Origin of the sequence: Streptomyces sp. A012304, assembly GCF_026008495.1 — a bacterium.
Taxonomy (GTDB): Bacteria; Actinomycetota; Actinomycetes; order Streptomycetales; family Streptomycetaceae; genus Streptomyces.
In genome coordinates this window covers 119,135-174,650 of record NZ_BQUN01000188.1, presented here as the reverse complement: position 1 = coordinate 174,650, position 55,516 = coordinate 119,135, and the positions used below count along the sequence as shown (strand labels likewise).

Annotated in this window: 54 protein-coding genes and 1 pseudogene (1 of these 55 only partly in view); 20 read left to right on the top strand and 35 right to left on the bottom strand. The window is 71.9% G+C overall.

The genetic code is table 11. The features are described from left to right. Positions 1-135, top strand: the final stretch of a protein-coding gene (locus ALMP_RS38800; protein ID WP_264936682.1) for a DUF192 domain-containing protein. 270 nt of this gene lie to the left of the window's left edge; the window shows 135 of its 405 coding nt (coding positions 271-405); its start codon lies off the left edge, out of view; it ends in the stop codon at positions 133-135. Between the two features lie 4 nt (positions 136-139). Here ALMP_RS38800 and ALMP_RS38795 read toward each other — a convergent pair whose 3' ends face one another. The 15 genes from ALMP_RS38795 to ALMP_RS38725 form a co-directional block, all read right to left on the bottom strand. Next, positions 140-751, bottom strand: coding sequence for an OmpA family protein (locus ALMP_RS38795; RefSeq protein WP_264936681.1), 612 nt, complete (start codon positions 749-751; stop codon positions 140-142). Between the two features lie 7 nt (positions 752-758). Further along, a complete protein-coding gene (locus ALMP_RS38790) occupies positions 759-1,340 on the bottom strand; it encodes a hypothetical protein (RefSeq protein ID WP_264936680.1) in 582 nt (193 codons plus the stop codon). Positions 1,341-1,374: 34 nt separating this feature from the next. Next, positions 1,375-2,037, bottom strand: coding sequence for a pilus assembly protein TadG-related protein (locus tag ALMP_RS38785; protein ID WP_264936826.1), 663 nt, complete (start codon positions 2,035-2,037; stop codon positions 1,375-1,377). Further along, positions 2,037-2,273 carry a Flp family type IVb pilin gene (locus tag ALMP_RS38780; protein ID WP_264936679.1) on the bottom strand — a complete coding sequence of 79 codons (237 nt, stop codon included), beginning with the start codon at positions 2,271-2,273 and terminating at the stop codon, positions 2,037-2,039. Before ALMP_RS38780 ends, ALMP_RS38785 begins: the two co-directional genes overlap by 1 nt. 114 nt (positions 2,274-2,387) lie before the next feature. Next, positions 2,388-3,149, bottom strand: a complete 762-nt coding sequence (locus ALMP_RS38775; protein WP_264936678.1) for a response regulator transcription factor — start codon at positions 3,147-3,149, stop codon at positions 2,388-2,390. Continuing rightward, positions 3,133-4,566 carry a sensor histidine kinase gene (locus ALMP_RS38770; protein ID WP_375803606.1) on the bottom strand — a complete coding sequence of 478 codons (1,434 nt, stop codon included), beginning with the start codon at positions 4,564-4,566 and terminating at the stop codon, positions 3,133-3,135. The genes ALMP_RS38775 and ALMP_RS38770 overlap by 17 nt, the downstream gene beginning before the upstream one ends. A gap of 11 nt (positions 4,567-4,577) precedes the next feature. Beyond that, on the bottom strand, positions 4,578-5,465 hold the full coding sequence (locus ALMP_RS38765; RefSeq protein WP_264936677.1) for a type II secretion system F family protein: 888 nt from the start codon (positions 5,463-5,465) through the stop codon (positions 4,578-4,580). 21 nt (positions 5,466-5,486) lie between these two features. Next, complete coding sequence (locus tag ALMP_RS38760; RefSeq protein WP_264936676.1) at positions 5,487-6,431, bottom strand: type II secretion system F family protein; 945 nt, start codon at positions 6,429-6,431, stop codon at positions 5,487-5,489. A gap of 133 nt (positions 6,432-6,564) precedes the next feature. Next, the gene (locus tag ALMP_RS38755; protein WP_264936675.1) at positions 6,565-7,902 is read right to left on the bottom strand and encodes a CpaF family protein; all 1,338 of its coding nucleotides are present in this window, start codon (positions 7,900-7,902) and stop codon (positions 6,565-6,567) included. A gap of 17 nt (positions 7,903-7,919) precedes the next feature. Further along, positions 7,920-8,270 (bottom strand): TadE/TadG family type IV pilus assembly protein, encoded by a 351-nt coding sequence (locus ALMP_RS38750; protein ID WP_264936674.1) that lies wholly within the window; start codon positions 8,268-8,270, stop codon positions 7,920-7,922. Position 8,271: 1 nt separating this feature from the next. Continuing rightward, positions 8,272-8,664, bottom strand: coding sequence for a pilus assembly protein (locus tag ALMP_RS38745; protein WP_264936673.1), 393 nt, complete (start codon positions 8,662-8,664; stop codon positions 8,272-8,274). Between the two features lie 5 nt (positions 8,665-8,669). After that, positions 8,670-9,929, bottom strand: coding sequence for an AAA family ATPase (locus ALMP_RS38740; RefSeq protein ID WP_264936672.1), 1,260 nt, complete (start codon positions 9,927-9,929; stop codon positions 8,670-8,672). A gap of 12 nt (positions 9,930-9,941) precedes the next feature. Continuing rightward, positions 9,942-10,649, bottom strand: coding sequence for a Flp pilus assembly protein CpaB (gene cpaB, locus ALMP_RS38735; protein WP_264936671.1), 708 nt, complete (start codon positions 10,647-10,649; stop codon positions 9,942-9,944). Positions 10,650-10,711: 62 nt separating this feature from the next. Next, on the bottom strand, positions 10,712-11,575 hold the full coding sequence (locus ALMP_RS38730) for a hypothetical protein (RefSeq protein ID WP_264936670.1): 864 nt from the start codon (positions 11,573-11,575) through the stop codon (positions 10,712-10,714). A gap of 212 nt (positions 11,576-11,787) precedes the next feature. Next, the gene (locus tag ALMP_RS38725) at positions 11,788-12,216 is read right to left on the bottom strand and encodes a hypothetical protein (protein ID WP_264936669.1); all 429 of its coding nucleotides are present in this window, start codon (positions 12,214-12,216) and stop codon (positions 11,788-11,790) included. Between the two features lie 152 nt (positions 12,217-12,368). On the opposite strand from ALMP_RS38725, the gene ALMP_RS38720 reads away from it, so the two are divergent. Both ALMP_RS38720 and ALMP_RS38715 read left to right on the top strand, forming a co-directional pair. Next, positions 12,369-12,878, top strand: coding sequence for a SigE family RNA polymerase sigma factor (locus ALMP_RS38720; protein WP_264936668.1), 510 nt, complete (start codon positions 12,369-12,371; stop codon positions 12,876-12,878). A gap of 67 nt (positions 12,879-12,945) precedes the next feature. After that, the gene (locus tag ALMP_RS38715; protein WP_264936667.1) at positions 12,946-14,232 is read left to right on the top strand and encodes a hypothetical protein; all 1,287 of its coding nucleotides are present in this window, start codon (positions 12,946-12,948) and stop codon (positions 14,230-14,232) included. Between the two features lie 84 nt (positions 14,233-14,316). Here the strand turns inward: ALMP_RS38715 and ALMP_RS38710 are convergent, their stop codons facing one another. The 4 genes from ALMP_RS38710 to ALMP_RS38695 all read right to left on the bottom strand — a co-directional run bounded on the left by ALMP_RS38710 (position 14,317) and on the right by ALMP_RS38695 (position 20,340). Beyond that, positions 14,317-15,642, bottom strand: a complete 1,326-nt coding sequence (locus ALMP_RS38710) for an Nramp family divalent metal transporter (protein ID WP_264936666.1) — start codon at positions 15,640-15,642, stop codon at positions 14,317-14,319. A gap of 163 nt (positions 15,643-15,805) precedes the next feature. After that, complete coding sequence (locus tag ALMP_RS38705) at positions 15,806-16,279, bottom strand: ATP-binding protein (RefSeq protein ID WP_264936665.1); 474 nt, start codon at positions 16,277-16,279, stop codon at positions 15,806-15,808. A gap of 154 nt (positions 16,280-16,433) precedes the next feature. Then, a complete protein-coding gene (locus tag ALMP_RS38700) occupies positions 16,434-17,342 on the bottom strand; it encodes an MEDS domain-containing protein (RefSeq protein ID WP_264936664.1) in 909 nt (302 codons plus the stop codon). A gap of 94 nt (positions 17,343-17,436) precedes the next feature. Further along, entirely contained in the window at positions 17,437-20,340 is a 2,904-nt protein-coding gene (locus tag ALMP_RS38695; RefSeq protein ID WP_264936663.1) for a LuxR C-terminal-related transcriptional regulator, read from the bottom strand. Positions 20,341-20,718: 378 nt separating this feature from the next. Between ALMP_RS38695 and ALMP_RS38690 the strand changes: the two genes are divergently transcribed. Beyond that, the gene (locus tag ALMP_RS38690) at positions 20,719-22,074 is read left to right on the top strand and encodes a M14 family metallopeptidase (protein ID WP_264936662.1); all 1,356 of its coding nucleotides are present in this window, start codon (positions 20,719-20,721) and stop codon (positions 22,072-22,074) included. A 24-nt stretch (positions 22,075-22,098) separates the two neighbouring features. Here ALMP_RS38690 and ALMP_RS38685 read toward each other — a convergent pair whose 3' ends face one another. The 4 genes and pseudogenes from ALMP_RS38685 to ALMP_RS38670 all read right to left on the bottom strand — a co-directional run. Next, positions 22,099-22,650, bottom strand: coding sequence for a hypothetical protein (locus tag ALMP_RS38685; protein WP_264936661.1), 552 nt, complete (start codon positions 22,648-22,650; stop codon positions 22,099-22,101). 83 nt (positions 22,651-22,733) lie between these two features. Then, a complete protein-coding gene (locus ALMP_RS38680) occupies positions 22,734-23,144 on the bottom strand; it encodes a RidA family protein (RefSeq protein ID WP_264936660.1) in 411 nt (136 codons plus the stop codon). Then, positions 23,141-23,902, bottom strand: coding sequence for an IclR family transcriptional regulator (locus ALMP_RS38675; RefSeq protein ID WP_264936659.1), 762 nt, complete (start codon positions 23,900-23,902; stop codon positions 23,141-23,143). The genes ALMP_RS38680 and ALMP_RS38675 overlap by 4 nt, the downstream gene beginning before the upstream one ends. Continuing rightward, positions 23,899-24,177, bottom strand: a pseudogene (locus ALMP_RS38670) (PfkB family carbohydrate kinase); the annotation flags it as partial. The pseudogene ALMP_RS38670 and the gene ALMP_RS38675, both read right to left, overlap by 4 nt. 274 nt (positions 24,178-24,451) lie before the next feature. Here ALMP_RS38670 and ALMP_RS38665 point away from each other — a divergent pair. Both ALMP_RS38665 and ALMP_RS38660 read left to right on the top strand, forming a co-directional pair. Then, positions 24,452-25,777 (top strand): amino acid deaminase, encoded by a 1,326-nt coding sequence (locus ALMP_RS38665; protein ID WP_264936658.1) that lies wholly within the window; start codon positions 24,452-24,454, stop codon positions 25,775-25,777. 9 nt (positions 25,778-25,786) lie between these two features. Continuing rightward, entirely contained in the window at positions 25,787-27,394 is a 1,608-nt protein-coding gene (locus tag ALMP_RS38660) for an amidohydrolase family protein (protein ID WP_264936657.1), read from the top strand. A gap of 4 nt (positions 27,395-27,398) precedes the next feature. Here the strand turns inward: ALMP_RS38660 and ALMP_RS38655 are convergent, their stop codons facing one another. Both ALMP_RS38655 and ALMP_RS38650 read right to left on the bottom strand, forming a co-directional pair. Continuing rightward, complete coding sequence (locus ALMP_RS38655; RefSeq protein ID WP_264936656.1) at positions 27,399-28,283, bottom strand: serine protease; 885 nt, start codon at positions 28,281-28,283, stop codon at positions 27,399-27,401. Between the two features lie 139 nt (positions 28,284-28,422). Further along, entirely contained in the window at positions 28,423-29,052 is a 630-nt protein-coding gene (locus tag ALMP_RS38650) for a hypothetical protein (protein ID WP_264936655.1), read from the bottom strand. A gap of 125 nt (positions 29,053-29,177) precedes the next feature. Between ALMP_RS38650 and ALMP_RS38645 the strand changes: the two genes are divergently transcribed. Continuing rightward, complete coding sequence (locus ALMP_RS38645; protein WP_264936654.1) at positions 29,178-30,389, top strand: pyridoxal phosphate-dependent aminotransferase; 1,212 nt, start codon at positions 29,178-29,180, stop codon at positions 30,387-30,389. Between the two features lie 93 nt (positions 30,390-30,482). Beyond that, positions 30,483-30,902, top strand: a complete 420-nt coding sequence (locus ALMP_RS38640; RefSeq protein WP_264936653.1) for a hypothetical protein — start codon at positions 30,483-30,485, stop codon at positions 30,900-30,902. Positions 30,903-31,294: 392 nt separating this feature from the next. Here ALMP_RS38640 and ALMP_RS38635 read toward each other — a convergent pair whose 3' ends face one another. Then, positions 31,295-33,115: a phosphoenolpyruvate carboxykinase (GTP) gene (locus ALMP_RS38635; RefSeq protein ID WP_264936652.1), complete on the bottom strand. Its 1,821-nt coding sequence runs from the start codon at positions 33,113-33,115 to the stop codon at positions 31,295-31,297. 294 nt (positions 33,116-33,409) lie between these two features. Between ALMP_RS38635 and ALMP_RS38630 the strand changes: the two genes are divergently transcribed. The 3 genes from ALMP_RS38630 (at position 33,410) to ALMP_RS38620 (ending at position 35,642) form a co-directional block, all read left to right on the top strand. Further along, positions 33,410-34,123: a hemolysin III family protein gene (locus tag ALMP_RS38630; protein WP_264936651.1), complete on the top strand. Its 714-nt coding sequence runs from the start codon at positions 33,410-33,412 to the stop codon at positions 34,121-34,123. A gap of 124 nt (positions 34,124-34,247) precedes the next feature. Beyond that, a complete protein-coding gene (locus ALMP_RS38625) occupies positions 34,248-34,877 on the top strand; it encodes a TetR/AcrR family transcriptional regulator (RefSeq protein ID WP_264936650.1) in 630 nt (209 codons plus the stop codon). A gap of 33 nt (positions 34,878-34,910) precedes the next feature. Further along, positions 34,911-35,642: a Mut7-C ubiquitin/RNAse domain-containing protein gene (locus tag ALMP_RS38620; protein ID WP_264936649.1), complete on the top strand. Its 732-nt coding sequence runs from the start codon at positions 34,911-34,913 to the stop codon at positions 35,640-35,642. A 2-nt stretch (positions 35,643-35,644) separates the two neighbouring features. On the opposite strand, the gene ALMP_RS38615 is transcribed toward ALMP_RS38620, so the two are convergent. After that, entirely contained in the window at positions 35,645-38,128 is a 2,484-nt protein-coding gene (locus tag ALMP_RS38615; RefSeq protein ID WP_375803605.1) for a galactose oxidase early set domain-containing protein, read from the bottom strand. A 50-nt stretch (positions 38,129-38,178) separates the two neighbouring features. Continuing rightward, a complete protein-coding gene (locus ALMP_RS38610; protein WP_264936648.1) occupies positions 38,179-39,660 on the bottom strand; it encodes a glycosyltransferase family 39 protein in 1,482 nt (493 codons plus the stop codon). A 555-nt stretch (positions 39,661-40,215) separates the two neighbouring features. On the opposite strand from ALMP_RS38610, the gene ALMP_RS38605 reads away from it, so the two are divergent. Both ALMP_RS38605 and ALMP_RS38600 read left to right on the top strand, forming a co-directional pair. Beyond that, positions 40,216-41,442: a glycosyltransferase gene (locus tag ALMP_RS38605; RefSeq protein WP_264936823.1), complete on the top strand. Its 1,227-nt coding sequence runs from the start codon at positions 40,216-40,218 to the stop codon at positions 41,440-41,442. Further along, positions 41,439-42,632 (top strand): glycosyltransferase family 2 protein, encoded by a 1,194-nt coding sequence (locus ALMP_RS38600; RefSeq protein WP_264936647.1) that lies wholly within the window; start codon positions 41,439-41,441, stop codon positions 42,630-42,632. The genes ALMP_RS38605 and ALMP_RS38600 overlap by 4 nt, the downstream gene beginning before the upstream one ends. A gap of 48 nt (positions 42,633-42,680) precedes the next feature. On the opposite strand, the gene ALMP_RS38595 is transcribed toward ALMP_RS38600, so the two are convergent. From ALMP_RS38595 to mca, 3 genes are all read right to left on the bottom strand, one after another. Then, positions 42,681-44,714, bottom strand: coding sequence for a thioredoxin domain-containing protein (locus tag ALMP_RS38595; protein WP_264936646.1), 2,034 nt, complete (start codon positions 44,712-44,714; stop codon positions 42,681-42,683). 239 nt (positions 44,715-44,953) lie between these two features. Further along, the gene (locus ALMP_RS38590; RefSeq protein ID WP_264936645.1) at positions 44,954-45,205 is read right to left on the bottom strand and encodes a hypothetical protein; all 252 of its coding nucleotides are present in this window, start codon (positions 45,203-45,205) and stop codon (positions 44,954-44,956) included. After that, positions 45,198-46,058, bottom strand: coding sequence for a mycothiol conjugate amidase Mca (gene mca / locus ALMP_RS38585; protein ID WP_264936822.1), 861 nt, complete (start codon positions 46,056-46,058; stop codon positions 45,198-45,200). Before mca ends, ALMP_RS38590 begins: the two co-directional genes overlap by 8 nt. 181 nt (positions 46,059-46,239) lie before the next feature. Here mca and ALMP_RS38580 point away from each other — a divergent pair, with 181 nt between their 5' ends. Together ALMP_RS38580 and greA are read left to right on the top strand one after the other, a co-directional pair. Next, on the top strand, positions 46,240-46,638 hold the full coding sequence (locus tag ALMP_RS38580; protein ID WP_264936644.1) for a DUF4307 domain-containing protein: 399 nt from the start codon (positions 46,240-46,242) through the stop codon (positions 46,636-46,638). Between the two features lie 189 nt (positions 46,639-46,827). Beyond that, complete coding sequence (gene greA / locus ALMP_RS38575; RefSeq protein ID WP_264936643.1) at positions 46,828-47,328, top strand: transcription elongation factor GreA; 501 nt, start codon at positions 46,828-46,830, stop codon at positions 47,326-47,328. A gap of 75 nt (positions 47,329-47,403) precedes the next feature. On the opposite strand, the gene ALMP_RS38570 is transcribed toward greA, so the two are convergent. The 3 genes from ALMP_RS38570 to ilvA form a co-directional block, all read right to left on the bottom strand. Then, positions 47,404-48,261, bottom strand: coding sequence for an ABC transporter permease (locus tag ALMP_RS38570; protein ID WP_264936642.1), 858 nt, complete (start codon positions 48,259-48,261; stop codon positions 47,404-47,406). Continuing rightward, on the bottom strand, positions 48,258-49,247 hold the full coding sequence (locus ALMP_RS38565) for an ATP-binding cassette domain-containing protein (protein ID WP_264936641.1): 990 nt from the start codon (positions 49,245-49,247) through the stop codon (positions 48,258-48,260). The genes ALMP_RS38570 and ALMP_RS38565 overlap by 4 nt, the downstream gene beginning before the upstream one ends. 241 nt (positions 49,248-49,488) lie before the next feature. After that, positions 49,489-50,718, bottom strand: coding sequence for a threonine ammonia-lyase (ilvA, locus tag ALMP_RS38560; RefSeq protein ID WP_264936640.1), 1,230 nt, complete (start codon positions 50,716-50,718; stop codon positions 49,489-49,491). A 163-nt stretch (positions 50,719-50,881) separates the two neighbouring features. Between ilvA and ALMP_RS38555 the strand changes: the two genes are divergently transcribed. From ALMP_RS38555 to ALMP_RS38545, 3 genes are all read left to right on the top strand, one after another. Next, entirely contained in the window at positions 50,882-51,388 is a 507-nt protein-coding gene (locus tag ALMP_RS38555; RefSeq protein ID WP_264936639.1) for a MarR family winged helix-turn-helix transcriptional regulator, read from the top strand. A 135-nt stretch (positions 51,389-51,523) separates the two neighbouring features. Further along, the gene (locus tag ALMP_RS38550; protein WP_264936638.1) at positions 51,524-52,024 is read left to right on the top strand and encodes a sigma factor-like helix-turn-helix DNA-binding protein; all 501 of its coding nucleotides are present in this window, start codon (positions 51,524-51,526) and stop codon (positions 52,022-52,024) included. Between the two features lie 73 nt (positions 52,025-52,097). Further along, positions 52,098-52,346 carry a hypothetical protein gene (locus ALMP_RS38545; protein WP_264936637.1) on the top strand — a complete coding sequence of 83 codons (249 nt, stop codon included), beginning with the start codon at positions 52,098-52,100 and terminating at the stop codon, positions 52,344-52,346. A gap of 1 nt (position 52,347) precedes the next feature. Here ALMP_RS38545 and ALMP_RS38540 read toward each other — a convergent pair whose 3' ends face one another. After that, positions 52,348-53,502, bottom strand: coding sequence for a cystathionine gamma-synthase (locus ALMP_RS38540; RefSeq protein WP_264936636.1), 1,155 nt, complete (start codon positions 53,500-53,502; stop codon positions 52,348-52,350). A gap of 155 nt (positions 53,503-53,657) precedes the next feature. On the opposite strand from ALMP_RS38540, the gene ALMP_RS38535 reads away from it, so the two are divergent. After that, entirely contained in the window at positions 53,658-54,776 is a 1,119-nt protein-coding gene (locus ALMP_RS38535; RefSeq protein ID WP_264936635.1) for a hypothetical protein, read from the top strand. Positions 54,777-54,841: 65 nt separating this feature from the next. After that, positions 54,842-55,510: a peptide-methionine (S)-S-oxide reductase MsrA gene (gene msrA / locus ALMP_RS38530; protein WP_264936634.1), complete on the top strand. Its 669-nt coding sequence runs from the start codon at positions 54,842-54,844 to the stop codon at positions 55,508-55,510. The last annotated feature ends 6 nt before the right edge of the window (positions 55,511-55,516 follow it).

The window sequence follows — 55,516 nt, the reverse complement described above, 5'->3', positions numbered from 1 at the left end:
CGGCTGCGCTCACGGCATGTGCTGGAGGCGGCGGCGGGGGCCATGGCGGGGTGGGGCGTCGGGGTGGGGGTGCGGGTGGAGATCGAGCGGGAGAACGGGGCCGAGACAGGGGCGGAGACCGGGGCGGACGGGTAGGGGGTCAGCTCGCGGTGCGCGGGAAGGTGATCTCCACGCGGCGGTTCTTCTTGCGGCCCTCCTCCGTCGAGTTGTCGGCGATGGGGTACTGCTCGCCGTAGCCGCGCACCTCGAATGTGATGCCCGGGTCGTTCAGGTCGCCGGCGAGGGCGGCCTGGACGGCGTCGGCGCGCTGTTTCGACAGGACGTCGCCGTGCGCGGAGGAGCCGAGGTCGTCCGTGAAGCCGAAGACCCGGATCCGGGTGGTCTTCTGCTTCTTGATCTCCTCGGCGATCACCGTGATGCGGGCCCGCGCCGCGCCGCTCAGCGTGGCGCTGTCCTTGCCGAAGAGGACCTCCGCCTGGAGCGCGAACGTCACGTCCGCGTTGGTGTCCTCCCGGCGCTCCTCCCCGCTCTCGTCCTCGACGACCTGCTTGATGTCGAGCACCTTGGCCTGCGCGAGGGTGGCGCCCTCGGGCAGCTTCAGATCCGGGTCGTTGGGGTCGACCTCGACCGGGGCGGTGGCGGTGGGTTCGGTGCCCCGGGGGACACTGGGGCCGTCGGCGTGGGCGAAGGGGGCCGTGCCGACGATCACGACCGTCGCGGTGACCACCGCCAGGGCGAGACGTGGGGTCATGGCCGCCTCACCCGGAGATCTTCACGACCGCGCTGGGGAACAGCGGCAGCTGGAAGGTGACGTCGGTGGTGTCGGCGGGCGGCGCCGGGAACTGGAGGAACACGTCGATCTTCTCCCCCGCCTTGAGCGTCGAGAAGCCGGTAGTGGTCAGGGGGCGGCCCTCGGTGTCGCGGAGGACGTAATACCGCTTCTTGCTCTTGGAGTCGACGAGGGTGGCGCCGCCGAGGGACCTGCCGTTGTTCATGATCTCGGTTTCGTTGCCACTGAGCGCGGACGGAATCGTGGCCATCGTCCCGCCGTCGTTCTTCAGTGCGCCGTTCAGTGTGACGAAACCGCCCGAATCACGTACGGCGGAAGTGATCTGGAGGAGCAGCCCGCTCGGGCCCTTCATCTCTGCCAACGGCTCTTCGGACTGGCCCTCCTGAGCGCTCGGCTGCGATCCACTGCCCTGGGATGCGGACGCCGTGTTCTGCGGCTTCTTGTCGTCGCCGCCACCACCGCTGCAAGCGGCCGCGCCCAGGGCAAGCCCGGTCACGGCGGCCAGCGTGACCATCCCCCTGCGGGCTTTCGCAGTGAACCGCATGCTCATCACTCCGCTTCCTTCTGCACTCGTCGTTCGCTCGTCAGCCGGCCAGGTGGACGTCGAAGAGGTCCTCGGGTCCGGGCAGGTCGGTGAGGTCTTCCGGATCCAGCTCCCAGTCCCTGTCCTCGCAGGTGAGCACGGGCAACGCCACGTCCTCGCCGTCCTCGCCGTCCTCGCTGCCTTCGTCGCCCTCACCGTCCCCGCCGCCTTCGTCGCCCTCGCCCTCGTCGCCGTCCTCGCCGGGCAGCTCGAACGTGCACAACGGCTCGATCACGGCGGTGGCGGTGGCGTGCGCCCTCGTGGTGCTCGTGACGGGAATGACGGAGTCTCCGGCGGACCGGTTCGCCTGGACGGTCACCGTGTAGCCCAAGGGACCGTCAGGACCGCACTGGACGTTCCCCGCGTCGTTCAGCGCGGCCAGTTGGACGGCGCGCCCGCACTGGTCGGTCGCCCCCACCCCGTCGAAGATGTCCTGCCAGCGTGTCGGGTGGAGGATGTCCAGCACCCACCGGTCGGCGAGCTGGTCCCTGGTCTCCTGGGCCGCCGCCAGCGCCGCCGCGTCGGCGGCGGTCTGGGCCCCGTTGCGGTTGACCGCCGCCTGCCCCACCGCGAAGTAGGCGAACGCGAGAAAGAGCAGGCCCGCCACCACCATGAGGTAGATGGGGAAGACCTGCCCCGTGTCGCCTCGCCCGAGGGATCGGATCAGGGAGCCACCTTGCCGATCTGCGTGGTGAGCTTGTCGACGATCGTCTGCCCCAGGTTCGTGTTCGCGATCAGCACCACGATCGCCACCACCACCGCGATGATCCCCAGGTACTCCACCGCCGTCTGCCCCTTGTCGTCGGCCGCGCGGCGCCGTACGGCGGCGACCGTCGTGTTCTTCCAGCCGCTCACTCGGACCTTGGCCGCGACGGTGGTCTTCAGCAGCAGGTCGCTCATGGCGTTCCTCTCCGTTGGGGGCGCTACCGGTACCGGGAACGTAGAGCGGAACGGGCGGCTCGCAAGAGGGTCCCAGGACCCAATCCCGGGCCCATTCGGGGGCGCGGCGGGGGCTCATGACGTCGCCGCCGTTCCCAGCCACTTGGCCGCCGCCTCGGCGCGGCTGGTGCTGTGCAGCTTGGCGAAGATGCGGTTGATGTGGTTCTTGACCGTCTTCTCGCTGATGAAGCACAAGGCGGCGATCTGCTGGTTGGTCATCCCCGACGCGATGAGGTCCATGATCTCCGCCTCCCTCGCGCTGAGCCGGAACCCCCGACGCGACTGTCCCACAGATGGTTGCAGTTGCGAAAGCGATTCGGGAAAAGTCGCTGGAATTTGGGATTGTGAGGTCGAATCATCATGTGCAGTCGCACTTCCGGTCGAGCGGAGCTGGGCCAGTACCGCCGTCGCCGCGGTCGGTGTGAAGTGCGCCCGGCCCGCGCCGGTGTCCCGTACCGCCGTCACCAGTTGGTCCACGGTGAACTCGCCGTGGACCAGATAGCCGCCCGCGCCGCGCCGCAGGGCCTCCTGGACGGTCTCCGGTTCGTCGCTGTAGGTCAGCATCAGGACCGGGGCGATGCGGACCAGGTGGGGCAGGGCGGCGAGGCCGTCCACGCCGGGCATGCGGACGTCCAGGAGGACGACGTCGGGGCGGTGTCGCGCGGCCGCCTCGTAGGCCTCGCGGCCGTCGGCGGCCTCCGCGACGACGGTGAGGTCGTCGCGGCCGGAGAGCAGGGCCGTCAGACCGGCCCGGACCACCGGGTTGTCGTCGGCGACGAGTACGCGTACGGGCGCGGTGCGCGCGGGCGCCGGGAACGGCTCACGGAGTTCCGGCATCCGGCGGCCTCCTCTCCTGATGGACCTGTCCGAGGGGAAGGTGCAGCAGTACTTCCGTGCCCCGGGCGTGCGGCCCGCGGCCGATGCGCAGGCGGGCGCCCATGGACGCCGCCCGCTCCGCCATGCCGACGAGACCGAAGTGCCCGGTGCTGCGGAGCTGTTCGAGGGTGGTGCCGGGCGGCAGGCCGCGGCCGTCGTCGAGCACGCGCACGCTGAGGACGTCGTCCCGCACACCCGCCCGTACCTCCACCCGTGTCGCGTCCGCGTGGCGGTGGGCGTTGTCCATGGCCTCCGAGGCGATGGTGAGGAGGTGGCGGGCCACGCCGGGCGGGAGCGTGAGTGCCGTGCGCTCACCCGTCGGGTGGTACGTGGTCGGCAGGGCGCAGCGCGCGGCGAAGTCCCGGGTACGGGTGGCCAGTTCGCGCAGGACGTCGACGGGCCGGGCGGGGTCGGTGTCCCGGCGCAGGTCGGTGAGGAGTTCCCGGGACTCGGCGGCGGCGCGGCGCGCGGCGCGGGCGACCAGTTCGGCCTGCTGCCGCACCAGGGCGGGCTCCATACGGGCGGAGCCCGCCGAACGGGCCAGGCCGTCCGCCGCGAGGGCGATGCCGTGCAGGGTCTTGGCGACGGAGTCGTGCATCTCGCGGGCGAGGCGGGCGCGTTCGGCGGCGACCGCCTCGGTGGCGGCGAGGCGGGCCTTGACGTCGGTCAGGGCCTGGGTGGCCGCGCCGAAGCGGAGCATGAGGCCGCGCAGGGTGGAGCCCACGGCGCCGGTGATGACGCAGAAGCCGGGCAGCAGCAGCCGCTCGGCGAGGCCCGCGCCCGACTCGCGTTCCAGGGTCGTGTGGACCAGCAGCAGGATCAGCGCCTGGAGGGAGGCGAAGCAGGCGGCGCCCCGCCAGCCGTAGACGATGCCGGCGACCAGGGGGGTGCAGACGCTGACGTAGGCGAGGGTGGTGTCCGGGCCCGCCGAGACCAGCAGCAGGGTGCCGAGGAGGGTGTCGGCGGCGAGCAGGGTGGGGTGGCGCAGGAGGAGCGGGCCGAAGCGTTCCCAGTCGCGGAAGAGGACGTAGGAGCCCATGAAGGTGACGACCACGGCCGCGCCGACCAGACGGGCGCCCAGGCCCGGGGAGGCGTTGAGGAGGGCGGCGGGGGCGGCCAGGGCGATCATGGCGAGCCGGAAGCCGAAGACCTGCCGGCACATCGCCTGGAGGGCGTTGATCTGGAGGGGGATGGAGGCCTGCACCTCCGCCGACTCCTTGGCAGAGGATTCCGCCCACGCCTCCGCAGCAGCCTCCGCCGGCACCTCCCCGGAAGCCTCCGCCGAGCACTCCGCAGAAGCCTCCGCCGCCCCGTCACGTGCGGTGGGCCGCCGCCCCACCGCACCGCCCCACCCCCGCGTCATCGCCGTCAGCGCCATCGCCCCGCCCCTCACTCACCCGTGATCGAGCTGAAGTCCGTGCCGGAGCCGAGCAGCATGCCCGCGCCGAGGAGAAGCATGGTGGCCGGAACCATGAACGTCGTGATCATCAGCGTGGCCTTGGGGACCGCGCGGGCCGCCGCTCGGCGGGCGTTCTGCGCGTCCGTGCGGCGCATGTCCTTGGCGATGGAGACCAGCGTGTCCACGATCGGCGCGCCCAGTTCCTCGCCCTGCTGGAGGGCCGTGACGAACATGGCGACCTGCTCGGAGTCGTTGCGGCGGCGCAGTTCCTCGAAGGCCTCACGGCGGCTCATGCCGAGGTCCATCTGGCGGAGCGTGATGCGGATCTCGTCCGCCCAGGGCCCCTCGTACTTGGACGCCACCCGGTCCAGGGCCTGCCGGAAGCCGAGGCCCGCGCTCACCACGACGGCCAGCACGTCCAGGAAGTCCGGCAGGGTGCGTTCGATGGCGTCCTTGCGGACGCGGATCGCGGACCAGATGCCGACCTCGGACCAGAAGGCGCCGAAGGCGACCATGAGGAGGGCGACGAACCAGCTGCCCTGGAGCAGGGCGACCAGTCCGCCGAGTGCGCCGATCGCACCGTAGACGGCGCGGCGGGCCGCGTAGCGGTCGAGGGTGAGGCCGCCGGGGTTACCCGCGAGGTCGATCCTGCGGCGGTACCGGGCGACCTGGCGGGGGCCCATGAGCCGCAGGACGGCGGGCGCGTACCGCATGCCGAGGCGGTCGACGAGCGAGCCGACGGCGCCGGTGCGGGTGGCGCCTACCTCCAGCGCCAGGGCGAGGTCGGGGGGCAGCTTCGCCTCCGCCCGGTACATGCGCAGTCCGGCGAAGACGCCCCAGACGCTGAGGCCCATGACGAGTGCGAGCAGCAGTTCCATGGCGAGCGGTTCCTCCCGGCCTCAGACGTCGATCCGGGACATACGGCGGATGAGCAGGAAGCCGACCGCGTACAGCGCGAAGGCGATGATCACCGCGGCTTGGCCGAGCGGGGAGCCGGTCATGCGGTCCAGGGCGCCGTCCTTGACGCTGTCCATCAGGAACAGCGCCCCGACGCCCAGCACCGGCACCGCGTACGACGTCATGCTCACCTGGGACAGCTGGGTGCGCACCTCCCGCCGGGTCTCCTTGCGTTCCTCCAGCGTCTCCGTCAGATTGCGCAGGGCGCCGACGACCTGTCCGCCGGCCCGGTTGGACAGGACCAGGGTGGTGACGAGGACGACGAGTTCGCGGGAGGGGAGCCGGTCGGCCAGCTCGCCCAGGGCATCGTCGAGGGAGTGGCCGACGGCCAACTGGTTGGCGACCTTGGCGAGTTCCTCACCGGCGGGGGCCTCCAGCTCCTCGGCGGCCATGCCGATCGCCGTGCGCAGGGCGAGCCCGGCGTTGGTCGCGTTGGCCAGGATGCGGGCCAGTTCGGGGAGTTGGTTGATGAACCGCTCGATGCGTTTCTGGCGTTGCCAGTCGAGGTACTGCCAGGCCGCCCAGACGCCGAGGAGGCCGGCCAGGGGGCCGAAGAAGGGCGCCAGGGTGGCCTGTCCGATCAGCCACAGCGCTGCGACCGTCGCCAGCACACAGGCGAAGAACTCGCCCGGGGTGATGTCCAGGCCGGTCGCCGCGAGCTTCCGTTCCAGGGTGCGGCCCAGGCGGGTGCGGCGCAGCCTGCGGTCCAGGGTGCGGAAGCGGCGCGGGCGGCCGGTGAGCGGCACCTGGCCGGTGGCGGAGAGCCGGTCGACGAGGGCCGCCCGCTGGGCGCGGCCCCTGGCGTAGGTGTGCACGCCGGCGACGGCCAGGACGCAGGTCAGGAGCGTCACTCCGGTGGTGAGCGTGATCAGCATCTGGAGATCCATGGGGCCGTGTCCTGCCGTCCTGTCCGTCGTGCCTGTCCCGTCTGTCCTGGCCGTGCTGTCCTTGCCGTCCGTTCCCTCTGCACCTTCTGCACCCTCTGTACTGTCTGTGCCGTACTGTCTGTGCCGTCTGTTGTCATCGGGCTTCGCGCATGGTGAGTTCGTCGAGCGTGCGGGCCACGCCGAAGGCCGGCGGTATCGGCTGGCTCGCCATGTACAGGCGGTCGGCGGCGCGGCGCGGGAGCGGGAAGTACTCGAAGGCGCCGTACACCCGGCCGTCGGCGGCCATCGGCCGGGCGTTGAAGCGGGCGATGGTCGCGAGCCGGTAGGGCTCCCCGCCGTGGCTGTCGAGCAGCGCGATCTCGGTCACCCGGCGGGCGCCGTCCGCGAAGCGGGTGAGCTGGATGACGACGTCGATCGCGCTGTTGATCTGGTCGTGCAGGGCGACGAAGGGGATCTCGACGTCCGACATCGACGCCAGGGTCTGCATCCGCATCAGGGCGTCCTCGGCGCTGTTGGCGTGGACGGTGGCGAGGGAGCCGTCGTGACCCGTGGACATCGCCTGGAGCATGTCGAGCGACTCGCCGCCGCGGACCTCGCCGACCACGATCCGGTCGGGCCGCATCCGCAGCGAGTTGCGGACCAGGTCGCGGATGGTGATGCGGCCCTTGCCCTCGACGTTCGGGGGGCGGGACTCCAGGCGGATCACATGCGACTGCTGGAGCTGGAGTTCGGCGGAGTCCTCGATGGTGATGATGCGTTCGCCGTCCGGGATCAGACCCGACAGGGCGTTCAGCAGGGTCGTCTTGCCGGTGCCGGTCGCGCCGGAGACGATCATGTTGAACTTCGCCTGCACCAGCCCGGCCAGCAGATACAGCATCGGTTCGTCGAGGGAGCCGAAGCCGATCAGCTCGTGCAGGGTGAAGGAGCGCGGGAAGCGGCGGATGGTGAGGGTGGGGCCGGTCAGGGACAGCGGCGGGATGATGACGTTGACGCGCTCCCCGGACGGCAGGCGGGCGTCGACCATCGGGTTCGTCTCGTCGACCCGGCGGTTGACGGTGGAGACGATGCGTTCGATCGTCTGCATCAGCTGGTCGTCGGAGGCGAAGCGGAGCGGGAGCTGCTCCACCCGGCCCGCTCGTTCGACGAAGATCGCGTCGGGGCCGTTCACCATGATCTCGGTGATCGACGTGTCCTCCAGGAGCGGTTCGAGGATGCCGAGGCCCAGGGCCTCGTCGACGACCCTGCGGATCAGCCGCGCGCGCTCGGCGGTGGACAGCACGGGGCCCTCGCGGCTGATGATGTGCCCGAGGACCCGCTCCAGCCGGGCCCGGCGCTCGGCCGCCGCGAGCGAACTCATCTCCGCGAGGTCGATCTCCTCCAGCAGCTTGGCCCGGTAGGAGGTGACCAGGTGGCCGTCCTCGCCCCGGCTGCCGGTCTCCTCGGGGGAGGTGATGCGTGCCCGCAGGCTCATGGGTTCGCCGCCTTCCTTCAGTGGTCGACCGGCATGGTGGCGGTCTTGTGGGCCGTGCCGAAGTCCCCGATGCCGGGGATGACGGAGGGGATGGTGACGCTGGAGGTGACCCGGACCTCGTCGCCCAGGCGCGTGCCGGCGCAGCTGGTGCCGTCGGCCAGCCAGGAGCTGACCGCGCGGCGGCAGTCGGCGCCGAAGTCCTCGTCGAGGGAGGCACTGCGGGCGCCGGCGCGGGCGGCGGTCCCGGCCTGCTGGGCGGTGTAGGCGATCAGGCCGAGCTGGACGGCGGCCAGCGCGACGAGCAGCAGGGCGGGCAGGAAGCCCAGGTATTCCAGGGCCACCTGGCCCCGGTCGCGGCGGTACGACATCTCAGTCGTCCTCCTCCTCGACCGCGCCCGCGTGGCCCTTCACGTCGAACGGGAAGGAGATCGCGCCCGGGAAGAGGACGGGTACGCGCAGGGTGACCGAGGCCGTGACATAGCCGCCCGACCAGGAGCAGTCAACGTGTGCGCCGGCCTGCCACGCCCCCGGCAGCTTCGCCTCGCCCGCCCGTTCGCACACTGCCTGCCGCTCCCCCCGGTGCGCCGCCGTCCCCGCCCGCACCGCCTCGTCGGCAGCATTCCCCGCGAGCGTGAAGGTGTATCCCACCAGCGCGAGCTGCCACATCACGACCAGGGTCGCGATGATCAGCGGTGTCATGCCGAGCAACTCGATCGTGACCTGGCCGCGGTCCCCGCCGGCCCGTAACGCCGTAGGCCGCATCGTGTTCACTCCCTCCTGCGCCGGAAGCCCGCCGGGCCGCGGTCCCCGCCGCGGGCCCGTCCGCCGCGGCGCGCGGCGTGCTCGCCGCCGCCCTCCGTCCCGGCCAGCCCCAGCTCGCCCGCGAGCGCCCACAGGGCCTGGCGCACCGAGCCCTTGGCGTCGAGCAGATGGACCCGGCCGGCGTCGACGGCGCCCTGGAGTTCGCGGAAGTGGGCGGGGATCGTGGTCGTCGCGACGGCCGTGCCGGTGATCTTCCGGATGAGCGAGGGCTGGATCTCCGTACCGCGGTTGTGGCGGTTGACGACGACCGTGGTCTCCTCGGCCTTGCGGATCTGGAGGCGGTCCCACATGCGGACGGCGCGTTTGGCGCCCCGGACGGCGACCACGTCGGGGGTGGTGACGAGCAGGGCGCGGTCGGCGGTCTCGACGGCGGCGGCGCCGGCGCCGCTGAGCTGGGCGCCGCAGTCGATGACGACGACCTCGTAGCGGGAGCGCAGGGCGCCGACGATCTGGCGGGCGGCGTGGTCGGTGACCTCCTCGCCGCGTTCGCCGTCGCCGGGGGCGAGCAGCAGGGCCACGCCGGTGTCGTGGCGGAAGACGGCCTCGGCGAGGACGCGCGGCGTGATGTCGGTGATGGCGGCGAGGTCGACGACCGAGCGGCGGAACTGCACGTCCAGGTAGGAGGCGATGTCGCCGGTCTGGAGGTCCAGGTCGACCAGGGCGGTGGACCAGCCGGACGCCTGGGCGGCGAGGGCGAGCTGGACGGCCGTCAGGGTGGCGCCGACGCCGCCCTTGGCGCCGCTGACGGTGACGACGGTGCCGCCGGCGCCGGTGAACACGTCGCCGCCGTGCCCGAGATGGCGCCGGACCCCGGCCGACCACTGGGCCACCGCCTGGACCCGGCTGGAGAGGTCGTCGTAGGTCAGGGGCAGGGTGACCAGGCCGCGGGCGCCGGAGTCCATGGCGGCGGCGAAGAGGCCGGGGCTCGCGTCGGTGGTGACGAGGATGACGCCGACCGCCGGGAAGCGCAGGGCGACCTCACGGACCAGCTCCAGCGCCGGGACGGGGCCGACGCGTTCGTGGACGACGACGACCTCGGGCAGTTCGTCGACCGACTCGGCGGCCAGCCGGGCGAGGGTGTCGACCAGTTGGGTGGAGTCGGTGACCGGGGTGACCGGTTCGGCGTCCGGGAGCTGACTGAGCAGGCTGGTGAGGGAGCGGACCGCGTCCGGGTCGCCGACGGCCGGGAGGATCCTCGTGGGCATGGCGGCGGCCTCTCACTTGTCCGTGGCGAGTTCGTACGTGCGGTCCTGTTCGGGGACCGCCGTGTCGGTGCCGGGCGCGACCAGCGCGAGCCGGACGCGCTTGGCGAAGGACTCGGCGTAGGTGATGCGCTGGGCGTCGAGGGTGGACAGCGCGAAGGTGATGGGGACGGCGTCGGTGGGCTCCCGCCCGCGCTCGCCGGCGTCGGGTTCGAGGGCGGTCAGCTCGCCGACGTCGAGGACGCGGGCGTTGGTGACGATGATCTTCGACTGGTCGGGGTCGGACTCCTTGGCGCCCTCGAAGGTGGCGTAGACGTTGACCGAGGAGCCCGGGGTGATCTTGCCGGCGACGCCGGTGGCCGCGTCGATCATGATGGCGACCTCCTGCTGCCCGGGCTGGAGGGCGGGCTGGTCGACGATCATGTCGTTCTGGAGCAGCGAGCCCTTCTTCAGGGTGGTCACCGCGATCTTGCCGCGGATGGCGGCCAGGTCGGTGACGGCGTTCTCGGACAGCCAGCGCTCCGGCATCTCTATCTTCTTGAACTGGCCCGCGCTGAGGGTGGTGTAGGGCGCCACGTCGGCGCGGACCTCGTACGCGGTGACCTCGGGGCCGACCTTGGACTGCACGTCGTCGATGACGGAGAGCACGCCGGCGAAGGCGCCGAGGGCGCACAACACCGACAGGAGCAGGAGGATCACGCCGCGGCGCTGACGGGAGTTCATGGACCGTGCAACCTCGTTGGGGGTCGGGTCGAGCGGGAACGGGCGGGGCGGTTCGGGCGGATTCAGCGGCCCGCGGTGAGCGCGCGGACGGGTCGTGCGGTGTCGTGGGCGGGCGGCGGGGTGGCGGAGCAGAACACACAGCGGTCGCCGATGACGTCGATGCCGCACCAGTGGCAGACGCTCTGCCGTACGGAGGTGACCAGTTGGTAGAGGACCGACAGGTCGGGCAGGTAGGCGCAGAACTCGATGAGCTTGCCGGTGCCCCACCAGGTGGCGGACTCGGCGGGCAGTTCCGTCTCGCGCAGCCCCTGGGTCTTCCAGGCGGGGGCGAGGGTGTCGGTGACCCAGTCGGAGCCGAGCTGCCCTCGGGCGACGAGCATCCACGTGCCGAACTCCGGGCCCGGGAGGGTGGTCTCGGGGCTCGCCTTCACCAAGTGCGGCTGGGGGTGGGCGAGGACGCCGAACTGACTGCCGGGCATCCAGGACCTGGCGTGCGACGTGAGGCCCACCGGGACGCGGTCGAGGCGGGCGACGGAGCCGAGGAGGGCGCCGGCGTGGATGTAGTGGGTGAGCAGCCGGCCCGCGGAGGCGAGGACGCCGGGGCTGAGGTCGCAGGAGGCGAGCTGCCGTAACTGGCGGGCGAGGACGGCGACTCCGAGCGGGGGCAGGTCGGACCGGAACAGGGCGACGCGGTCGCTCTCCAGGAGGGAGCGGGCCGTGTGCAGCCGTTGTTCGACGGCCGGGGGGACGGCCCGCGAGTACACGACGACGAGGTGGCCGTACTGCTCGACCAGCGCCTGGACGTCCGCCACGGCCTGGTCCAGGGGCCGGCTGTCCAGGCCGTCGAGGACGGTGGCGGGCAGGGTCCGCTCGTCCTGCGGTGGCAGCGCCAGATCGGCGCCGGTCACGGCAATGGCAGTTGGCACGCGCAGCTCCCCGATTCCCGCGGCCCGGCCCACCGGGGTTACTCCGGCGCACCGAGGTGACTTCATTGCGTGACTACCTCAGCACTGTATCGACGCCCCTGTGGCCGGAGAACCGCTTTCCCCAGCCGGGGAGCATCTCTTCTGCGGAGCAAGTCATGGTAAAGCGGGGCAGGTTGCGCACACCGACCCTCCACAAGCGGACCCTTGACAGGTCAGAAGCCGCCCGTCGGCCGGTAGTGCCCCAGCACCCACGCCAGCTGCGCGAACCACGTCGGCAGGACGTCCCGCGGCTTGGCGCCGACAACGCACTCGTAGACCCGGCCGTCCAGGTGGACCACGGCGACCATGAGGGTCCTGCCGTTGGGGCCCGCCTTGTAGTGGACGCTGCGGATCTCCGGCCAGGGGAGGTCGATCGTGATGCCGTACATCTCGAAGGCGACACCGGACGCGTCGACGACGACCGCGTTGTTCTTGTCGACCGCCAGGAACTCGGGGCCCGGGGCCGGTGCGGGAACGGGGACGGCGCCGGGGACGGGACCGGGGACGGGGGCTGGTCCCGGCAGCGGGCCGGGGGCGGCGTACTGGGGCGGGGGCGGCCCGAAACCCGGGGACGGGGGTGGCATGGGCGGCTGGTGTGTCATGCGGTGGTCCGATCCTCGTCTGGCGCGGGCGCGCGCGGCTTTGCACATTCTTTCGGTCGCCGGTGAAACATTTCCCCCGCCCCGCCCCATCAATGAGGTGAGGACGGTCCACAGGACGTCGGAGACTCGGACCCATCGGCTGGGGGAAGCACATGAGGCAGGCCCGCGCGGACGAGTACGCGCATTTCGCGGCGGCACGCGCGGGGCAGTTGTACCGGTCGGCGTGCCTGCTCACCGCCGGGGACACGCATCTCGCCGAGGACCTGGTCCAGGAGACCCTCGGCAGGCTGTACCTGCGCTGGGGCCGCGTGGCGCGCGCCGACAACCCGGCGGGGTACGCGCAGACCGTCCTCACCCGCACGTTCCTCGCCCATCAACGGCGGCGCAGCAGCCGTGAGCAGGCCGTGGACGTGGTCCCGGAGCGGGCCGACGGCACCGGCGCCGACGTCCCGCTGCGGCTCACGCTGATACAGGCCCTGGCCCGGCTGCCGGCCAAGGACCGGGCGGTCCTCGTCCTGCGGTACTGGGAGGACCGTTCGGTCGAGGAGACCGCCGGTGTGCTGAACGCCAGCTCCGCCGCCGTACGGACCCGCTGTGTGCGGGCCCTGGGACGGCTGCGGGAGCTGCTCGGCGAGGACATCGGCGAGTACGCCAGACCCTGAGCCGCGCCGGCCGCGCCGGCCCCACGACTTCTCCCTTCACTCCAACCCCGCGAAACGGTGGTTCGCCATGCCCATTGAGCCCTTGGAACACGACGCCGACCCCTTCGAGGACCGTCTCTCCGCCGCCCTGCGCCAGGCCGGCGGCACCTTCGACACCAACCGCGCCGCGCTCGCCGCCGCCGGGCAGGCGCGGGGACGGCGGCTGCGGCTGCGGCGGGCCGCGTTCGTGGGCGGTGCGGCGGGGCTCGCCCTGGTGGGGGTGGGCGGCGCCCTGGTCGTGTCGTCCGGTGGCTCGCAGGGGCCGTCGCAGACCGCGTCGGTCGCCGCGAGCCGCACCGCCGCCCCGGCCTCCTACTCCGCCGACGACGTGATCAGGACGCTCGAGAAGCTCCTCCCGAAAGGCAGGGTCAGCGGCCGGCAGGGGCGGGGCAGCCACGAGGAGCTGCCGCCGAGCGCGCTGGTGGTGTACGACGACGGCAAGGGCGCGGCGGCCGTCTCGGTGGGCCTGGACCGGGTCCTGTCGGGCGCCGAGACGGGCGACGGCGGCTTCGATCCGGCCGGTGCGGCCATGCGGTGCCCGGACGCGGTGCCCGGCGCACAGTCCGCGTTCGACAGCTGCCGTACCGAGAAGCTGCCCGACGGGTCCGTCCTCACCGTCTACCAGGGGTACGAGTACCCCGACCGCCGTACGGACACCAAGTCGTGGGGCGCGGAGCTGGTCACCTCGGCCGGGCAGCGGGTGTCGGTGCAGGAGTGGAACTCCCCCGCGCAGAAGGGACAGCCGGTCAGCAGGCCGGAACCGCCGCTGAGTCCCGCCCAGTTGAAGAAGCTGGCCTCGGCCCCGCAGTGGCGTGCCGTCATCGACGCCATCCCCGAGCGGGCCGGCAAGCCCGCGCCCGCGGCGAGCGACGCCGGTCCGCCCCCGGCGCCCTCCGGCAAGGCGATCCAGCAGACCCTGGCCGGGCTGCTGCCCAAGGGGCTGGAGGTGGTCGCGCGGGGCGGGCAGGACACGGAGTTCGCGTATGTCGTCGTGGACGACGGCAAGGGCGAGAGCTACGTCCAGATCAATGTCCAGCCGGACATGTCCGACGTCGCCGGCCAGCTCTACGGCTCCGGCTCCGAGACGCTCCCCGACGGCACGCGGGTGGCCACACGGCAGGGTCCGGGCGAGAAGGGCGGCCAGGGCGTGGTCATGTGGACCGTCGACACGATGCGTCAGGGCGGCGAGCGGGTCGTCGTCAGCGCCTTCAACTCCGGCAGCCAGGAGAGGGCGGCCACCCGGCCGGAACCGGCGCTCACCATCGCCCAGTTGCGGGAGATCGCGCTCAGCCCGAAGTGGTCGGCGATGTTCTGACGGCCGTCGCCGGCCCGGTGGCCGGCGCCCCGTCGGGGGGCGGGGCGCCGGCCGTGCACCGGGTCCGAGCAGGGCTCGGGGACCTCAGAAGAACTCCGACCACGGCTGGTCCCAGATCTGCTTCACGGCCAGCGCCAGGAACAGCAGGCCCGCCAGCGCGAGCATCCCGTTGCTGACCCACCCGTTGCGCCACTCCCTCGGGGTGCGGGACGAGTTCAGCAGCCAGATCAGGGTCGCCGCGAGGAACGGCAGGAAGGCGGCGCCCAGGACGCCGTAGAGGATGACCAGGCGGAAGGGCTGGCCCTGGAAGAGCAGGACGATCGGCGGGAAGGTCAGCCACAGCAGGTAGGCGCGGAACGGCCAGGAGCGCTCGCGCGCGCCGGAGGCCACCTCGTCGCCGGTGGTGCCCCCGCGGTTGCGGTAGCGCGCGACGAAGTCCGCGAACATCAGGCTCACGCCGTGCCAGACGCCGATCAGGGAGGTGAAGGAGGTGGCGAAGAAGCCGATGAGGAAGAACTTGGCGGTCGCCGCGCCGTACTCCGCCTCCAGGATGTCGCCGAGCTGGACCAGGCCCTTGTCGCCGCTCGCGATCGCCACGTTCGCGGAGTGCAGCAGCTCGGCGCCGACGAAGAGCATCGCGATGACGAAGATGCCGGTCGTGGCGTACGCGACCCGGTTGTCGAGGCGCATGACCTTCATCCAGCCGGTGTTGGTCCAGCCCTTGGCGTTGACCCAGTACCCGTAGGCGGCGAGGGTGATGGTGCCGCCGACGCCGCCGATGAGACCGAGGGTGTTGAGGATCGAGTCCTTCTCGTCGGGCAGGACGGGCAGCAGGCCCGCGAAGGCGTCCGCGAGGTTGGGGGTGACGCGGATCGCGAGGTAGACGGTGACCACGAACATGACGCCCACCAGGACCGTCATGACCTTCTCGAAGACCTCGTACTTGTTGAACCAGACGAACACCAGGCCCACCAGCCCGCAGGCGACGCCCCACCACTTGAGGTCCATCACGTCGGGGAAGAGCGCCTGCAACGGCAGCGCGCTGGACGACATCGCCGCCGCGCCGTAGACGAAGCCCCAGACGACGACGTAGACGACGAAGAAGTACGTCGTCCAGCGGCCCAGGCTCGCCCAGCCGTCGAACAGGGTGCGGCCGGTGGACAGGTGCCAGCGGCCGGCCGCCTCCGCGAGGGAGATCTTCACCAGGCAGCCGACGATCGCCGCCCACAGCAGGGTGTAACCGAAGTTGCTGCCGGCGATGAGGGTGGCGACCAGGTCGCCTGCGCCGACACCGGTCGCCGCGACGACGATGCCGGGGCCGATGTACTTCCAACTGGACTTGCGGGGAGGGGGGTTGTCGGTGCGGGATGGTGCCTCGGTGTCCGTGGGGTTTCCCGTGGTGTCCGCCATGGAGGTCAAGAAAGCCCAAAGGGGCCGGTCGGGCAAGGGGGTGTGCGCGATCTCCACCCGATGTGCTCAAGCCCCGGGCCGGAGACCCGGTGTGCTCGCCCCGCCGCACACCCCGGTGCCGAAGCCCCGCCGGACATCCGGTGTCGTACTAGCGCGCCGGCTGTCACCGACCGCAGCCGTCGCACCCGCACGTGCCGAGCTCGAACCACACGGTCTTGCCCGGTCCGTCCTGATGGCAGCCCCAGCGCCGGGCCAGCGCCTCCACCAGGAACATCCCCCGGCCGCTCTCCGCGCCACCCGCCTCCAGCACCCGCGGCGTGCGGCGGCCGGTGTCGGACACCTCACAGCGCAGGACGCCGTGCGCGGCGGCCAGCGTGAGCCGGAAACGGCTCGCGGAGTGCAGCAGGGCGTTGGTGGCGAGCTCGCTGACGAGCAGTACGGCCGTGTCGACCAGGTCGTCCCGCTCCGCCAGCCCCCATTTCTCCAGTTGCCGACGTACCTCCGCGCGTGCCTCGCGGACGGCGGTCGGCCGGGGAGCGTACTCGGCGCTCGCGTTCCCCGCACCCAGGGGCGGTTGCAGACAGGCACCGTACGGAGGTTCGGGGCCCGAAAGGCGCCCCCCGGAGAGTCGCAGCATGATCTCAGGATGGCCTCCCCGTACCGCCCGTACACGGGGAGGACTACCTGATTCCGTACCTGTTGTGACGTACGGGACGCGGACGGGGGAGGTACGGGTACGCGGGTGTCACCCGTACGGAGACATGGGTGTCACCCCTACGGAGATACGGGTGTCACCCGTACTGGAGACGCACGGCGGTCGTACCGGGTCCGGCGGGGCGGATGTCGACGTACGCGCACACCTGGCGGGCGAACCAGAGACCCTGGCCGGGGCTCAGGTCGGGGGTGGGCGGGGGGATGAAGCCGGCCAGCGGGTCGGCGATCCGGCGGGCGAGGGTCAGTTCGCAGACGCAGCCGGGGGCCTCGCCCCACAGCAGGGCGCCGGTGACCGGGCCGAGGGAGGCGGCCTCGCCGACGGCCGTGGCGAACAGCTCCGCGTCGGCGGCGCCCAGACCCTGCCCGGCCGCCCAGTCCCGTACGGCGCCCCGCGCGGGCCGGGTGAGGGCTCGCGCGTGGCTGGGGGGCGCCGGCAGCGGGACGGCGTCCAGCTCGGCGGCCAGCAGTACCGGGTCCTCGTACACCTCGGTGTCCGGGTGGGCGCGGCGCGCGGCGGCGACGAGGGCGGCGCCGGCGGTGCGGGTGTCGTAGACGCACAGGGCGGTGGTGGCCGTCGGGGCGAAGAGAAGGTTGGCGAGGGCCTCGTAGCGGATCCATTCGGCGCTCTCGCGCGGTGAGCGGCCGGCCCGGCCGTTCCACACCGGTTCCATGAGGAGGTGGACGCGGCCGCCGGGGCCGGCCTGTTCGGCGAGGTGGCCGGCGGCCCGGGCGACGGCGTTGGCGGCGGAGCCGGTGTACCAGTCGGTGTGCGCGACGAGGCCGATCCGGTCGGCGTCGGCGCCGAGGGCGTCACGCAGCAGGTCCAGTTTGGCGGGGGCGGCGATGGCCAGGGGCGGGGGTTCGTCCGGGGCGGCCAGGCCCTCGGCGAGGAAGGGAAGGGCGGCGGCCAGGAAGGCGTCGTCCGTGTCGGAGACGGCCATACGGTGGTCGAACGCCCCCTGGACCGGGGCGGGCTGGGTGGTCATCGGTCCCCCATCTGTGTGCGAGCGGTGGGCGGGTGATGGTCGTGCGGGTCCGGTGCGGGTGTGCTGGGGCGAGCGGGTCCGGTGTGACCGGAAGTCACCGCTGGGCCGCCACCCAGGCGGCGATCTGGCTGCGGTTGCTGAAGCCGAGCTTGCTGAGGATGCGTTCCACGTGGCCCTCGGCCGTGCGGCGGGCGATCACCAGACGGTCGGCGATCTGCTGGTTGGCGAGCCCCTCGGCGACGAGTTCGGCCACCTGGGCCTCCCGGCGGGTGAGCCGGACGCCGTCCGGCGGGGCGGCGGGGTCGCGGGGCGCGGCGGGCGGCGGGGGTGCGTGCGGGGACGGCGCGGTGCCGCGCACGGGCCCACGGGAGCGGGGTGGGCGGCCGCGGGTGCCGCCGTCCGCCCTGCCCGGACCGTCCGCACTGCCGGGCCTGTCCGCCCGGGCCCTGGTCGTGGCGGGGACGGGGACGACGCGGGGCGGGGCGGGCGTACGGCTTCCGGCCGGGGCGTCGTCGTCCAGGGCGTGGTGGACGAGGTCCACGAGGGCGAGGGCGGCGCCGCGTTCGTAGGCGCGGCGGTAGGCGGTGCGGCCCAGGGCCAGGCGGGCGCATTCCTCGCTGTCGCGGCGGGTGGCGACGAGGATTGCCGAGCCCCAGCGGCCGCTGTCGACGTCCGCCCAGGCGCGGTCGGCTCCGCCGAGCAGGACGGCCGCGCGCTCGTGGGCGCCGCGCGCGGCGGCGATCCGGGCGAGCAGGTCGAGGGTGAGGCCCATGCCGAGGACGTCGTGCACCCGGAGTTCGAGGCGCAGTGCCTGTCTGCCGTGCCGCTCCGCCCGCGGCCAGTCGCCCTTCACGGTGTGCGCGAGGGCCAGCATCCGCTCCACGTACGACAGGACCCACTGTTCACCGTGGTCGGCGCAGAGTACGCGGGTATCCTCGCAGACCGCGATGGCCTCGTCGGCGTGGCCCAGGAGGCTGAGGACGCAGGCGAGTTCGACGCGGACGAGGCCGACGATGCTGAGGTGCTGACCGGGGACGGGGCCGCGTGCGACGCCGGCCCGGAAGTGGTCCAGGGCGCCGGTGAGGTCGTCGCTGAAGAGCCGGACGACACCGATGGCGTACTCGGCGTGCGCCGCCTCCGCCGCGTCGCCGAGGCGGTGGGCGAGGTCGCGGGCCTGTTCGGCGCGGCGCAGGCCCCGGGTGAGGTCCTCGGGGCAGCCGGCGAGCAGGCCGGCGATCCACAGGGCGCGGGCGCGTTCGGGGGTGGGCTCGGGGTTGGCGGCCAGGGCGCGGTCGAGCCAGTAGCGGCCCTCGCGGGGCGCGCCGCAGGCGTGCCAGTGGAACCACAGGGTGCCGGCCAGACGCAGGGCGGCGCGGGACTCGCCGGGGGTGGTGAGGCTGAAGTCGAGGGCGGCGCGGAGGTTGTCCAGGTCGGCGCGGAGGCGCTCGACGATGGCGGGTTGGTCGGGGCCGAACCAGTCGCGTTCACAGGCGGTGGCCCGCTGCTGCATCCAGTCCCGCAGCCGGGTGCGTGCGGCGTGCTGCTCCCCGGGGAGCCGGCGCAGACGCTCCAGCCCGTAGTCCCGCAGCGTGTCCAGGAAACGGAACCGGACACCGCCGGCGGGGTCGGTCTCCCGGCACAGCACCGACTTGTCGACGAGCCCGGTGACGGCTTCGAGCACGGTGTGCGCGGCCAGCGGCCGCGCACCGTCCCCGGCCCCCCGCCCCGCCTCACGCTCCCCCACGCCATCCCCCGCCTCCGGGGGCCCGGAGCCCGCCTCCGCCGCACTGCCCCCTGCCTGCGGCACCTCGCAGACCGCCCCCGGCGCTCGGCAGACGGTCTCCACCGCCCCGGAAACCACCTCCGGCCCGCGGCGGACGGTCGCCACCGCCTCAGAAACCACCTCCGCCGCCCCGCACCCCGCCCCCGGCGCCCCGCGCCCCGCATCCTCCGCCCCGGCTGCCACTTCCGAGGTTCCGCGGGCAGCCGTCACCGCCGCACCCCCCGCCTCCGCCACCTCGGATGCCGCCCCCGGCGCGCCCCGGCCGGCGCCCGTGACGCCGCGCGCCCCGTCTCCCGCCCCCGGTGCCGTCTCCCTGGCACCGCACACCGCCTCGGCCGTCTCCAGGTCGAAGCTGCCCGGGAGTACCGAGAGGCGGGCCCAGACCAACTGCTCCACCTCGTCGCAGAGTTCGTGGCTCCAGTCGATCGCCGCGCGCAGCGTCTGGTGGCGGGGGGCGACCGTGGGGCTGCCGGTGGTCAGGAGGTGGTAGCGGTCGTCGAGGCGGCGCAGGAGCTGGTCGACGTCGAGGACGCGCATACGGACGGCGGCCAGTTCGATGGCGAGGGGCAGGCCGTCGAGGCGTCGGCACAGGCGGGCGACGGACGCCCGGTTCGCGGCGGTGAGCCGGAAGCCGGGGACGACGGCGGCGGCCCGGTCCGCGAAGAGGGCGAGGGCCGGGTAGCCGTCGGCGGCGGAGAGGTCACCGTCCGGGTCGGGGACGGGCAACGGCCGTACGTCCAGGAGGTGTTCCTCGGTGAGGCCGAGCCGGTGGCGGCTGGTGGCGAGGACCCGGACGCCGGTGGTGCCGTGCAGCAGGGCGGCGGCGAGGCCGGCGCAGGCCGCCGGCAGATGTTCGCAGTTGTCGAGTACGAGGAGGAGCCTGCGGTCCCGTACGCGTTCCACGAGCGCGTCCAGCGCGGGCCGGTCGGAGTAGTCGTACAGGCCGAGGGCGGTGGCGACGGCGAGCGGGACGAGGGCCGGGTCGCTAAGACCGGAGAGGTGCGCGAACCGGACGCCGTCGGGAAAGGCGCGGGCGACGCGGGCCGCGATCCGGCCGGCCAGCCGGGTCTTGCCGACCCCGCCGGGTCCGGTCAGGGTGACCAGCCGGGCCCTGACCAACAGTTCGCGCCCTTCGGCCAGTTCGCTGCGCCGGTCGACGAAGCTGGTCGTCTCCACCGGCAGGTGGCAGTCCCGATGTGGCGCTGATCCGCCCATGATCAGCCAGTCCTCTGGGGTGTCTCGTTACGCGGACCCCCATACTTCCCCCGGCCGCACGTATATGCACGTCGGGCTCACACTCACGGGTGTATTTCACCTAGGGCCGCGTTCACGCAGCCCAGCATGCGTACACTGCGCGGCCGTCGGGGACGGCGTCCCGCTCGGGCCGTCCCGTTCCGCTCGAATCCAGCCATCCCGACGCTTTGTTCGGTCTTGACCTGGCCATGACACAGGTCGACGATGAGCGGCACCCCGCACAGCACACCCGCACCCGCAGGTCGCACCCGCACCCGCACGTCGCACGTCGAACCACCCCCCGCTCCACTCCCCCACACGTCCGGCCACCCCGGACTCCCGGAGACACAAGGAGAGTTCATGCGACTCCGCATACGCGGCTCAGGCGCCCGCAGCGGCCGACGCACCGCGGCCCTCGCCGCCCTCGTGGCCCTCGCCCTGGCCGCACCGCTCTCGGCCACCACCACCGACGCGATGGCCGGCAGCGCCCCGAAGGCGGCACCCTCGGCGGACGACATCCGCCAGTACGAGATCCACATCCACCACAGCACCCCCCAGATGCGCACCGCGATCGCCGCGTCCGGGGTGAGCGTCGACGAGGCCGACGAGGAGACCGTCGTCGTCTCCGGCCGCGCGGACCAGGTCAAGAAGCTGCGCGCGCAGGGCTACGAGGTCGCGCCGGTGGGTGCCGCGCCGGACCGCACGGCCGAGGGCGAGGTGCGGCTGTTCGACTTCCCGTCCGCCGACTCCCGGTACCACAACTTCGCCGAGATGACCGCGGAGATCGACCAGCGGGTCGCGGCCCACCCGGGCATCATCAGCAAGCGGGTGATCGGCAAGTCGTACCAGGGCCGGGACATCGTCGCCATCAAGATCAGCGACAACGTCGGCACGGACGAGGCCGAGCCCGAGGTGCTGTTCACCCATCACCAGCACGCCCGTGAGCACCTCACCGTGGAAATGGCCCTGTACCTGATCCGCGAGCTGGGCGCCGGCTACGGCAGCGACTCCCGGATCACCAACATGGTCAACAACCGGGAGATCTGGATCATCCCGGACATCAACCCGGACGGCGGCGAGTACGACGTCGCCACCGGCTCCTACCGCTCGTGGCGCAAGAACCGCCAGCCCAACTCCGGTTCCTCGTACGTCGGTACGGACCTCAACCGCAACTGGGCCTACCGGTGGGGCTGCTGCGGCGGCTCCTCGGGTTCGACGTCCTCCGAGACCTACCGGGGGACGGCGGCCGAGTCGGCGCCCGAGGTGAAGGTGGTCGCCAACTTCGTGCGCAGCCGCGTCGTGGGCGGTGTCCAGCAGATCAAGGCCGGCATCGACTTCCACACGTACAGCGAGCTGGTGCTGTGGCCCTTCGGGTACACCACCGCCGACACCACCACCGGGATGACGGCGGACGACCGCAACGCCTTCGCGACGGTGGGCCGGTCGATGGCCGCGAGCAACGGGTACACACCCGAGCAGTCGAGCGACCTGTACGTCACCGACGGGTCGATCGACGACTACCTGTGGGGCACCCACAAGATCTTCGGGTACACCTTCGAGATGTACCCGGGCTCCGCGGGCGGCGGCGGGTTCTACCCGCCCGACGAGGTCATCGAGCGGGAGACCGCACGGAACCGGGACGCGGTGCTCCAGCTGCTGGAGAACGCGGACTGCATGTACCGGTCGATCGGCAAGCAAGCCCAGTACTGCGGTTAGCGGTGCCCGCGCCGGAGCAGTCGGTCAGTCGGCGTCCTCTTCGAAGTAGGCGTCGAGCACCGCGTCCAGCTGCTCGTCCCACTCCTTGAAGCGCGCCCTGGCCGTCGCCTCGATCTCGATCGGGTACCAGCGGCGGTCAGGGGTGTGCACCGTGACGGTGAACCGCTTGCCGAAGCGCGGGGCCTCCGTCTCGATCGCGCCGATCTCGTCCCAGCGGAACTCGCACTCCTCCTCGTCGAGGCGGAGGCGGACGCCCCGCGCGTCGGCGACGATCCGCGCCCGGCGGTCGGCGGCCTCGAAGACGGGGCCGTCGGGGGTCTCCTCGGACTCCGCGGGCTCCTCCGGCTCCTCGGACTCCGAGGACTCCGCGGCGGCGTCGGCCGGTTCGGCACCGGAGCCGGTGTCCTCCGCCACGACCGCCTCGTCGTCCTCCGCCTTCGCACCCTTCGCCTTCGGGTCCTTGGCCTTCGCGTCCTCCGGTTCCGCGGTCACGGGCGAGGTGAGCCCGGGGATGAATGCCGGGTCGAATCCGGCGCCCTCCAGGGGCTGGCTGCTCGAACCTATGCGCTGCTCCACAGCGGGCAGTATGGTCGACGATCCTGTGCCGCACACAGCCAGCCCCCAACTTCGTTATCAGACGCCTACACGGCAGGAGGGCGTCAGCCGAGGACGGCGAGCGCGTCGATCTCGATGAGGAGCCCGGCGGGGAGGCCGACGTAAACCGTGGTGCGGGCGGCGGGCGGCTGGGTGAGGCCCTGCTCCTCGAAGTAGGTGTCGTAGATGTCGTTCATCTCGGCGAAGTGGTCCACGTCGGTCAGATAGACGCGGATCATCAGGACGTCGTCCCAGGTGGCGCCGCCCTCCTGGAGGATCGCCTTGACGTTGGCCAGGGTCTGGAGGGTCTGCTCGCGCAGGGTGGGGCCGGCGGGCGTGGGGGGCTTGCCCTCCTCGGCGGGCAGGAAGCCGACCTGGCCGGCGACCTGGAGGATGTCGCCCTTCCTGACGCCGTGCGAGAACTTCGCGGGCGGGGCGGTGTGGGTCGTAGGGGTGAGCGCGATCTTGTCCGTCATGTGTGGTCCTTCACTGGCGTCCTTCCGGAGTACTCGCCGCTGATCGCGTCCGCCGTGCGGCGCACCTGCGGGAGCAGGGTGAGGAGTTCCTCGGCGGTGACGACGACATTGGGCGCGGACACCGACATCGCGGCGACGACCCGGCCGTCGGCGCCGCGGATGGGGGCCGCGACGCAGTTGACGGACTCCTCGTGGCCACCGAGGTCGGTGGCCCAGCCCTGTTCTCCGACCTTGTCCAACTCCCGCAGGAAAGCGGTGGCGTCGGGAGTGGAACGGGCCGTGTACAAGGGGTAGTCGAGCTTCTCGGCGACGGCGCGGCGCTCGGCCTCGGGCAGGTCGGCGAGGAGCAGCTTGGCGACGGCGGCGACGGTGATCGCGACGGGCTTGCCGATCCGGGAGTACATCCGTACCGGGTAGCGGCTCTCCACCTTGTCGATGTAGAGCACCTCGTTCTCCTCGTACACGGCGAGGTGGACGGTGTGCCCGCACCGCTCGTTGAGGCGTACGAGGTGGGGGTGGGCGATCTCGCGGACGTCGAGGTTCTCCATCGCCTCCTGGGCGAGGGCGAAGAGCCGGGCGCCCAGGCGGTAGCGCTGGTCGGACTGGCGGTAGACCAGGCCGTGCTCGTGCAGGGTGCGCAGGAGGCGCAGGGCGGTGGACTTGTGCACGCCGAGGCGGTCGGCGACCTGGCCGAGGTCGGCGGGGCCCTCGGCGAGCAGCGGCAGGATGCTCAGCGCGCGGTCGACGGTCTGGCTCATGGCGTGGGTACCTCCTCCGGGGCCTGACCGGACTGCGTCCAGCCGGGGCCGAGTCGAAGTCTCCCCCACGCGGGTGCGTCGAGGGCGGCCAGGCGGTCGGCGTCGCGGGCCGCAGGTGCGGCGAGGTCGCCGGGGACGGTGAGGGCGGCGGCGGCCATGAGGTGCCCGTGCCGCAGTCGTTGCCGTGCCGGCAGTCCACGCAGGGTGGCGGAGAGGAAGCCGGCGGCGAAGGCGTCTCCGGCGCCGGTGGCCGCGACGACGGTGACCCGGGGCGCGGATTCGAAGACACCCGGTGCCGTGGCGGGCGGTGGGCGCCCGTGGCGGGCCGGGAGGGCAGGAAGGCGACCATGGACCCGCCGAGCGCGACGACATCCACGACATCGGGGGCGTCGCGGGGTCCGGTGGCGGTCACGATCGTCGTAGCTCCCAGGCTGGTGCGGGGGTCGGCGGCCTTCGTTGACCCCGCGTCGGCGGAAATGTTAGACAGCGGTAAGCGACATACGCAATGAGTGTTGCAGATGATGCAACCCCTCACGTCAGGAGGCTCGTATGGCTCGGGATGCGGTCACCGTCAGCGGGACGGAAGCGCTCGCCCGACTCGCCGAGGAACGCGTCGACCACCGTTTCAAGGGCCTCCCGCCGGACGCCGACGGCCTCACCGTCGGTGAGCTGGCCGCCCAGCGCCGCAATCTCTTCACCGACGGCTTCGCGACCCCCGTGCTCGCCCTGTCCGCCGAGCGGCTGGAGCACAACCTGAGACTCATGGAGACGTACGCGGCCCGGCACGGCCTCGCCTTCGCCCCGCACGGCAAGACCTCCATGGCGCCGCGGCTCTTCCAGCGGCAGATCGAGCACGGCGCGTGGGGCATCACCCTGGCCGTGCCGCATCAGGTGTGGGTGGCGCGGGCGTTCGGGTTCCGGCGGATCTTCCTCGCCAACGAGCTGGTCGATCCGGCGGCGCTGCGCCGGATCGCCGCCGAGCTGGCCGCCGACCCCGCCTTCCGCCTGATCTGTTACGTCGACTCGGTGCGCGGGGTGGAGCTGATGGACGCGGCCCTGCGCGGGGCGGCCCGTCCGCTGGAGGTGGTGGTCGAGCTGGCCGCCGGCGAGGGCGCCCGCACCGGGGTGCGCACCGAGGAGGAATGCGCTGCGGTCGCGGACGCTGTGGCGGCCGTGGACACCCTGCGGCTGGTGGGCGTGGCGGGCTACGAGGGCGAGGTCCCGCAGGCGACCCCGGAGCGAGTGGACGCCTGGCTGCGGCGGCTGGTGGCGCTGGCCGTCGACTTCGACGCGGCGGGCCGGTTCGCGAAGACCGGGGCGAGCGGGGCGACCGGGGAGACCGGGGAGATCGAGGAGATCGTCGTCAGCGCGGGCGGCAGCGCCTGGTTCGACGCGGTCGCCGACGTCTTCGCCGGGATCCCCGACCTCTCCCGCCCCGTCCTGAAGCTGCTGCGCTCGGGCGCGTACGTCTCGCACGACGACGGCCACTACCGCAGGCTGACCCCGTTCAACCGGGTCCCCGAGGAGGGCGCGCTGGAGCCGGCGTTCCGGCTGTGGGCGCAGGTGGTCTCCCGTCCGTCGCCGGAGCAGGCGTTCGTCAACGCGGGCAAGCGGGACGCGGCCCACGACCTCGACCTGCCGTTCGCCCAGGTGATCCGCCGGGGCGGCACGGAACGCCCGGCGACCGGTGTCTCGGTCACCGCCCTGTCCGACCAGCACGCCTGGCTGCGGACCGGGCCCGAGGCGGACCTGGAGGTCGGCGACTGGGTGGGTCTGGGCCTGTCGCACCCCTGCACGTCCTTCGACAAGTGGCCGCTGATCCCGCTGGCCGAGGCGGACGGCACGGTCGTCGACTACATCCGCACGTTCTTCTAGGAGGCGGTCGTGGAGGAGCTGGTCGTCCGGGACGCGGATGTCGTCGACGGCAGCGGCGGGCCGTCGTACCGCGCGGATGTGGTGGTCGACGGCGGCCGGATCACGCAGATCGTCCAGGAGGCCGCCGCGGCGGGCTGCCAACGCCCCAGGGCGAGGCGGGAGCTGGACGCCGAGGGGCTCGTGCTGTCGCCCGGTTTCATCGACATGCACGCGCACAGCGATCTCGCCCTGCTGCGCGATCCCGACCACAGCGCGAAGGCCGCGCAGGGCGTGACCCTCGAAGTCCTCGGCCAGGACGGCCTGTCGTACGCGCCGGTCGACGACCGCACGCTCGACGAGGTGCGCCGGGCGATCGCCGGATGGAACGGCACGGGCGACGACGTCGACTTCGACTGGCGGTCGGTCGGCGAGTACCTGGACCGGCTCGACCGGGGTGTCGCGGTCAACGCCGCGTACCTGATCCCGCAGGGGACGGTCCGCGCGCTCGTCGTCGGCTGGGAGGACCGCGAGGCCACCCCCGAAGAGCTGGACCGGATGCGGCAGTCGGTCGCGGAGGGCATGGCACAGGGAGCCGTCGGCATGTCGTCCGGGCTCACCTACACCCCCGGCATGTACGCCCCGGACGCCGAACTCACCGCGCTGTGCCGGGTGGTGGCGGAGCACGGCGGCTACTACTGCCCCCACCACCGCTCCTACGGCGCCGGCGCGCTGGAGGCCTACGCGGAGATGGTGGCAGTGACCCGCGAGGCGGGCTGCGCCCTGCATCTGGCCCACGCCACCATGAACTTCGGCGTCAACGAGGGCCGGGCGCCGGAGCTGCTCGCCCTGCTGGACGACGCCCTCGCCGCCGGCGCCGACATCACCCTCGACACCTACCCCTACACCCCCGGGTGCACGACTCTGGTCGCGCTGCTGCCGAGCTGGGCCGGCGAGGGCGGCCCGGCGGAGGTCCTGCGCCGCCTCGCCGACGACGGGACCGCCGAGCGCGTCCGCCACCACCTGGAGGTGACCGGCTCGGACGGCTGCCACGGGGTGCCCGTCGAGTGGGACACGATCGAGATCTCGGGCGTGGGCGACCCGTCCCTGAGCGAGTACGTCGGTCTGACGGTCGCCCAGGCGGCGCGCTCGCGCGGCGAGACCCCCTGGACGACGGCCCGCCGGCTGCTCCTCGCGGACCGGCTGGCGCCGACGATCCTCCAGCACGTGGGCCATGAGGAGAACGTCCGCGCGATCATGCGCCACCGCGTCCACACCGGCGGCTCGGACGGCGTCCTCCAGGGCGCCAAGCCCCACCCGCGCGCCTACGGCACCTTCCCGCACTACCTCGGCCGGTATGTGCGGGAGCTGGGGGTGCTGTCGCTGGAGGAGTGCGTCGCCCACCTCACGGGGCGCCCGGCGGCCCGGCTGCGTCTGCCGGACCGCGGGCTGGTCCGCGAGGGCCACCGGGCCGACCTGGTCCTCTTCGACCCGCGCACGGTCGCGGCGGGCTCCACCTACGCCGCCCCGCGCACACCGCCCACCGGCATCCCGTACGTCCTGGTCGACGGCCGGTTCGTGATCGAGGACGGGCGGCGGACGGACGTCCTGGCGGGCCGGGCGGTGCGCGGGAGGCCCTGAGCCCTTACGGCTTGGGCAGGACGCACCCGGCGGCGCTGAGGTTCAGCTGGTTGCGGGTCGTGAAGCAGGCGGGGAACTGGTAGGTCTGCTGGGCGTAGTTGATGCCCTGGCGGACGGTGACGTTGCCGCTCGCGTCGATCTCGCAGGGGTTGTTCACGGTGCAGGACTCGCCGTCCTCGTTGCCGGTGTTGTTGACGGCGACGACCTTGCCGGTGGCCTGGTCGACGACGGGCGAGCCCGAGGTGCCGCCGATGGTGTTGCAGGCGGAGGTGTAACGGACCGAGTCCTTCCAGGTCCAGTCGCCCTCCTCCATGCGGTACACGAAGCCGTCGATGTTGCAGTTGTACAGCCGCTTCCAGTAGCCGGAGGCGACGGTGATCGCGGTGCCGGCGGTGGGGTGCGTGTCCTGGACGGTGAGCGCGCTGATGCCGTAGGAGTTGCGGATGGTCGCGTACGTGGTGGTGAGCTGGTAGATCGCGGCGTCCGTGTCGGTCATCGTCGCGTAGGCGATCTTGCTGGCGCGCAGCGTCGCGACCCGGGTGCCGGCGGAGTTCAGCAGGCCGAAGGTGCGGCTGGAGGCCCGGTTGACGATGACCTCGCCGGGCTGCGGGAAGCCGCTCTCCAGGCAGTGGCCGTTGGTGAGCACCAGCGCGGGGTCGCTGTCCAGGGAGTTGGGGAAGCGCACGACGGAGCCCGAGCAGTTGCTGAGCGCCACGGTGCCGGCGAGGGTGACGGCCCGGAGCGTGGGCGCGTCCGCCTTGGTCGCCGCCGTCGCGCCGGTCCGCTCCGCGGTCACGGGAGCCGAGGCCGTGGGCGCCGCGACCGCGGGCGCCGCGCCGGCTCCGGCGATCGCCAGGGCGAAGAGCGCGGCGACGAGAGGCTTTCTCATGTGGGGGGTCCCCTCTTACGACAGGACGACCGGAGATCGTCCGGCCGTCCCACTGATTTGTCATGCGCATTGTTAGTGCAGCGAGGGGAGAGAACAAGGGTCGCTTTTCAGCCGCCACCCCGGTCACCGCCGCCAGCGGTCACCGCGGTCCTTTGGTCGCACCGGGGCCACGCCCCTTCCCGTTGCCCTTGTCGGAGTCCACGGCGGAGTCGGAGGTCGCGGCGGCGGACGGGGAGCTCGGCGTCGCCCCGGCCGACGACGGGCTCGTGGGCTCCGAGGACGCGCCGGCACCGGTCGACGGGGTCGCCGTCCCCGCCCCGGCGGACGCCCTCCGCGTCGCACCCGCGCCCGCGTTCCCGGTCCCGGGCCCAGTCGCCGACGCGGACGCCCCCTCGGCGGGCCCGGCCGGCTCCACGGGCGCCGACCGCACGCCCGTCGGCGTCCCCTGCGGGCCGGTCTTCCCGGACGGCCCGGAGAAGGCCACCCCCGCGACCACCGCGGCCACGGCCACCGCACCCGTCGCGCCGACGGCGAAGACCACCCGGCGGGGACGGCGGGCGGCGCGCCGCCGCTCCGCCCGCCCGCCGGGCCCGCCCGGGTCGTACGCCCGCGCGATCCGCGGCAGCTCGGTCGTCTCGTCGTACGCGTTCTGCCAGCCGTGCGCGACGGCCGGGTCGACGTACTCCTCGTACGCCGGCGCGTCCGCCGCGTTCGGGAGGTACACGTTCGGCGGCACCGGGGGTATCCCGCTCTCACCTGGCTTGGACATGGCCGCGGATTGTAGATACCGGTGGGGCCGCTGGGACAGCGGAGGGTGATACCGGGACAAACATCCCGTCTCGCGTGGCGGAAAACACGCCCCGCGGAGCGTTACCGCCCCGTAAGCTCCCTGGCATGCAGGTGATCCAGTCGACCAAGCTCGCCAACGTCTGTTACGAGATCCGGGGCCCGGTTCTCGAGGAGGCGATGCGCCTGGAAGCGGCAGGCCACCGCATCCTCAAGCTGAACACCGGTAATCCGGCCGCCTTCGGCTTCGACTGCCCGCCGGAGATCCTGGAGGACATCCTCCGCAACGTCTCCTCGGCGCACGGCTACGGCGACGCCAAGGGCCTGCTCGCCGCACGCCGGGCGGTCGTCATGCACAACCAGACCCTGGGCATCGAGACCGACGTCGAGCACGTCTTCATCGGCAACGGCGTCTCCGAGCTGATCGTCATGGCGATGCAGGGCCTGCTGGACGACGGCGACGAGGTCCTCGTCCCGGCGCCGGACTACCCCCTGTGGACGGCCGCGGTGTCCCTGTCCGGCGGCACGGCCGTCCACTACCGCTGCGACGAGCAGTCCGACTGGATGCCGGACCTCGCGGACGTCGAGCGCAAGGTCACCGACCGCACCAAGGCGATCGTCATCATCAACCCGAACAACCCGACGGGCGCGGTGTACGACGAGGCGATGGTGCGGGGCCTGACCGACATCGCCCGCCGCCACAACCTGCTGGTCTGCTCGGACGAGATCTACGACAAGATCCTCTACGACGGCACGCAGCACACCCCGACCGCCTCGGTCGCCCCGGACCTGCTGACCCTCACCTTCAACGGCATGTCGAAGGCGTACCGGGTGGCCGGCTACCGGGTCGGCTGGATGTCGATCTCGGGCCCGCGCGCACACGCCGACTCCTACATCGAGGGCCTGACGATACTGGCGAACATGCGCCTGTGCGCGAACATGCCGGGTCAGCACGGGGTGGTCGCCGCGCTGAGCGGGCGGCAGACCATCAACGACCTGGTGCTGCCGGGCGGGCGGCTGCGTGAGCAGCGGGACGTGGCGTACGAGCTGCTGACCCAGATCCCCGGCGTGACCTGTGTGAAGCCGAAGGGGGCGCTGTACCTCTTCCCGCGGCTGGATCCGAACGTCTTCAAGATCAAGGACGACCGGCGGATGGTCCTGGACCTGCTGCGCCAGGAGAAGATCATGGTCGTGCAGGGCACCGGCTTCAACTGGCCGGAACCGGATCACTTCCGGGTGGTGACGCTTCCCACCGTGACGGACCTGCGGGACGCGGTGGGCCGGATCGGGCGCTTCCTGGACGGCTACGGACAGCCCTGATTCCACGGACAGCCCCGAATTTTGCGATCAGCTCAACTTTAGACGAAATCCAAGCTAGGATGGCTTCCTGCCAGAGCACAGGAGGCCATCCTCATGTACGAGCCCATCCGCACCAAGTCGGTGCACAGCACGATGGCCGGCACCCCCTCCACGTTCCCCCGCCGTTCTCGCGAGGAAGAGCTGGACATCCAGCTCGCGGGCCATCTCGTGGCGCTGCTCGCCGTCACCGACGAGCTGCGTGCCTCGGCCCCCTCCGCCGACCTGGACACCGCGGCCGACCGGCTCGCGCAGCAGGTGGCCCGGCTGCGGGGAGGGCGGGCGCCGGTCCGCGCGACCCCGGCCGTCGACGAGTCGCACCGTGCGGATCTGCACCGGCGGGCGCACGCCCTCGCGGGCCGCGCGCTGGTCGTCGCGGCGTCCCGCGCGGACACGACGGCGGCGATCCTCGCGGCGCAGCGCATGGACGCGCACACCGCCGCGCTGGCCGCACAGGAACTGGCCACCGCCGGCTGACCCCTCCCGGGGTCCCCCGAACGGCCCCGGTCCGCGCGCACCCGCAGCGACGCGCGGACCGGGCGCCACGCACTGCCTGCTTGCGCTCCGAGCCGTGCCGGAGCCGTCACACCCGTAAGGGCTCCTCCATCTACGCTGCTGGAAAGCGGCGACTTCCGTCGCCACGGCAGGACCGGGGACGGCGTGAGCTGATGCCGGCGCGCCGTGGGCGGACAGGCGAAGGCCCGCCCTGCGGTTCCCCGTCGGGGCGGACGGGGTGGCGCGGGGCGGGCCCGGGCTCCGCACGTCGTCGGGCGGAGCCTCGCCGGTCTTGGTGCTGTCACCGCGGCCGGCCGTGACGATGTTGCTGGTCAGGGCACATTCGGTAACCGGCCGCGGCGTTCGGGGTGGGCTCAGCCCAGGCGCTGCACCAGTGCGTGGTACTCGTCCCACAGCTCCTTGGGCGTGTGGTCACCGAAGGTGTTGAGGTGCTCGGGGACCAGGGCGGCCTCCTCGCGCCACACCTCCTTGTCGACCGTCAGCAGGAACTCCAGGTCGGAGCCGGACAGCTCCAGGCCGTCGGTGTCGAGGGCGTCCTTCGTCGGCAGCACGCCGATCGGGGTCTCGACGCCCTCCGCCTTGCCGTCCAGGCGCTCCACGATCCACTTCAGGACGCGGCTGTTCTCACCGAAGCCGGGCCAGACGAACGTGCCCTCGTCGTTCTTGCGGAACCAGTTGACGTAGTAGATCTTCGGCAGCTTGGACTGGTCCTTGCCCTTGGCCACGTCGATCCAGTGGGCCATGTAGTCGCCCATGTTGTAGCCGCAGAACGGCAGCATCGCGAAGGGGTCGCGGCGCAGCTCACCGACCTTGCCCTCGGCGGCGGCGGTCTTCTCGGAGGCCACGTTGGCGCCGAGGAAGACGCCGTGGTTCCAGTCGAAGGACTCCGTCACCAGCGGGACGGCCGTGGCCCGGCGGCCGCCGAAGAGGATCGCCGAGATCGGCACGCCCTTGGGGTCCTCCCACTCGGGCGCGATGATCGGGCACTGCGCGGCCGGGACGGTGAAGCGGGCGTTGGGGTGGGCCGCCGGGGTCTGCGACGCGGGCGTCCAGTCGTTGCCCTTCCAGTCGGTGAGGTGGGCGGGTGCCTCCTGGGTCATGCCCTCCCACCAGATGTCGTTGTCGTCGGTCAGCGCGACGTTGGTGAAGACCGCGTTGCCCCACAGCGTCTTCATCGCGTTGGCGTTGGTGTGCTCGCCCGTGCCGGGCGCGACACCGAAGAAGCCGGCCTCCGGGTTGATCGCGTACAGCCGGCCGTCCTCGCCGAAACGCATCCAGGCGATGTCGTCACCGATCGTCTCGACCGTCCAGCCGGAGATCGTCGGCTCCAGCATGGCGAGGTTGGTCTTGCCGCAGGCGGAGGGGAAGGCGGCGGCGACGTACTTGGACTCGCCCTGCGGCGGGGTCAGCTTCAGGATCAGCATGTGCTCGGCCAGCCAGCCCTCGTCCCGGGCCATGACGGAGGCGATCCGCAGGGCGTAGCACTTCTTGCCGAGCAGCGCGTTGCCGCCGTAGCCGGAGCCGTACGACCAGATCTCGCGGGTCTCGGGGAAGTGCGAGATGTACTTGGTCTGGTTGCAGGGCCAGGGGACGTCCTCCTGGCCCGGCTCCAGCGGGGCGCCCAGCGTGTGGACGGCCTTGACGAAGAAGCCGTCGGAGCCCAGCTCGTCCAGGACGGGACGGCCCATACGGGTCATGGTGCGCATGGACACCGCGACGTAGGCGGAGTCGGTGATCTCGACGCCGATCGCGGAGAGGTCCGAGCCCAGAGGGCCCATGCAGAACGGCACCACGTACATCGTCCGTCCGCGCATCGAGCCCCGGAAGAGGCCCTTCTCGCCGGAGAAGATCTCCCGCATCTCCGCGGGGGCCTTCCAGTGGTTCGTGGGGCCCGCGTCCTCCTCCTTCTCGGAGCAGATGAAGGTGCGGTCCTCGACGCGGGCGACGTCCGTCGGGTCCGAGGCCGCGTAGTAGGAGTGGGGGCGCTTGATCGGGTCGAGTTTTCGGAAGGTGCCCTTCTCGACCAGCTCCTCGCAGAGCCGCTGGTACTCGGCTTCGGATCCGTCACACCAGACCACGTTGTCCGGCTGGGTCAGTTCGGCGATCTCGTCGACCCACGAGATCAGTTCCTGGTGCTGGGTGGGGATGACGGGAGCTGCGATGTCGCGCGCCACGATCGCTCCTAGGTGAGGGTTTTTGTCCTTGTATGCCCCGTGGGGGCCACGACCCGGATGCTTCGCAGCGAGCTGCTGAGCGCTCATCCGGTGCCGACTGCACTCATTTGATCATCCGACGCCTCGGCCCATCTGTCCAGGGGGCGTCACAGATGAGCGGCGTGAGGCTCACCACGTGTACCCAGGACGGGTCCTCCCCACGCAATCCGCCCATCATGAGACGATGGCCACTCTTCCCCGCTCATCTCGCCTGACTGATCCGTGACTTACGGTTCCGTCGGTACGATGCGGGTCATGACTGCGTCCGCCCCCGACGCGCCCACGGACACGCCGGCCGCCGGCCGTGGTCCCGTGGCGCTTTCCTTGCCGCATCCGGTCAAGCCCAAGCTCCGCGGCTGGCTGCATCTCGGGATGTTCCCGGCCGCCCTCATCGCGGGCCTCGTGCTCACCGCGCTCGCCGACTCCACCCGCGGCCGCATAGCCTGCGGCATCTACGCCCTGACCGCCTGCCTGCTGTTCGGCGTGAGCGCGCTGTACCACCGGGGCGACTGGACCCCGCGCATGGACGGCATCCTGCGCCGCCTCGACCACGCGAACATCTTCCTGATCATCGCGGGCACCTACACCCCGCTGACCCTGCTGCTCCTGCCGGACTCCAAGGGGCAGTGGCTGCTGTGGGGTATCTGGGCCGCCGCCCTGGCCGGGATCGCCTTCCGGGTGTTCTGGGTCGGCGCCCCGCGCTGGCTGTACACCCCCTGCTACATCGCGATGGGCTGGGCGGCCGTCTTCTTCCTCCCCGACTTCCTGCGCACGGGCGGCATCGCCGTCCTCGTCCTGGTGATCGTCGGCGGCGTCCTCTACAGCGCGGGCGGCGTGATCTACGGCATCAAGCGCCCGAACCCCTCACCGCGCTGGTTCGGTTTCCACGAGGTCTTCCACTCCCTCACGCTGGCCGCGTTCGTCGTCCACTACGTCGGCATCTCGCTGGTGGCGTACCAGCACGCGTAGGCCGTCCCGCGCCTGCCCCACCCTCCGAGAAGGGCCATGACCTGCCGGTCGTGGCCCTTTTCGCGTACCCCCCGCCCGCGTCCCGGCCGTGGTCACCTTGGGGCGGATGCCCGACAATGACCACATGACGGCCGCACGCACCACCGCCCCCGCCGACCGCCCGCGGCTCGGACTCCGCGAGCGCAAGAAGATCAAGACCCGCGAGGCGATCCGCGCCGCGACCTACGCGCTCGTCGACGAGCAGGGGTACGAGGCCACCACGATCGAGCAGATCGCGGAGCGCGCCGAGGTGTCGCCGTCGACCGTCTTGCGCTACTTCCCGACCAAGGAGGACATCGTCCTCACGGACGAGCGCGACCCGGCCCTGCTGGCGGAACTGCGCTCCCGGCCCGCCGGCGAACCGTGGACGGACAGCATCCGGCACGTGCTGCGGGAGGCCGTCCGCACGGACCTGGGAGACGGCCTCGACGTGGCCCGGCGGCGCACCCGGCTGATGGTCGAGGTCCCGGCGGTGCGCTCCCGGATGATGGAGAGCATGTCGGTCACCGGCCGGATGCTCTGCGCCGCCATCGGTGAACGCACCGGCCGCGACCCCGACAGCCTGGAGGTCCGGGTGTACGCGATGTCCCTCGTCGGCGGCCTGATGGAGACCTCCCTGTACTGGGCCGAGAAAGACCACACCGAGGACTTGCCCGCGCTGATGGACCGCGCGGTGGATGTCCTCCACCGCGGCCTGTCGCGGGAAAACCGCTGAGGTCCAGCCGCTGCCCCGTGCCATCCTGACCGGGTGAGCACACCCGAGATCCACGTCGAAATCGCCCCCGAACTGGCCCTGTTCGTCCCGCACGCCCGGCGGTCCGGCGCCCACGCCCTCGCCGTCGACGGGGTCTCCACGCTCGGCCATGTCGTCGAGTCCCTCGGCGTCCCGCTGACCGAGGTCGGCACCCTGCTCGTCGACGGCGCCCAGGTGCCGTTCTCGCACATCCCCGCGCACGGCGAGTCGGTGAGCGTCCGGCCCGTCCCGCGCCCCCAGCGGGTGCCGGGCGCGCCGCTGCGTTTCCTCCTCGACGTGCATCTCGGCACCCTCGCCCGCCGGCTGCGGCTGCTCGGCGTGGACACGGCGTACGAGTCGACCGACATCGGGGACCCGGCGCTCGCCGCCCGCTCGGCCGCCGAGAAGCGGGTCATGCTCAGCCGCGACCGGGGCCTGCTGCGCCGCCGCGAGCTGTGGGCGGGCGCGTTCGTCTACAGCACCCGCCCCGACGAGCAACTCCGCGACGTCCTCGACCGGTTCGCCCCCGAACTGCGCCCCTGGAGCCGCTGCACCGCCTGCAACGGCCTGCTGAAGGAGGCCACCAAGGACGAGGTCGCCGACCAGTTGCAGCACGGCACGCAGCGGTCGTACGACGTGTTCGCGCAGTGCCGGGAGTGCGGGCGGGCGTACTGGAAGGGCGCGCACCACGAGCAGCTGGAGGCCATCGTGGAGCGCGCCCTCACGGAGTTCGCGGGCGGGCGCTGACGCTACGTCCGGCTCACGTCTCCCTTCGCGCAGGCGACGCCGTCCCGGTCGCGGTCCAGGCCGTGGCGGTCGCGGCCGTGGACCTTCAGGCCGGTGCCGTAGCCCTTCTCCCGGAGCCAGTCGCACCGCTCCGCCTTGGCGACCTTCTTCGGGAACGTCCACGGCACACACTGGCTGACGGTGCCGTAGGCGTGGTCGCAGCCGTCGTAGCCCTCGGGCATCTTGTGGCCCTTGTGGCCCTGGTTGTGCTGGTGGTCGGTCCTGGCGCTGCTCTTCGGGCTGGCCGTGCTCCGCTTGCTCGCGGGGGCCTCCTCCAGGTCCGCCGCGAACTCCTGGACGCGGGCCTGGGCGACCTGGCCGTCCGGGCCGACGCGCACCCACTTCGACACCGACGGCACGCCGGCCGCGTCGACGACCGAGAGCATGTACCAGCCGGGCGGGGCCAGGTCGGGGTTGCTGGTCAGGCTGAGGTCGATGGTGTTGCCCTCGACCGTCATCGGCAGGTCGACATAGCGCTGGTTGGGGTCGGAGGAGTGGGTGATCGCGGCCGGGCGGATCAGGGACGCCTTGACCACCGGCTTGTCGACCGTGATGCGCTGCGCGGTGCCGTACGCCCAGGTGGTGTTCGCCACCGAGGTGATCCGCGGCCGGTCGCCCTTGAACAGGTACGGCGGCTTGTAGACGGACACGCGCTGGTCGAAGGAGCCGTCGCCCGGGTTGTCGCCGACGCTCAGCACACGGCCGTCGGGCAGCAGCAGGGACGAGGAGTGGTAGGTCCGCGGGACCGGGTCGGTGGCCAGGCCCGGCTCGAAGGTGTTGGTCGCCGGGTCGTACATCGACGCCTCGAAGACGGGGTCCTCGCGGTAGGTGTGCAGGGCGCCGCCGGTCTCCAGGACCTTGCCGTCCGGGAGGATGACCGCCGAGACGTACACCTTGCCCTCGCCGCCGGTCTGCGGGCTGCCGTCCTGGTAGTGGCCCTGCGGCAGGTCCGGCCCGGGCACGTACCGCGGTGAGTCGGCCTTCATGTCGATGACGTCGACGAGCCGGTGCGCGTCGGGCGAGACGGTGTGGTTGCCGCCGCCGATGGTGATGACCTTCTGGTCCTGGGCGGGCGGCAGCAGCACCGACATCGACTGGTCCCGCTCGTCCTTCTTGCGCAGACCGGGTACGTCGGCGATCGTGCCGGCGTCGTAGTCGTAGACCGAGGCGCCGGTGCCGGGCAGGCCGTTGCCGAAGACATGGCTGCCCGTGTAGAAGAGGCGGCCGTCCTGGAGCAGGATCATCGACGGGTACAGGCCCCAGAAGGACCAGGCCTGCTTGGCCTCGCCGAGCGGCAACCACTTGTTCTGGGCGTGGGAGAAGTGCTCGTTGACGACCGTGCCCGAGGAGTCCTCGGCGAGGCCGCCCAGCGAGACGACGTCACCGTTGCCCATCGCGGTCGCCGACGGGTACCAGTGGCCGGCCAGCATGTCGTTGACCTTGGTGTACTTGTTCTGCGCCGGGTCGAAGACATAGCTGGAGCGCAGGCCCTTGTAGCCGACGCTGCCGTCGGGTGCGGCGTAGTCCTTGTTGCCGCCCATCACGAGCACACGGCCGTCGGGCAGCTGGACGTGCCCGGCGCAGAAGAAGTCCTCCGGCGTCGGGATGTCGGTGTAGGTGCCGGCCACCGGGTCGTAGACGGACGTCTTGAAGGTGCCGGCCTCGAACATGTCGAGGTCGTTGCCGGAGCCGGCGATCAGCAGGACCTTGCCGGTGTGCAGCAGCACCGAGTGGATCGCCCGGACGGGCATCTCGGTGGTCTGGACGGTCCACTCGCCCTTGCACTCCGGTCCCGTGCCGCCCGTGGTGCAGGGGTCGGTCTCGGAGGGGACGGTGGCGTCGGTCATCGTGTAGTCGTCGGTGGTGAGGGTGCCGACGCCGTAGAGGGCGCCGCCCCAGGTGATCCGGTCGGTGCCGGGCGGGATGACCGGGGTGCGGACCTCGGTGCGGCTCCAGCCGGCCGACTGCTCCAGGGTCTTGAGGTCGGTCCAGTAGACCCAGCCCAGGGTGGTGTCGTGCCGGAAGAGGGTGAACGCCACGTTCGGTGTCGTGGACTTGTACCAGAACGACAGGTCGTACTGGTGGTCCGGCGTGACCTGCGGAGCGCAGGTGTTCTCCAGCATCATCGTCTTGCGGTCGCCGTCGGCGCGCCGGGTCAGCTCGATGCGGACGGCGCGGCTGCCGGAGTGGGCGTCGTCGGTGACGGTGAAGCTGAAGTCGTTGTCCCCCCAGCCCGACTTCTCGAAGCACTGCGGGAACTGGCTGGGCCCGTCGAGTGTCTCCAGGCCGGGGTTCTTGACCAGGTTGGTGGCGGCGGTGGCGGGTTGGGCGCCCAGCGGGCTGAGCCCGAGGGCGGCGGCGAAGAGCATGAGGGCGGTCAGCAGCAGCCGGGGTGTGCTGCCCCGGGGCAGCGGACGGCGCCATGCTGGTCTTCGGGCTCCGTACATATGAGTCCCCCCTGGGATACGGGCCCCCGGTCACGGCGGGGGCCCGTGTGTCACTTGTCGTTCTCGATGCGGAGGATGTCGATCCGGCCGCCGCCCTCGCCGAAGGTGGCGACGGGGGTGCCGTGCGCGAACAGGTCCCGCAGCGTGGGCAGGTGTTCGCGCTCACCGCGCAGGGCCGCGGTGGACACGACGTAGTCGATGTCCTTCCAGCCGTGCGGCAGCGTCTTGGTGACCGCGGGGTCCTGGTCGAGCTTGTAGTGCCAGATGGCACCGGTGCCCGGCCGGTAGCCGGCCTCGACCGCGTCGAGCCAGAGCACGCCGTCGGTGACGACGCGCACCTCGGAGCGGTCGCCGACGGGCGTCTCACGCAGCCAGCGGGCGGCGTCGTGGTAGACGCCGTTGTCGGCGGCGGTCGTGGCGGTGCGGTCGCGTTCGTACCAGTGCGGGCCGGCGAGCACCGCGGCGACGGCCACGGCGGCGACGCCGGCGGTGGCCCGCAGCCGCGGCCGGCCGGGCAGGCGCGTCACCAGGGCCTGGGTGAGCCCGGCCAGGGTGAGCGCCAGGAACGGCAGGACCTGCACGATGTACATCTGCGGCAGGTAGCCGCCGGGCCTGAGCGCGACCAGCGCGAGGACCAGCACCGCGAGGGCGGCCGGCCGCAGCCGGCGGACCGCGAAGGCGCAGATCGCCGCCGCGGCCCCGCCGATCAGCAGGTACGGGTCGCGGTCGAGCCAGTCCGTGAACAGCTGGTGGGCGTCGGTGCCCTCCTGGAAGGCCGATCCGCTGCCCTCGCGCCCGCCGAGCTGGAACTTGAGCGTGCCGAGCAGCGACACATGTCCGGCGCCGGGGAACAACTCGCCCTTGAGCAGGGCGTACAGCGGATAGAACAGGCCGGTCAGGACGAACCCGGAGCCGAAGCCCGCGAAGGAGAACTTGCGGGTGCTGGGGTGGCTGCCCTGCCAGAGGGTGACCAGCAGCACCGGCAGCAGGACGCCGATGGTCTCCTTCGACAGCACCGCCAGGGCGAAGGCCGTGCCGGCGGCGACGTGGTGCCACAGGTGACGGCGCGGCGACAGCGCGAACGCGAAGGACGCCAGCACCCACAGCACGGCGAAGTTGTCCAGGTAGATCTGCCGGTGCAGGACCACCGCGAGCGGCGACAGCGCGTACAGCAGCATCGCCGCGGCGGCCGTGGGGCGGGCGAGGCCGAGGCGCCGGCCGATCACATAGACGAGGACCATCGACGCGGCGGCCACCGGCAGCATCGCGATCCGCCCCTGCACGAAGGTGGGCAGGTCGGGCAGGAGCCAGTCGGGCAGCCAGGAGAAGGCGGCCAGCTGCATCCAGCCCAGCGGCGGGTGGTCGTACCAGTAGGTGTAATGCGCGAGTTCGCCGTGCTGTACGGCCCACGCCTGCGCGAGATAGGTGCCCTCGTCGTCGTTGGGAAAGGGGAAATTCCCGATTCCCAGGATCCTCGTGAGGAGGCCGAGAAGAAGGACGGGCGCAACCCAGAAATAATCCTTCCGTAACACGCTCCCGCGTATGGAGGTGCGGCCGTCACCCGAATCCCCGGACTCCGGCCGGGAATCGGAAGAGGAATGTTCGAATACGTCTGTGCCGGACCTGTCACGCGCACGGGTGTGCGATATAGCAGTCCCCATACGGAATCCCCCCACCCACTTCTGAGGCCTGAAACAGCCGTGGGCCTCCCCCTCGAAACCCCCCGGAATCAGGCATGCCGGAGCATCATGGCACACGTTGTAGCCGGACGTGTACAGAACTTGCGCTTCCGCTTGGAACATGATCATCACGCCAGGGCCACATTGCGGGGGAAATGCCGAACCTGCTAACTTCGGCCCTACTTTGCTCGTGGACCTACGTCGATCATGCGCGAAAACTCCGCGCACAAGAGCTCGCGAGCAGTGCTGGAAGTCCCGTCGGCCGGGGGGCCACAGAAGGACGGGATCGCCCCACTGAACACATGGGTTCACACACCGTCGAACCCTTCTTCAACCATGGCTGACCAAGAAATACCGAGGGGGGAATTCGTGGTCTCCGCCATTCTTTTCATCGATTCGATCGTCCTCATGGCCGCCGCCGGCGTGACCCTGTGGTGGATGCTGCACGCCTGGCGCACCCCGGAGACGCTGGAGTCGACGGCCTTCGCCACACCCGACGGCAGAGCGGACCTGTCCTTCTCCCTGCTCGTGCCGGCCCGCCACGAGGAGGCCGTGCTGCGGCACACGGTGGAGCAGATGCTGCGCATCGACCACCCCGACTACGAGATCCTGCTGATCGTCGGCCACGACGACCCCGGCACCGCCGCCATCGCCCATGAACTCGCCGACGAGCACCCCGACAAGGTGCGCACGGTGGTCGACACCCACGACAAGAAGAACAAGCCCCGGGCGCTCAACACGGCGCTGCCGCACGCCCGCGGCGAGGTCATCGGGGTCTTCGACGCCGAGGACGTCGTCCACCCCGAGCTGCTCACCCATGTCGACTTCGCCTTCCGGCGGGAGAACGCCGACGTCGTCCAGGGCGGCGTCCAGCTGATCAACTACCAGAGCAGCTGGTACAGCCTGCGCAACTGTCTGGAGTACTTCTTCTGGTTCCGCAGCCGGCTGCACCTGCACGCCCGCAAGGGGTTCATCCCGCTCGGCGGCAACACCGTCTTCGTCCGGTCCGCGCTGCTGCGGGAGACCGGCGGCTGGGACGGCAACTGCCTCGCCGAGGACTGCGACCTGGGCGTCCGGCTGTCCAGCGGCGGCGCCAAGGTCGTCGTCGCCTACCACTCGGCGCTGGTCACCCGCGAGGAGACGCCCGACTCGATCAAGGCGCTCTACAAGCAGCGCACCCGCTGGAACCAGGGCTTCCTTCAGGTGCTGCGCAAGGGCGAGTGGCGCCGGCTGCCCGGTTTCGGGCAGCGGATGCTCGCCCGCTACACGCTCAGCACGCCGTTCGTGCAGGCCGCGACCGGTGTGATGATCCCGCTGGGCATCCTCTTCGCCGTCATCGGCGGCGTCCCGCTGCCGTTCTCGATGTTCGCCTGGCTGCCCATGCTGCCGATGGCCGCCATGATCGTCTTCGAGGCGGTCGCACTGCACGACTTCGGCCGCGAGTACGGCTTCCGCATCGGCTTCGGGCACTACGCCAGGCTGATCCTCGGCGGCCCGGTCTACGCCGTGATCCTGGCCGCCGCCGCGCTGCGTGCCGTGTGGCGCGAGTACACCGGCCGCCGCGACTGGGAGCTGACCTCGCACGTCGGCGCCCACCTCCCCGTCCAGACCCCGCAGCCCCAGGAGGCACGGTGACGGCGCTGCCCGCCGACGTGTCCATCGTCGTCCCGACCTTCAACGAAGCCGACAACATCCGTGAGCTGCTGGCCCGCGTCTGCGCCGCGATCCCCGCGGGGACCCGCGCGGAGGTGGTCTTCGCCGACGACTCCACGGACCACACCTGCGAGGTGATCGAGGAGGCGGCGGCGTGCAGCGCCGTCCCGGTGGTCCTGCACCACCGGGCCGTCCCCGAGGGCGGCCTGGGCGGCGCGGTCGTGGAGGGCATGGCCCGGGCCTCGGCCCCGTGGATCGTCGTCATCGACGCCGATCTGCAACACCCGCCGGAGCTGATACCCGAACTGATCGCCCGGGGCGAGGCGGCCGGCGCCGAACTGGTCGTGGCCAGCCGTTACGCCGCCGGCGGCGACCGCAGCGGACTGGACGGCGGCTACCGCAGGCTGGTCTCCAGCGCCTCGACGCTGGTCACCAGGTCCCTCTTCCCCCGCGCGCTGAGCGGGCTCACCGACCCGATGAGCGGCTTCTTCGCCATCCGCCGCACGGCCGTCGACCGCGCGTCCGCCCAGGACGAGGGTCTGCAACCGCTCGGCTACAAGATCCTCCTGGAGCTGGCGGTACGGTGCCGTCCGCGCGGCATCGCCGAGGTGCCGTACGCCTTCGGTGAGCGGCACGCCGGCGAGTCCAAGTCGACGGCCCGGGAGGGCATGCGCTTCCTGCGCCACCTGATCACCCTGCGCACCGCCGATCCCCGGGCCCGTGCGGTGGTCTTCGGCCTGATCGGCCTCTCGGGCTTCGTCCCGAACCTGGCCCTGCTCTGGTTCCTGACCGGCTGGGCGCCCGGCCTCCACTACGCCCCGGCGGAGATCATCGCCAATCAGGCCGGGCTGCTGTGGAACTTCGCCCTGATCGATTCCTTCGTCTACCGCAACCAGCGCCGCCACCGCCGGCGCGGGGTACGGCTGCTGTCGTTCGCGGCCGTCGGCAACATCGACCTGGTCGCCCGTATCCCGCTGGCCGCGCTGTTCATCGGCGCCGGCGGCATGACGGCCCTCCCGGCCACGGCCCTCGCCATGGTCATCGTCTTCACGGCCCGCTTCCTGGTCGTGGACCGCTGGCTCTACGGCCGTCTGCGCACGCGGCAGACCGCGGCGGTCCCCCGGGTCGCGCCGGAGAAGGTGGCGGAGCCGGTACCGGATCCGCTGGGCTGACCCGACTGCCGGCGGGCCCGGGACCTGGCCCCCGGGCCCGCCGGCCCCTCACGCTCCGAGCTTCTCCCGCAGGGCCGCCGCGTCCGTCACCGGCAGATCGCAGACGAATCCGCGGCAGACGTACGCCGTCGGGCTGCCGTCGATCAGCACACGGTCGGCGAGCAGCGGAAACTCCTCGCTGTCCGGTGTGCCGCAGGCGACCACCGTCCCCGGCGCGGTCGCCAGCAGCGCGGTGCGATGCAGCTCGCGTGTGCCCGGGTCCTCCGCTGACGGTCCGACGATCGCCACCTCGCGCGGGCCGTCGAGCAGCGCCTCGGCCGCGGCGAGGCCCCATCCGATGAACCGGGGCACCCTCGGGCCCAGGGCCTTCACGACGCCCAGCGCCCGCTCCGCCGCGGCGCGGTGCGGCTGGGAACCGGTGTGGGCGGCGTAGCCGAGGAGGGCCGCCGCGGCGGCCGACCAGCCGGAGGGCGTCGCGTTGTCGGTCGGGTCCTGCGGCCGCCGGATGAGCCGTTCGGCGTCCGCGGCGGTGTCGTACAGCGCGCCGGACTCTGGGTCGGTGAACCGCGCGAGCACATGGTCGAGCAGGAGGCCCGCGAACTCCAGCCACACGCCCTCCCCGGTGACGGAGGCCAGGGCCAGGAACCCCTCCGCCACATCGGCGTAGTCCTCCAGCACGCCCGCGTTGGCCCCGGCCTGCCCGTCCTTGCTGGTGCGGGTCAGCCGTGCCCGGTCGTCGAGGTGCAGCCGGACCAGGAGGTCGGCGGCGGCGACGGCGGCGTCCACCAGGTAGGGCCGGTCGAAGTAGGCGCCGGTCTCGGCGAGCGCGGCGATCGCCAGGCCGTTCCAGGCGGCGACGACCTTGTCGTCCCGGCCGGGCGCGGACCGCCTCCCCCGCGCCTCCAACAGCCGCTCCTTGACCGACGCGATCTTCTCCGCGTCGAACACGCCCTCGTGCTGCGGGAGTTGCAGGACGGACGAGCCGTGCTCGAACGTGCCCTCCCGCGTCACCCCGAAGTAGTGGGCGGCCTGCTCCGCGTCCGCTGCGCCGAGGACCTCAGTGAGCTGCTCGGGCGTCCAGACGTAGTACGCGCCCTCGACGTGCCGGCCCGTCCCGTCGTCGCTGTCGGCGTCGAGCGCGGAGGCGAACCCGCCCTCGGCGGTGCGCAGTTCCCGCACCATGAAGTCGGCGGTCTCCAGGGCGACGCGCCGGGCGAGTTCGGATCCGGTGGCCCGCCACAGATGGGCGTAGACCCGACAGAGCAGCGCATTGTCGTACAACATCTTCTCGAAGTGCGGCACCACCCAGTCCCGGTCCACGGAGTACCGCGCGAACCCGCCCCCGAGCTGGTCGTACAGGCCGCCCCTGGCCATCCGCTCGCAGGTGTCCATCGCCATCTGGAGGGCACCCTCGGCCCCGGTGCGCGCGTGGTGCCGCAGCAGGAACTCGATGACCATGGACGGCGGGAACTTCGGCGCCCCGCCGAATCCACCGCGCTGCGGGTCGTACTCCCGGGTCAGCCCGAGCAGCGCCTGCGCCAGCTCCTGCTCGCCGGGCGCGCGCGAGTCGCCGTACGAGATCTCCCGTCCCGCCAGGTCCCGCACGATCTTCCCGGCGACCTCCGCGACCTCCTCCCGGCGGCCGGTCCAGGCCTGGCTGACACCCTCCAGCACCTGCCGGAAGGACGGCATGCCGTGGCGGGGGGCGGGCGGGAAGTACGTGCCGAAGTAGAAGGGCTCGGCGTCCGGGGTGAGGAACACGGTCATGGGCCAGCCGCCCTGCCCGGTGGCGGCCTGCACGGCCTCCATGTAGACGGCGTCGACGTCGGGCCGCTCCTCGCGGTCGACCTTGACGCTGAGGAAGTGCTCGTTGAGGTAGTCGGCGGTCTCCTGGTCCTCGAAGGACTCGTGGGCCATGACATGGCACCAGTGACAGCTGCTGTAGCCGACGCTCAGCAGCACGGGCACACCCCGCCTGCGCGCCTCCTCGAACGCCTCCGCCGACCAGGGCCACCAGTCGACCGGGTTGTCGGCGTGCTGGAGCAGGTAGGGGGACGTCTCATGGGCCAGTCGGTTCGCCATGGAATCCATCCTGCCGCAGTACCCGGCCCGTGACGCGTCCATGGGAGTGCGACGACGGAACCCGGCTGCCGCCGCCGGCGGGCTCGGCCGCACGGCAGGGCGAATCGACGGCAGTCGCGCACGCCGGGCCGCCGGCCGGCCGAGTCGGCCCGCCGGCGTCGCGTGCGGCGTGCCGGGTGGTGCCGAGGCCGGCACGGCGGGGCGCCTGTCTCGGCACCGCCCCGCCGTGGCCCCGAGCGTCAGCCCTTCGCCGGTGAGGCCTTGCCCGGCGCGCCCGCGCCGGAGGCGTCCTCGGAGTCCGGGGTCTCCTCGAAGTCGACCTTGCCCATGTGCCTGTTCATGGACTTCATCAGGCCCCACACCGCCAGCGCCATCACCGCGAAGACGATGAAACCGAGGACGCCGGGGGTGACCTTGTCCTCGTCCACCTCCTTGGCGAGGGTGGCGAACTGCGTCACTGCCAGGCTCACGCTTGCGCTCATGTCAGGCATTGTCTCGGATGCCCGCAAAGAGGTCGTCCTCGGGGAGGGAGGTATCGACGCGCGACTTCGCGAGCTCGTACTCCTCCGTCGGCCAGACCTCCTTCTGGATCTCCATCGGCACCCGGAACCAGCCCCCGTCGGGGTCGATCTGCGTGGCGTGCGCGATCAGCGCCTTGTCGCGGATCTCGTAGAAGTCGGCGCACGGGACGTGCGTGGTGATCGTGCGCTCCTTCTGGCCGAATTCGTCCCAGCGCTTGAGCCACTCCCCGTAGGGGGACTCCAGGCCGCGGTCGAGCATCGCCTGGTGCAGCGCCTCGGTGCGGGGACGGTTGAAGCCCTGGTTGTAGTAGAGCTTCAGCGGCCGGTAGGCGGGCCCGAACTCGTCCTCCGGGTACTTCTCGGTGTCGTCCGCGCTCTCGAACGCCACCATCGAGATCTTGTGGGTCATGATGTGGTCGGGGTGCGGGTAGCCGCCGTTCTCGTCGTAGGTGGTGATCACCTGGGGGCGGAACGAGCGGATCTGCTTCACCAGCTCGCCGGCCGCCTTGTCGACGTCCTCCAGGGCGAAGCAGCCCTCGGGCAGCGGCGGCAGCGGGTCGCCCTCGGGCAGGCCGGAGTCGACGAAGCCGAGCCACTCCTGCCTGACACCGAGGATCTCGCGGGCCTCGTCCATCTCCTTCTTGCGTACCTCGTGGATGTGCTCCTCGATGTACGTGTCGCCCTGGAGCTTCGGGTTGAGGATGGAGCCGCGCTCCCCGCCCGTGCAGGTCACGACCAGCACGTCCACCCCCTCGGACACGTACTTCGCCATGGTGGCCGCGCCCTTGCTCGACTCGTCGTCGGGGTGGGCGTGCACGGCCATCAGTCGCAGCTGGTCAGTCAAGACTCAAATCCTCAGTCAGTCGGCGCCCCCGTGGGAGGGGGTGCGATCGGCGGCTTCTATAGTGACCGAATCGGGCGGGCATTAATTCCGGAGCACCGTCGGGCAGCTCGGTTTTCGGACCTCCGTCCGCCCGACCGGTGGCCAGGCCGAGAGGACGATCATGAGTACGGCGAGCACGCGCGCACCCGAGAACCGGTACGGCCGTTCCTCGGACGAGCGCGCCGACCGCACGCTCAAGGTCGTCGGCGCCGTCCTCGGCGCACTGCTGATCGCGGTGGTGGGCTACTTCGGTTATCACTACGTCGGCCAGAACAAGATCAGTGGCGAGGTCATCGCCTTCCAGATCGCGGACGACTCGGTGCGGGTGCACCTCGAGGTCCGCAAGGACGCGGGCGCGAGCGGCTACTGCACGGTCCGCTCCCAGGCCGAGAACGGCGCCGAGGTGGGCCGGGCGGACTTCCGCTTCTCCGGCTCGGACACCCGGATCGACGAGGTCGTCACCCTGCGTACGACCTCCCGGGGCACGACGGCGGAGCTGCTCGGCTGCCACGCGGACTGACCGCCCCCGGCGCGGCCCGCGGGCACATAGGCGATACATAGGCGCTGACCTGCGTCGACGTAATTCTGGTGGCTTATGTCCTCCCCCTTTGGCCACTGAATTGTTAGGCTCGTGGTTTCGCCCATCCCTGGAGGAACATGCTTCCGGGTAGGGCGAGCTTTGTATTCCCAGTACCGACGAGGAGCACCTGTGACCCAGACCAGCGAGAACGTCACCTGGCTGACCCAGGAGGCGTACAACAAGCTCAAGGATGAGCTTGAGTACCTTACTGGTCCTGCGCGCACGGAGATCGCCGCCAAGATCGCGGCCGCGCGCGAGGAGGGCGACCTGCGCGAGAACGGCGGGTACCACGCGGCCAAGGAGGAGCAGGGCAAGCAGGAGCTCCGTGTGCGCCAGCTGACCCAGCTCCTGGAGAACGCGAAGGTCGGCGAGGCTCCCGCCTCCGCGGACGGCGCGGTGGCGCCCGGCATGGTCGTGACGATCGCCTTCGACGGTGACGAGGACGACACCCTGACCTTCCTGCTGGCCTCGCGTGAGTACGCGAGCGCCGACGTCGAGACCTACTCGCCGCAGTCCCCGCTGGGTTCCGGCGTGATCGGCCACAAGGTCGGCGAGGACGCGGAGTACGAGCTGCCGAACGGCAAGAAGGCCTCCGTGCGCATCCTCAAGGCCGAGCCGTACAACGGCTGACGGACCAGACCTTCGGACGGACCCCCGGTGCCCCGCGGCGCCGGGGGTCTCGTCATGCGGTCCGCGCGCCTGGGCTCAGGCCGTCGCCGAGCGGTACTTGCGCACCGCCAGCGTGCGGAATATCAGCACGATCAGCACCGAGTAGATCAGCGAGGCCCAGACCGGGTGCTGCATGGGCCAGGCGTCGGACGTCGACTGTCCGGGGTTGGCGAACAGCACACGGCAGGCCTGGACGGTGGCGCTGAAGGGGTTCCACTCGGCGATGTGGCGCAGCCAGGGCGTCATGTTGCTGGTGTCCACGAACGCGTTGGAGATGAACGTCACCGGGAAGAGCCAGATCAGCCCGCCGGAGGTGGCCGCCTCGGGGGTCCGCACGGACAGGCCTATGAGGGCGCCGATCCAGGTGAAGGCGTAGCCGAGCAGGAGCAGCAGGCCGAAGGCGGCCAGGACGCGGCCGGCGTCGGTGTTGCCGTCGGAGCCGACGCGCCAGCCGACCAGGACGGCGACGACGGCGAGGACCAGCAGGGTGAGCGCCGTCTGCACGAGGTCGGCGAGGGTGCGGCCGGTGAGCACCGCGCCGCGGGCCATGGGCAGCGAGCGGAAGCGGTCGATGAGGCCCTTGTGCATGTCGTCGGCGATGCCCGCGCCGGCGCCGGCGGTGGCGAAGGTGACGGTCTGGGCGAAGATCCCCGCCATGAGGAAGTTCTTGTAGTCGGTGGCGCTGGTGCTGCCGCCGATCTGCATCGACCCGCCGAAGACATAGGTGAACAGCACCACGAACATGATGGGCTGTATCAGTCCGAAGATCACCATTTCGGGGATCCTGGACATTCTGATCAGGTTGCGTTTTGCAACGACCAGCGAGTCGCGGACGGACTGCCCGAGCGGGTGGCCGGGGGCGGCTCCCCGGACGGTGTCGGTGGCGGCGCTCATTTCACGGTCCCCTTCTTGTCGTCCGGGCTCTGGTCGTCTTCCTTCACCTCGGCCATGTGTCCCGTAAGGGAGAGGAAGACGTCGTCGAGGGTGGGTCGGCGCAGTCCGACGTCGTCCATCTCGATGCCCCGGGCGTCCAGCTCGCGGATGACCTCCGCGAGGAGCTTCGCGCCACCGGTGACGGGCACGGTGAGCTTGCGGGTGTGCTCCTCGACGGTGGTCTCGCCCTTGCCGAAGCCGGCCAGCACCTCGGCGGCGGTGGGTATGTGCTCGCGTTCGTGCACCACGACCTCGACGCGCTCGCCGCCGGTACGGGCCTTGAGCTGGTCGGAGGTGCCGCGGGCGATGACCCGGCCGTGGTCGACGACCGCGATGTCGTGCGCGAGGTGGTCGGCCTCTTCCAGGTATTGCGTGGTCAGCAGCAGGGTCGTACCGCCGGAGACCAGCCGCTTGATCACGTCCCACAGCAGTTGGCGGTTGCGCGGGTCGAGGCCGGTGGTCGGCTCGTCCATGAACATCACGGGCGGCGAGACCACCAGCGCGGCGGCCAGGTCGAGGCGGCGGCGCATGCCCCCGGAGTAGGTCTTCGTCGTGCGGTCGGCGGCGTCCGTGAGGTCGAACTGCTCCAGCAGCTCCGCGGCCCGGGCCTTCGCCGCGCCGGCCCGCATCTGGTAGAGCTGCCCGACCATCTGGAGGTTCTCCCGGCCGGTCAGGTACTCGTCGACCGCGGCGAACTGGCCGGACAGTCCGATCGAGCGCCGCACCTCGTTGGGATGCTTCAACACGTCGACGCCGGCGACGACGGCCCGGCCGCGGTCGGGGCGCAGCAGGGTGGTCAGACAGCGGACCGTGGTGGTCTTGCCCGCGCCGTTGGGCCCGAGCAGGCCGAGGACGGTGCCTTCGGGGACGTCGAGGTCGACGCCGTCCAGAGCCTTGACGTCGCCGAAGGTCTTGACCAGGCCTTCGGCGTAGATGGCGCCTGGCATATAGGTCTCCACGTCGTTGGGGATTCGGGAATGGTTCGGAAAAGCCCAGGTTCGCGCCTTTCGTACCGCCCGACGTGTGACGCGGCAGGCGTCGCGGGGGACGGAACGGGGGGGCACGTGAGACACGCCCCGTCGCGGCGGACGGGACGGGGGGCGTGAGACACACCATAACGCGATGTATCGCGTCTCACAACGGAGTTGCTCGAACGAGTGACGCAATCCCGGAAAGAGGCCCCTGACCTCAGTCGATGACGGTGTACCCCGCGTCGCGCAGGGCCTGGCCGACCTCGACGCAGTGCGCCGGGCCCTTCGTCTCCAGGTGCAGCTCGACCTCCGCCTCCGTGAGCCCGAGCCGAGGGTCGGTCCGGACGTGGCTCACATCGAGGACGTTAGCGTCCACCACTGACAACACCCCGAGAAGCGTCGCGAGCGCCCCCGGCCGGTCGGTCAGCCGCAGACGTACGGCCAGGTAGCGGCCCTGCGCGGCCATACCGTGCCGCAACACGCGCTCCATCAGTACCGGGTCGACGTTGCCCCCGGACAGCACCGCGACCACCGGCCCCTCGTAGGCGCCCGGCTCGCTCAGCAGCGCCGCGACCGGACTCGCCCCGGCCGGCTCCACGACCAGCTTCGCCCGCTCCAGGCACAGCAGCAGCGCGGCGGACAGCGCGTCCTCCGACACCGTGCGCACCTCGTCCACCAGCTCGCCGACGATCCCGAACGGCACATCGCCCGGCCGGCCGACCTTGATGCCGTCGGCCATCGTCGCCGGGTGGCGCAACGACACCGGACGCCCCGCCGCCAGCGACGGCGGGTACGCCGCCGCCCCCTCCGCCTGCACGCCCACGATCCGCACGTCCGGCCGCAGCGCCTTCACCGCCACCGCGATACCCGCCGCGAGCCCCCCGCCGCCGATGCCGACGACGATCGTGCCCACCTCCGGGCACTGCTCCAGGATCTCCAGCCCGACCGTGCCCTGCCCGGCGATGACGTCCGGGTGGTCGAAGGGATGGATGAACACCGCGCCCGTCTCGGCCGCGTACTCCTGCGCCGCCGCCAGCGTCTCGTCCACCACCTGGCCGTACAGCCGCACCTCGGCGCCGTACTCCCGGGTCGCGCTGATCTTCGGCAGTGGCGCGCCCTTCGGCATGAACACCGTCGAACGCACCCCCAGCAGCGACGACGCCAGCGCGACCCCCTGCGCGTGGTTGCCGGCGCTCGCGGCGACGACCCCGGCGGCCCGCTCCTCCGGCAGCAGCCCCGCGATACGGACGTAGGCGCCGCGCAGCTTGAACGAACCCGTCCGCTGGAGGTTCTCGCACTTGAGGTGCACCGGCGCGCCCACGAGCTGGGACAGATGCCTGCTGCCCTCCATCGCGGTCACCCGCGCCACGCCCGAGAGCATCTTCTGCGCGCCGCGCACGTCGTCGAGGGTGACGGGCCGCAAGGAGTCAGCCGTGCCGTAGCTCATGACACCAGCATCGCAGTTCACAGGCGGGAACGACCGCTGTGACCAACCAGCGGGACGGGTTTGCGCAGCGCCGGTACGACCCGCCTTCCGGCCGCGTACCCTGTCCCCCAACCCAGCACCCCCTTCATGAAGTGAGCCCCCGGCCATGCCCACAACACCTGAAATGTCGATGGACATGACGACCGTCGGTGACACCGGTCTCCTCGACACGCTGCAGCACGAGGTCGCGGTGTTCGCGCGCCGTGCGGAACAGACCCGGCTCGGCGGGGTCGGGCAGGTGCGCAACTCCATGGACCGCGCCGCGTACTTGCTGCTCAGCCGCCTCGACAAGGAGGGGCCGATGGGCGTCAAGGCGCTCGCCGCGAGCATGGGCATCGACTCGTCGACCGTCACCCGGCAGGTGGCTCCGCTCGTGGACACGGGCCTGGTCAAGCGCACCTCGCACCCCGAGGACGGGCGTGCCGTGGTGCTCCAGCTCTCCCCGCGCGGGATGTCCCGGCTGGAGGAAGTGCGCTCCTCCCGCCGTCAGTTGATGGCCGAGCTGACGAACGACTGGGCGCCGGAGGAGCGCGAGGCGTTCTGCACGCTCCTCACGCGCTTCAACAGTGCCCTGTCCGCCCGGATGGCCGCGCACGGCCTGCCGGGCGCGGAGCCCACGCCCGCTTCCTGACGCCGGCGCGCGAGCCGCGCATCCCGCGCGTGCGCGGCTCTTGACCGACGGCCCGCCGCTGGCCTCATATGAGACCGGGTCCCCGTACGCCGCCGGGACCCGTTTCCAGGGGGACGCCGGCAGGCGGGAGGCGCGGTGCGGACAAGGCATGCGGACCGGAGTGCCCGCCGGGCCCGGGAGTTCGAGGCGTTCGTCGCCGGCGCGGGCGGGCGGCTGCTGCACGCCGCCACCCTGCTCACGGCGGAGGCGCCCGACGACAACCCGCGCGCGCGACGGCTGCTGACACTGGCCCTCGCGCACACGTACGCGTGCTGGGACCGGCTGCGCGGCGAGGACCCCTACGACCGCACCCGCCGGTACCTCGCCACCCGCTTCGCCCACGGCCTGTGGCACCACGGCGCCCTCGGCCGCATCCGCCCCCGCGCCATCGGCCCCCTGGCCGGGCTGACACCGCAGGAACGCCTGATCCTGGTGCTCAGGCTCTACGAAGGCGTCGCGGAGGAACAGGTGGCGGCCCTGCTGGGCCTGCCCACCGAGCGCGTCCACACCGTCTGCGACCGCGCGACGTCGACGCTGCTGCATCCGCCGCGGAAGCGGACGGCGGCGGCCATGGGCGCGAAGGCGGCCGCGTCATGAGCGGAGCGGGACCCGGCACCGCGAGGGGCGTGCGGCAGGCGGGCCGACGGTCGGGCGGCGGGGGGAGGGTCCGGTGAACCGGCCCGCGCGGGAAGCCGCGGCACGGCAGATCATGGAGAGCACGGCGCCGCGCGTGCCGGCGGAGCTGCACGCGGACGTCGTCCGCGCGGGCAACCGCATACTGCGCCTGCGGACGCTCGCCCGACGCCTGCTGTGGCTGCTGCTCTGCGCGGCGGCCCTGGCGTTCACCGTCTGGGCGATCGCCGTCGAGCCGTGGGCGGAGCCGCCGTCACGGACGACCCCACCCCTGACCGGCTGGTGAACTAGCCGAGGGCCTGCTGGAGGTCCTCCAGGAGGTCGTCGACGTTCTCGATGCCGACGGAGAGCCGCACCAGGTCGCCCGGCACCTCCAGGGCCGAGCCGGCCGCGGACGCGTGCGTCATGCGCCCCGGGTGCTCGATCAGGGACTCGACACCGCCCAGGGACTCCCCGAGGGTGAACACCTCGGCCCGGTTGCAGACCTCGACGGCCGCCTCCTCGCCGCCCTCCACCTGGAACGACACCATGCCGCCGAAGGCGCGCATCTGCTTGGCGGCGACCTCGTGACCGGGGTGGTCGGGCAGGCCCGGGTACAGCACGCGGGTCACGCGCCCGTGCCGGGTCAGCATGTCGGCGATCTTCGTGGCGTTCTCGCTGTGCCGGTCCATGCGCACCGACAGCGTCTTCGTGCCGCGCAGCACCAGCCACGAGTCGAAGGGCCCGGCGACCGCGCCCATCGCGTTCTGGTGGTACGCCAGTTCCTCGCCCAGGTCCCGGTCGCTCACGATCAGCGCGCCGCCGACGACGTCCGAGTGACCGCCCATGTACTTGGTCAGCGAGTGCACGACGATGTCCGCGCCCAGCGACAGCGGCTGCTGGAGGTAGGGGGTGGCGAAGGTGTTGTCGACGACGAGCCGGGCGCCGGCGTCCCCGGCGACCTGGGCCACGGCGGCGATGTCGGTGATGCCGAGGAGCGGGTTGGAGGGGGTCTCCACCCACACCACCTTCGTCTTCGGGGTGATCGCGGCCCGCACGGCGGCCGGGTCGCCGGTGTCGGCCACCGACCACTCCACGCCCCACCGCGAGACGACCTTCGCGAACAGCCGGAACGTGCCGCCGTACGCGTCGTTCGGGATGACCACGTGGTCGCCCGGGCTGAGCAGCGTACGCAACAGGCAGTCCTCGGCCGCCAGTCCGGAAGCGAACGCGAGACCCCGTACGCCGCCCTCGAGGGCGGCCAGGTTCTCCTCGAGGGCGGTCCTGGTCGGGTTGGCGCTGCGGCTGTACTCGTAGCCGCCGCGCAGGCCGCCGACGCCGTCCTGCTTGTAGGTCGAGACCTGGTAGATCGGCGGGACGACCGCGCCGGTGAGGGGATCGGCGGTGTTGCCCGCGTGGATCGCGAGGGTCTCGAAGTGCTGACTGATGTGCCTGTCGCTCATGGGCATCGAGCGTAGTGCGCCGGAGCGCGAGGTGCGGGACGGGCGGCGCACCGGGTGCCCGGCCGCCGGTGCCGGGGAGGCCGTGCCGGGAGGTTTTCCACAGGTCCGGCGGAGGGGGTTGGCCAATTGTCGGCGGCGTCTGGAACCCTTGAGGCATGGAGATTCTCTGGGTCCTGATCGCGCTGGTCATGCTCAGCTTCGTGCTGCTGCCCTTCCTGCGCCGCAGGCGCGGCATGATCGAGCAGGTCCCGGCGGGCCATCCGGACGCCGCGGACCCGGCGAACTACGGCTTCGCGCGCACGGAGGAGCTGGACATCCGCATGCCCGGCCCCGACCAGGACCTGCTGGACGTCCTGGACGTCGTGCAGCGCACCCAGGACTACCGGGCGGCCCAGCAGCTGCTGGCCGGTACGGAGACCGAGGGCGAGTCGCGCTGGCAGCGTGTGCAGGCCTTCGCCGGCGCGGCGGCGCTGGAGCTCCAGCAGCGGCCGGGCGGGGTCGGTGACACGCCGGGCGGGCAGTGGCTGCGGGTGTGGCGGACCGAGGCCCCCAAGGACGCGGGCGGCGCGGCGGTGCACGCCGAGTTCCTGGTGCAGCAGGCGTGGCGGACGTCGACGCCGGGCACCGACGACTTCCGGATCATCATGGAGGAGGCGAAGGACGCCTGCGGGCAGGCGGCGCTGCTCTCCCCCGGTGACCCGATCCCGTACATCGTCGAGCTGTCGGTGGCCCGTGGCCTGAACTACTCGCAGACGGAGTTCGAGCAGCTCTGGCTGAGGATCCTGGACCGGGCCCCGGCGCACATGGGCGCGCATCTGGCGGCCCTGCACTACTGGTGCGAGAAGTGGCACGGCTCGCGGGAGACGGCGATGTCGTTCTCGGAGGCCGCGGCGGCGAGGGCGCCGCAGGGCTCCCTCCTCGCGGCGATGCCCCTGTTCGCGGTGTTCGAGCACCTCCCCGAGGTGAACCTGGTCAGCAGCTTCTACCAGAGCGAGACCGTGACGAAGGCGATCCACGGCGCGCTGCACGCGGTGCACTCGGCCCGCCCCGACGACCCGATGCTGGCGCACGTGCGCCATCTGCTGGTCTTCTTCCTCGTCCGTGCCGAGCGCTGGGCCGAGGCGATGAACCAGCTGATACACGTCGACGGCCACGTGGGCGCCCTGCCGTGGACGCTCTCGCCCGACCCGGCGGCGGAGTTCGCGGTGTACCGCGCGCTGGCGGTGGCGGGCTACGAGGCGAACGGCGGCAGCCCGGCGACCCTGCCGCACTGACGCGGGGCCGGAATGCGGCGTGCCGCCCGCACGTTGACATGCCCGGACCCCCGATTGGAGACCGCATGTTCCTGCACAGCCGTACACCCCAGCTCCCGACGCCCGAGCAGGCTCTGCGCGGCCGCCCGGAGCCCGCGTTCTCCGTCCCCGACCGCCACACCGTGCTCGGCAACCCGCTCCTGGGCCCCTACCCCGAGGGCCTGGAGACCGCCGACTTCGGCCTGGGCTGTTTCTGGGGCGCGGAGCGCAAGTTCTGGCAGCTCCCGGCGGGCGTGTGGACGACGCTGGTCGGCTACCAGGGCGGCTACACCGAGAACCCCACCTACGAGGAGGTCTGCTCGGGCCTGACCGGCCACACGGAGGTCGTCCGCGTGGTCTTCGACCCCGCGATCGTCTCCTACGAGCGGCTGCTGAAGACCTTCTGGGAGTCCCACGACCCGACCCAGGGCTTCCGCCAGGGCAACGACGTGGGCACCCAGTACCGCTCCGCGATCTACACCCACACCCCCGAGCAGTCCGCCACCGCCGAGTCCTCCCGAGAGGCCTACCAGAAGGTCCTCACCGGCTCCGGCTACGGCACGATCACCACGGAGATCCGCCCCGCGCAGGACCGCGCGTTCTACCCAGCCGAGGCGTACCACCAGCAGTACCTCGACAAGAACCCGGCGGGTTACTGCGGCATCGGGGGCACGGGCGTGTCCTGCCCGATCGGCGTGGCCAGGGCGGACGGCTGAGCGGCA

Bases quoted from the DNA above. Each gene is read 5' to 3' on its own strand.
- ALMP_RS38745 (WP_264936673.1), bottom strand. From the start codon at position 8,664: ATGCGGCCTACGGCGTTACGGGCCGGCGGGGACCGCGGCCAGGTCACG.
- ALMP_RS38540 (WP_264936636.1), bottom strand. From the start codon at position 53,502: ATGAGCGACAGGCACATCAGTCAGCACTTCGAGACCCTCGCGATCCAC.
- ilvA (WP_264936640.1), bottom strand. From the start codon at position 50,718: ATGAGCTACGGCACGGCTGACTCCTTGCGGCCCGTCACCCTCGACGAC.
- ALMP_RS38645 (WP_264936654.1), top strand. From the start codon at position 29,178: ATGCAGGTGATCCAGTCGACCAAGCTCGCCAACGTCTGTTACGAGATC.
- ALMP_RS38595 (WP_264936646.1), bottom strand. From the start codon at position 44,714: ATGGCGAACCGACTGGCCCATGAGACGTCCCCCTACCTGCTCCAGCAC.
- ALMP_RS38740 (WP_264936672.1), bottom strand. From the start codon at position 9,929: ATGCCCACGAGGATCCTCCCGGCCGTCGGCGACCCGGACGCGGTCCGC.
- mca (WP_264936822.1), bottom strand. From the start codon at position 46,058: ATGGCCGTGCACGCCCACCCCGACGACGAGTCGAGCAAGGGCGCGGCC.
- cpaB (WP_264936671.1), bottom strand. From the start codon at position 10,649: ATGAACTCCCGTCAGCGCCGCGGCGTGATCCTCCTGCTCCTGTCGGTG.
- ALMP_RS38790 (WP_264936680.1), bottom strand. From the start codon at position 1,340: ATGAGCATGCGGTTCACTGCGAAAGCCCGCAGGGGGATGGTCACGCTG.
- ALMP_RS38535 (WP_264936635.1), top strand. From the start codon at position 53,658: ATGGAGATTCTCTGGGTCCTGATCGCGCTGGTCATGCTCAGCTTCGTG.
- ALMP_RS38775 (WP_264936678.1), bottom strand. From the start codon at position 3,149: ATGCCGGAACTCCGTGAGCCGTTCCCGGCGCCCGCGCGCACCGCGCCC.
- ALMP_RS38570 (WP_264936642.1), bottom strand. From the start codon at position 48,261: ATGAGCGCCGCCACCGACACCGTCCGGGGAGCCGCCCCCGGCCACCCG.
- ALMP_RS38630 (WP_264936651.1), top strand. From the start codon at position 33,410: ATGACTGCGTCCGCCCCCGACGCGCCCACGGACACGCCGGCCGCCGGC.
- ALMP_RS38675 (WP_264936659.1), bottom strand. From the start codon at position 23,902: ATGAGCCAGACCGTCGACCGCGCGCTGAGCATCCTGCCGCTGCTCGCC.
- ALMP_RS38750 (WP_264936674.1), bottom strand. From the start codon at position 8,270: ATGTCGTACCGCCGCGACCGGGGCCAGGTGGCCCTGGAATACCTGGGC.
- ALMP_RS38680 (WP_264936660.1), bottom strand. From the start codon at position 23,144: ATGACGGACAAGATCGCGCTCACCCCTACGACCCACACCGCCCCGCCC.
- ALMP_RS38760 (WP_264936676.1), bottom strand. From the start codon at position 6,431: ATGGATCTCCAGATGCTGATCACGCTCACCACCGGAGTGACGCTCCTG.
- ALMP_RS38650 (WP_264936655.1), bottom strand. From the start codon at position 29,052: ATGTCCAAGCCAGGTGAGAGCGGGATACCCCCGGTGCCGCCGAACGTG.
- ALMP_RS38695 (WP_264936663.1), bottom strand. From the start codon at position 20,340: ATGGGCGGATCAGCGCCACATCGGGACTGCCACCTGCCGGTGGAGACG.
- ALMP_RS38700 (WP_264936664.1), bottom strand. From the start codon at position 17,342: ATGACCACCCAGCCCGCCCCGGTCCAGGGGGCGTTCGACCACCGTATG.
- ALMP_RS38615 (WP_375803605.1), bottom strand. From the start codon at position 38,128: ATGTACGGAGCCCGAAGACCAGCATGGCGCCGTCCGCTGCCCCGGGGC.
- ALMP_RS38795 (WP_264936681.1), bottom strand. From the start codon at position 751: ATGACCCCACGTCTCGCCCTGGCGGTGGTCACCGCGACGGTCGTGATC.
- msrA (WP_264936634.1), top strand. From the start codon at position 54,842: ATGTTCCTGCACAGCCGTACACCCCAGCTCCCGACGCCCGAGCAGGCT.
- ALMP_RS38605 (WP_264936823.1), top strand. From the start codon at position 40,216: ATGGCCGCCGCCGGCGTGACCCTGTGGTGGATGCTGCACGCCTGGCGC.
- ALMP_RS38755 (WP_264936675.1), bottom strand. From the start codon at position 7,902: ATGAGCCTGCGGGCACGCATCACCTCCCCCGAGGAGACCGGCAGCCGG.
- ALMP_RS38655 (WP_264936656.1), bottom strand. From the start codon at position 28,283: ATGAGAAAGCCTCTCGTCGCCGCGCTCTTCGCCCTGGCGATCGCCGGA.
- ALMP_RS38555 (WP_264936639.1), top strand. From the start codon at position 50,882: ATGTCGATGGACATGACGACCGTCGGTGACACCGGTCTCCTCGACACG.
- ALMP_RS38640 (WP_264936653.1), top strand. From the start codon at position 30,483: ATGTACGAGCCCATCCGCACCAAGTCGGTGCACAGCACGATGGCCGGC.
- ALMP_RS38725 (WP_264936669.1), bottom strand. From the start codon at position 12,216: ATGACACACCAGCCGCCCATGCCACCCCCGTCCCCGGGTTTCGGGCCG.
- ALMP_RS38710 (WP_264936666.1), bottom strand. From the start codon at position 15,642: ATGGCGGACACCACGGGAAACCCCACGGACACCGAGGCACCATCCCGC.
- ALMP_RS38715 (WP_264936667.1), top strand. From the start codon at position 12,946: ATGCCCATTGAGCCCTTGGAACACGACGCCGACCCCTTCGAGGACCGT.
- ALMP_RS38705 (WP_264936665.1), bottom strand. From the start codon at position 16,279: ATGCTGCGACTCTCCGGGGGGCGCCTTTCGGGCCCCGAACCTCCGTAC.
- ALMP_RS38565 (WP_264936641.1), bottom strand. From the start codon at position 49,247: ATGCCAGGCGCCATCTACGCCGAAGGCCTGGTCAAGACCTTCGGCGAC.
- ALMP_RS38720 (WP_264936668.1), top strand. From the start codon at position 12,369: ATGAGGCAGGCCCGCGCGGACGAGTACGCGCATTTCGCGGCGGCACGC.
- ALMP_RS38590 (WP_264936645.1), bottom strand. From the start codon at position 45,205: ATGCCTGACATGAGCGCAAGCGTGAGCCTGGCAGTGACGCAGTTCGCC.
- ALMP_RS38765 (WP_264936677.1), bottom strand. From the start codon at position 5,465: ATGGAACTGCTGCTCGCACTCGTCATGGGCCTCAGCGTCTGGGGCGTC.
- ALMP_RS38665 (WP_264936658.1), top strand. From the start codon at position 24,452: ATGGCTCGGGATGCGGTCACCGTCAGCGGGACGGAAGCGCTCGCCCGA.
- ALMP_RS38780 (WP_264936679.1), bottom strand. From the start codon at position 2,273: ATGAGCGACCTGCTGCTGAAGACCACCGTCGCGGCCAAGGTCCGAGTG.
- ALMP_RS38690 (WP_264936662.1), top strand. From the start codon at position 20,719: ATGCGACTCCGCATACGCGGCTCAGGCGCCCGCAGCGGCCGACGCACC.
- ALMP_RS38770 (WP_375803606.1), bottom strand. From the start codon at position 4,566: ATGGCGCTGACGGCGATGACGCGGGGGTGGGGCGGTGCGGTGGGGCGG.
- ALMP_RS38580 (WP_264936644.1), top strand. From the start codon at position 46,240: ATGAGTACGGCGAGCACGCGCGCACCCGAGAACCGGTACGGCCGTTCC.
- ALMP_RS38625 (WP_264936650.1), top strand. From the start codon at position 34,248: ATGACGGCCGCACGCACCACCGCCCCCGCCGACCGCCCGCGGCTCGGA.